The sequence below is a fragment of the Saccharothrix xinjiangensis genome (genome assembly GCF_039527585.1).
Lineage (GTDB): Bacteria > Actinomycetota > Actinomycetes > Mycobacteriales > Pseudonocardiaceae > Actinosynnema > Actinosynnema xinjiangensis.
Map to the genome: position 1 here is coordinate 1 of NZ_BAAAKE010000001.1, position 56,950 is coordinate 56,950.

General features: G+C 73.9%; 56 protein-coding genes and 1 riboswitch (1 of these 57 cut by a window edge). Of the genes, 30 read left to right on the plus strand and 26 right to left on the minus strand.

Annotation, left to right across the window (positions count from 1 at the left end; translation table 11 throughout):
- Positions 1-1,614: helix-turn-helix transcriptional regulator (locus tag ABD223_RS00005; protein ID WP_344033672.1), on the plus strand; the 1,614-nt coding region annotated here is incomplete at its 5' end.
- Between the two features lie 16 nt (positions 1,615-1,630).
- Here ABD223_RS00005 and ABD223_RS00010 read toward each other — a convergent pair.
- From ABD223_RS00010 to ABD223_RS00020, 3 genes are all read right to left on the minus strand, one after another.
- On the minus strand, positions 1,631-2,602 hold the full coding sequence (locus ABD223_RS00010) for an ABC transporter ATP-binding protein (RefSeq protein ID WP_344033673.1): 972 nt from the start codon (positions 2,600-2,602) through the stop codon (positions 1,631-1,633).
- Positions 2,602-4,290: an ABC transporter permease gene (locus ABD223_RS00015; protein ID WP_380646503.1), complete on the minus strand. Its 1,689-nt coding sequence runs from the start codon at positions 4,288-4,290 to the stop codon at positions 2,602-2,604. The genes ABD223_RS00010 and ABD223_RS00015 overlap by 1 nt, the downstream gene beginning before the upstream one ends.
- Positions 4,266-5,303 (minus strand): thiamine ABC transporter substrate-binding protein, encoded by a 1,038-nt coding sequence (locus ABD223_RS00020; RefSeq protein WP_380646501.1) that lies wholly within the window; start codon positions 5,301-5,303, stop codon positions 4,266-4,268. Before ABD223_RS00020 ends, ABD223_RS00015 begins: the two co-directional genes overlap by 25 nt.
- Positions 5,289-5,404, minus strand: a riboswitch (TPP riboswitch). Its footprint overlaps the gene before it by 15 nt.
- Positions 5,405-5,429: 25 nt before the next feature.
- On the opposite strand from ABD223_RS00020, the gene ABD223_RS00025 reads away from it, so the two are divergent.
- A complete protein-coding gene (locus tag ABD223_RS00025) occupies positions 5,430-5,729 on the plus strand; it encodes a 4a-hydroxytetrahydrobiopterin dehydratase (RefSeq protein ID WP_344033674.1) in 300 nt (99 codons plus the stop codon).
- Here the strand turns inward: ABD223_RS00025 and ABD223_RS00030 are convergent.
- Entirely contained in the window at positions 5,685-6,902 is a 1,218-nt protein-coding gene (locus ABD223_RS00030) for a mannosyltransferase (protein ID WP_344033675.1), read from the minus strand. The two genes, ABD223_RS00025 and ABD223_RS00030, sit on opposite strands and share 45 nt — an antisense overlap.
- A 403-nt stretch (positions 6,903-7,305) precedes the next feature.
- Between ABD223_RS00030 and ABD223_RS00035 the strand changes: the two genes are divergently transcribed.
- Positions 7,306-7,740, plus strand: coding sequence for a Uma2 family endonuclease (locus ABD223_RS00035; protein ID WP_344033676.1), 435 nt, complete (start codon positions 7,306-7,308; stop codon positions 7,738-7,740).
- On the opposite strand, the gene ychF is transcribed toward ABD223_RS00035, so the two are convergent.
- Positions 7,692-8,771, minus strand: coding sequence for a redox-regulated ATPase YchF (ychF, locus tag ABD223_RS00040; RefSeq protein WP_344033677.1), 1,080 nt, complete (start codon positions 8,769-8,771; stop codon positions 7,692-7,694). The genes ABD223_RS00035 and ychF overlap by 49 nt on opposite strands.
- Before the next feature lie 79 nt (positions 8,772-8,850).
- Here ychF and ABD223_RS00045 point away from each other — a divergent pair, with 79 nt between their 5' ends.
- Together ABD223_RS00045 and ABD223_RS00050 are read left to right on the plus strand one after the other, a co-directional pair.
- Entirely contained in the window at positions 8,851-10,119 is a 1,269-nt protein-coding gene (locus tag ABD223_RS00045; protein ID WP_344033678.1) for a DNA-3-methyladenine glycosylase 2 family protein, read from the plus strand.
- Positions 10,116-10,637, plus strand: coding sequence for a methylated-DNA--[protein]-cysteine S-methyltransferase (locus tag ABD223_RS00050; protein WP_344033679.1), 522 nt, complete (start codon positions 10,116-10,118; stop codon positions 10,635-10,637). Before ABD223_RS00045 ends, ABD223_RS00050 begins: the two co-directional genes overlap by 4 nt.
- Before the next feature lie 298 nt (positions 10,638-10,935).
- Here ABD223_RS00050 and ABD223_RS00055 read toward each other — a convergent pair whose 3' ends face one another.
- The 3 genes from ABD223_RS00055 to ABD223_RS00065 form a co-directional block, all read right to left on the minus strand.
- Positions 10,936-11,166: a hypothetical protein gene (locus tag ABD223_RS00055; protein ID WP_344033680.1), complete on the minus strand. Its 231-nt coding sequence runs from the start codon at positions 11,164-11,166 to the stop codon at positions 10,936-10,938.
- A 62-nt stretch (positions 11,167-11,228) separates the two neighbouring features.
- Entirely contained in the window at positions 11,229-12,077 is an 849-nt protein-coding gene (locus ABD223_RS00060; protein WP_344033681.1) for a DUF6542 domain-containing protein, read from the minus strand.
- 47 nt (positions 12,078-12,124) lie between these two features.
- Complete coding sequence (locus ABD223_RS00065) at positions 12,125-13,060, minus strand: DNA recombination protein RmuC (RefSeq protein WP_344033682.1); 936 nt, start codon at positions 13,058-13,060, stop codon at positions 12,125-12,127.
- Positions 13,061-13,161: 101 nt separating this feature from the next.
- On the opposite strand from ABD223_RS00065, the gene ABD223_RS00070 reads away from it, so the two are divergent.
- Genes ABD223_RS00070 through ABD223_RS00080 form a run of 3 tightly spaced genes read left to right on the plus strand, consistent with a single transcriptional unit; the run spans position 13,162 to position 18,146 of the window.
- The gene (locus tag ABD223_RS00070) at positions 13,162-14,307 is read left to right on the plus strand and encodes a metallophosphoesterase family protein (protein ID WP_344033683.1); all 1,146 of its coding nucleotides are present in this window, start codon (positions 13,162-13,164) and stop codon (positions 14,305-14,307) included.
- Positions 14,304-17,180: an AAA family ATPase gene (locus tag ABD223_RS00075; protein ID WP_344033684.1), complete on the plus strand. Its 2,877-nt coding sequence runs from the start codon at positions 14,304-14,306 to the stop codon at positions 17,178-17,180. Before ABD223_RS00070 ends, ABD223_RS00075 begins: the two co-directional genes overlap by 4 nt.
- Positions 17,181-17,192: 12 nt before the next feature.
- Positions 17,193-18,146 carry a pentapeptide repeat-containing protein gene (locus ABD223_RS00080; protein ID WP_344033685.1) on the plus strand — a complete coding sequence of 318 codons (954 nt, stop codon included), beginning with the start codon at positions 17,193-17,195 and terminating at the stop codon, positions 18,144-18,146.
- Positions 18,147-18,168: 22 nt separating this feature from the next.
- Here ABD223_RS00080 and ABD223_RS00085 read toward each other — a convergent pair whose 3' ends face one another.
- From ABD223_RS00085 to ABD223_RS00105, 5 genes are all read right to left on the minus strand, one after another.
- Positions 18,169-18,987, minus strand: a complete 819-nt coding sequence (locus ABD223_RS00085) for a MerR family transcriptional regulator (RefSeq protein ID WP_344033686.1) — start codon at positions 18,985-18,987, stop codon at positions 18,169-18,171.
- On the minus strand, positions 18,980-19,534 hold the full coding sequence (locus ABD223_RS00090) for a VOC family protein (protein WP_344033687.1): 555 nt from the start codon (positions 19,532-19,534) through the stop codon (positions 18,980-18,982). The genes ABD223_RS00085 and ABD223_RS00090 overlap by 8 nt, the downstream gene beginning before the upstream one ends.
- A 55-nt stretch (positions 19,535-19,589) precedes the next feature.
- Positions 19,590-20,552, minus strand: a complete 963-nt coding sequence (locus tag ABD223_RS00095) for a DUF1883 domain-containing protein (RefSeq protein WP_344033688.1) — start codon at positions 20,550-20,552, stop codon at positions 19,590-19,592.
- 110 nt (positions 20,553-20,662) lie between these two features.
- On the minus strand, positions 20,663-22,555 hold the full coding sequence (locus ABD223_RS00100) for an ABC transporter ATP-binding protein (RefSeq protein WP_344033689.1): 1,893 nt from the start codon (positions 22,553-22,555) through the stop codon (positions 20,663-20,665).
- A 561-nt stretch (positions 22,556-23,116) separates the two neighbouring features.
- Positions 23,117-24,061, minus strand: coding sequence for a 4-hydroxy-3-methylbut-2-enyl diphosphate reductase (locus ABD223_RS00105; protein ID WP_344033690.1), 945 nt, complete (start codon positions 24,059-24,061; stop codon positions 23,117-23,119).
- Positions 24,062-24,123: 62 nt separating this feature from the next.
- Between ABD223_RS00105 and ABD223_RS00110 the strand changes: the two genes are divergently transcribed.
- From ABD223_RS00110 to ABD223_RS00145, 8 genes are all read left to right on the plus strand, one after another.
- A complete protein-coding gene (locus tag ABD223_RS00110) occupies positions 24,124-24,735 on the plus strand; it encodes a lipid droplet-associated protein (protein ID WP_344033691.1) in 612 nt (203 codons plus the stop codon).
- A 3-nt stretch (positions 24,736-24,738) separates the two neighbouring features.
- Positions 24,739-26,148: an exodeoxyribonuclease VII large subunit gene (xseA, locus tag ABD223_RS00115; RefSeq protein WP_344033692.1), complete on the plus strand. Its 1,410-nt coding sequence runs from the start codon at positions 24,739-24,741 to the stop codon at positions 26,146-26,148.
- On the plus strand, positions 26,129-26,536 hold the full coding sequence (locus ABD223_RS00120) for a sugar ABC transporter substrate-binding protein (protein WP_344033693.1): 408 nt from the start codon (positions 26,129-26,131) through the stop codon (positions 26,534-26,536). Before xseA ends, ABD223_RS00120 begins: the two co-directional genes overlap by 20 nt.
- Positions 26,533-26,772, plus strand: coding sequence for an exodeoxyribonuclease VII small subunit (locus ABD223_RS00125; RefSeq protein WP_344033694.1), 240 nt, complete (start codon positions 26,533-26,535; stop codon positions 26,770-26,772). Before ABD223_RS00120 ends, ABD223_RS00125 begins: the two co-directional genes overlap by 4 nt.
- An 80-nt stretch (positions 26,773-26,852) precedes the next feature.
- Positions 26,853-27,902 (plus strand): class II fructose-bisphosphatase, encoded by a 1,050-nt coding sequence (gene glpX / locus ABD223_RS00130; RefSeq protein ID WP_344033695.1) that lies wholly within the window; start codon positions 26,853-26,855, stop codon positions 27,900-27,902.
- Between the two features lie 165 nt (positions 27,903-28,067).
- Positions 28,068-28,835, plus strand: coding sequence for a S1 family peptidase (locus ABD223_RS00135; protein ID WP_344033696.1), 768 nt, complete (start codon positions 28,068-28,070; stop codon positions 28,833-28,835).
- 140 nt (positions 28,836-28,975) lie between these two features.
- Positions 28,976-29,560 (plus strand): L,D-transpeptidase, encoded by a 585-nt coding sequence (locus tag ABD223_RS00140; RefSeq protein ID WP_344033697.1) that lies wholly within the window; start codon positions 28,976-28,978, stop codon positions 29,558-29,560.
- A 62-nt stretch (positions 29,561-29,622) separates the two neighbouring features.
- Entirely contained in the window at positions 29,623-30,060 is a 438-nt protein-coding gene (locus ABD223_RS00145) for a L,D-transpeptidase (RefSeq protein WP_344033698.1), read from the plus strand.
- Between the two features lie 87 nt (positions 30,061-30,147).
- Here the strand turns inward: ABD223_RS00145 and ABD223_RS00150 are convergent, their stop codons facing one another.
- Entirely contained in the window at positions 30,148-31,119 is a 972-nt protein-coding gene (locus tag ABD223_RS00150; protein ID WP_344033699.1) for an NAD(P)/FAD-dependent oxidoreductase, read from the minus strand.
- A gap of 65 nt (positions 31,120-31,184) precedes the next feature.
- On the opposite strand from ABD223_RS00150, the gene ABD223_RS00155 reads away from it, so the two are divergent.
- From ABD223_RS00155 to ABD223_RS00175, 5 genes are all read left to right on the plus strand, one after another.
- Positions 31,185-32,579, plus strand: coding sequence for a class II fumarate hydratase (locus ABD223_RS00155; RefSeq protein WP_344033700.1), 1,395 nt, complete (start codon positions 31,185-31,187; stop codon positions 32,577-32,579).
- 159 nt (positions 32,580-32,738) lie between these two features.
- Complete coding sequence (locus ABD223_RS00160; RefSeq protein ID WP_486374871.1) at positions 32,739-34,274, plus strand: ATP-dependent DNA ligase; 1,536 nt, start codon at positions 32,739-32,741, stop codon at positions 34,272-34,274.
- A gap of 67 nt (positions 34,275-34,341) precedes the next feature.
- Entirely contained in the window at positions 34,342-35,781 is a 1,440-nt protein-coding gene (locus ABD223_RS00165; protein ID WP_344033702.1) for a GuaB1 family IMP dehydrogenase-related protein, read from the plus strand.
- A 35-nt stretch (positions 35,782-35,816) separates the two neighbouring features.
- Complete coding sequence (locus ABD223_RS00170) at positions 35,817-36,812, plus strand: ABC transporter ATP-binding protein (protein WP_344033703.1); 996 nt, start codon at positions 35,817-35,819, stop codon at positions 36,810-36,812.
- Positions 36,809-37,579: an ABC transporter permease gene (locus ABD223_RS00175; RefSeq protein WP_344033704.1), complete on the plus strand. Its 771-nt coding sequence runs from the start codon at positions 36,809-36,811 to the stop codon at positions 37,577-37,579. Before ABD223_RS00170 ends, ABD223_RS00175 begins: the two co-directional genes overlap by 4 nt.
- Before the next feature lie 48 nt (positions 37,580-37,627).
- On the opposite strand, the gene phoH2 is transcribed toward ABD223_RS00175, so the two are convergent.
- Together phoH2 and ABD223_RS00185 are read right to left on the minus strand one after the other, a co-directional pair.
- Positions 37,628-38,917 (minus strand): RNA 5'-3' helicase PhoH2, encoded by a 1,290-nt coding sequence (gene phoH2 / locus ABD223_RS00180; protein WP_344033705.1) that lies wholly within the window; start codon positions 38,915-38,917, stop codon positions 37,628-37,630.
- A gap of 497 nt (positions 38,918-39,414) precedes the next feature.
- Entirely contained in the window at positions 39,415-40,650 is a 1,236-nt protein-coding gene (locus tag ABD223_RS00185) for a DUF885 domain-containing protein (protein ID WP_344033706.1), read from the minus strand.
- Between the two features lie 234 nt (positions 40,651-40,884).
- Between ABD223_RS00185 and ABD223_RS00190 the strand changes: the two genes are divergently transcribed.
- A complete protein-coding gene (locus ABD223_RS00190; RefSeq protein WP_344033708.1) occupies positions 40,885-41,238 on the plus strand; it encodes a hypothetical protein in 354 nt (117 codons plus the stop codon).
- A 615-nt stretch (positions 41,239-41,853) separates the two neighbouring features.
- Positions 41,854-42,192, plus strand: coding sequence for a hypothetical protein (locus tag ABD223_RS00195; RefSeq protein ID WP_344033709.1), 339 nt, complete (start codon positions 41,854-41,856; stop codon positions 42,190-42,192).
- Positions 42,193-42,319: 127 nt separating this feature from the next.
- Here the strand turns inward: ABD223_RS00195 and ABD223_RS00200 are convergent, their stop codons facing one another.
- Positions 42,320-43,072 carry an isoprenyl transferase gene (locus ABD223_RS00200; protein WP_344034697.1) on the minus strand — a complete coding sequence of 251 codons (753 nt, stop codon included), beginning with the start codon at positions 43,070-43,072 and terminating at the stop codon, positions 42,320-42,322.
- 111 nt (positions 43,073-43,183) lie between these two features.
- Here ABD223_RS00200 and trhA point away from each other — a divergent pair, with 111 nt between their 5' ends.
- Positions 43,184-43,861 (plus strand): PAQR family membrane homeostasis protein TrhA, encoded by a 678-nt coding sequence (gene trhA / locus ABD223_RS00205; protein WP_344033710.1) that lies wholly within the window; start codon positions 43,184-43,186, stop codon positions 43,859-43,861.
- Entirely contained in the window at positions 43,858-44,193 is a 336-nt protein-coding gene (locus tag ABD223_RS00210; protein ID WP_344033711.1) for a hypothetical protein, read from the plus strand. The genes trhA and ABD223_RS00210 overlap by 4 nt, the downstream gene beginning before the upstream one ends.
- A gap of 7 nt (positions 44,194-44,200) precedes the next feature.
- On the opposite strand, the gene ABD223_RS00215 is transcribed toward ABD223_RS00210, so the two are convergent.
- From ABD223_RS00215 to mca, 5 genes are all read right to left on the minus strand, one after another.
- A complete protein-coding gene (locus ABD223_RS00215) occupies positions 44,201-45,199 on the minus strand; it encodes a M1 family aminopeptidase (RefSeq protein WP_344033712.1) in 999 nt (332 codons plus the stop codon).
- Positions 45,200-45,243: 44 nt separating this feature from the next.
- Positions 45,244-45,789 carry a hypothetical protein gene (locus tag ABD223_RS00220; RefSeq protein ID WP_344033713.1) on the minus strand — a complete coding sequence of 182 codons (546 nt, stop codon included), beginning with the start codon at positions 45,787-45,789 and terminating at the stop codon, positions 45,244-45,246.
- Positions 45,790-45,946: 157 nt separating this feature from the next.
- A complete protein-coding gene (locus ABD223_RS00225; protein WP_344033714.1) occupies positions 45,947-47,917 on the minus strand; it encodes a thioredoxin domain-containing protein in 1,971 nt (656 codons plus the stop codon).
- A gap of 61 nt (positions 47,918-47,978) precedes the next feature.
- The gene (locus ABD223_RS00230) at positions 47,979-48,272 is read right to left on the minus strand and encodes a hypothetical protein (RefSeq protein ID WP_380646590.1); all 294 of its coding nucleotides are present in this window, start codon (positions 48,270-48,272) and stop codon (positions 47,979-47,981) included.
- Positions 48,273-48,286: 14 nt separating this feature from the next.
- Complete coding sequence (mca, locus tag ABD223_RS00235; RefSeq protein WP_344033715.1) at positions 48,287-49,168, minus strand: mycothiol conjugate amidase Mca; 882 nt, start codon at positions 49,166-49,168, stop codon at positions 48,287-48,289.
- A 110-nt stretch (positions 49,169-49,278) separates the two neighbouring features.
- On the opposite strand from mca, the gene ABD223_RS00240 reads away from it, so the two are divergent.
- Positions 49,279-49,689, plus strand: a complete 411-nt coding sequence (locus ABD223_RS00240) for a DUF4307 domain-containing protein (protein WP_344033716.1) — start codon at positions 49,279-49,281, stop codon at positions 49,687-49,689.
- Between the two features lie 186 nt (positions 49,690-49,875).
- On the plus strand, positions 49,876-50,370 hold the full coding sequence (greA, locus tag ABD223_RS00245) for a transcription elongation factor GreA (protein WP_344033717.1): 495 nt from the start codon (positions 49,876-49,878) through the stop codon (positions 50,368-50,370).
- Between the two features lie 139 nt (positions 50,371-50,509).
- Here the strand turns inward: greA and ABD223_RS00250 are convergent, their stop codons facing one another.
- On the minus strand, positions 50,510-51,004 hold the full coding sequence (locus tag ABD223_RS00250) for an Lrp/AsnC family transcriptional regulator (RefSeq protein WP_344034699.1): 495 nt from the start codon (positions 51,002-51,004) through the stop codon (positions 50,510-50,512).
- Positions 51,005-51,079: 75 nt separating this feature from the next.
- Between ABD223_RS00250 and hppD the strand changes: the two genes are divergently transcribed.
- The 3 genes from hppD (at position 51,080) to ABD223_RS00265 (ending at position 53,072) form a co-directional block, all read left to right on the plus strand.
- Complete coding sequence (gene hppD / locus ABD223_RS00255; protein WP_344033718.1) at positions 51,080-52,261, plus strand: 4-hydroxyphenylpyruvate dioxygenase; 1,182 nt, start codon at positions 51,080-51,082, stop codon at positions 52,259-52,261.
- A gap of 242 nt (positions 52,262-52,503) precedes the next feature.
- Positions 52,504-52,737, plus strand: coding sequence for a hypothetical protein (locus ABD223_RS00260; RefSeq protein ID WP_344033719.1), 234 nt, complete (start codon positions 52,504-52,506; stop codon positions 52,735-52,737).
- 65 nt (positions 52,738-52,802) lie between these two features.
- Entirely contained in the window at positions 52,803-53,072 is a 270-nt protein-coding gene (locus tag ABD223_RS00265) for a DUF2277 domain-containing protein (RefSeq protein WP_344033720.1), read from the plus strand.
- Positions 53,073-53,278: 206 nt separating this feature from the next.
- On the opposite strand, the gene ABD223_RS00270 is transcribed toward ABD223_RS00265, so the two are convergent.
- From ABD223_RS00270 to ABD223_RS00280, 3 genes are all read right to left on the minus strand, one after another.
- On the minus strand, positions 53,279-54,430 hold the full coding sequence (locus tag ABD223_RS00270; protein WP_344033722.1) for a cystathionine gamma-synthase: 1,152 nt from the start codon (positions 54,428-54,430) through the stop codon (positions 53,279-53,281).
- Positions 54,431-54,506: 76 nt separating this feature from the next.
- The gene (locus ABD223_RS00275) at positions 54,507-55,628 is read right to left on the minus strand and encodes an RDD family protein (protein WP_344033723.1); all 1,122 of its coding nucleotides are present in this window, start codon (positions 55,626-55,628) and stop codon (positions 54,507-54,509) included.
- Between the two features lie 106 nt (positions 55,629-55,734).
- Positions 55,735-56,950, minus strand: the 3' portion of a protein-coding gene (locus ABD223_RS00280; protein WP_344033724.1) for a cystathionine beta-synthase. It continues 155 nt past the right edge of the window; 1,216 of the gene's 1,371 nt are visible here — the last part of the coding sequence; its start codon lies off the right edge, out of view — the gene reads right to left on this strand; it ends in the stop codon at positions 55,735-55,737.

Consider the following 56,950-nt stretch of genomic DNA (forward strand, 5'->3'; position numbering starts at 1 on the left):
TTCGCCTCCGCCGCCCGCGACCACGGCCGCGCCGCCGCCCTCACCACCGCGCCCGGCGCACGGGCCCGCAGGCTGCTGTCCGCCGCCGCCGACCACTGGCGGCGCGGCCTGCCGCACCGGTCCCGCGCGGTGATGCGGGAGGCGGCGCCGCTGTCCGACCACCCGGAGGTGCGGGCCCTCGCCGACCTCGTGCGCGGCGGCGTGGAGTTCGGCGCGGTCCCGGCGGACGTGGCCGGGCGGCGGCTCGTGCGCGCCGCCGGGGAGCTGCTCGGCCGGGACCGGGACCTCGCGGTCACCGCGCTGGGCTTCGCCGGGGAGGCCGCGGCCGTCGCGGGCGACCACGCCCTGCACGCGGACACCGCCCGCCTGGCCGCGACGTGGCGGCGCACCGACGAACCACCCGGCTCCCGGCTCGCCCTCGACCACCTCATCGGCACCGCCGCCAGCTACGCGGGCCGCCACGACGAGGCCGTGCCGGTGCTGCGCTCGGTCGTCGACCTGGCCGAACGCCTGCCGAACGCGACCGCCAAGATCTGGGGCGGGCACGCCGCCTACGTGCTCGGCGACGCCGGCCGCGCCCACGCCCTGGCCGACCGGGGCGTCGGCGCAGCCCGGGAGAACGGCCTCGTGGCGCTCGTGCCGTGGGCGCTGGCCTACCGCGCGCTGGCCGCGCTCATGGTCGACGGGCACGAGGCCGCGCTCACCGCCGCGTTCGAGGGCGTCCACGCCGCGACCGCCGCCGGCCAGCACAACGCCGTCGCCGACCACCTGATGATCCTCGCCCTGCTCGCCGCCCTGCGCGGCGACGCCGACACCGCGCTGCACCGCGTCGACACGGCCGCCGACCAGGTCCGCAGGCTGGGCCTCGGCCGGTCCGGCACGGTCGGCGCGTGGGCGTCCACCTGCGTGGACCTGGTCCGCGACCGGCCCGCCGACGCGCTGCGCCGGATGCGCGGCGCCACCGTGCGCGGCGTCCACGCGGGCATCGCGGCCATGGCCTCGCCCGACATCGTGGAGGCCGCCGTGCGCGGCGGCGAACCCGACACCGCCGACCGCGCCCTGCACCGGTACGAGGCGTGGGCGCGCAGCACCGGCGCCACGTCGAGGCTGGCCGTGTCGCACCGCTGCCGCGCCCTCGTCAGCGCGGGACCGGAGGCCGAGGAGCACTTCAGCGAGGCCGTGCGCCTGCACCACGCCGCCGGTACGCCGCTGGAGCTGGCCAAGACCGAGCTGTTCTACGCCAACCGGCTGCGGCGGGGCCGGAAACCGCGCCGGGCCAGGGAGCTGCTGCACGACGCCGTGCAGCACTTCGAGCACTACGAGGCCGACCACTGGGCCGAACGCGCCCGAGCCGAGCTGCGCGCCGCGGGCGAGCCGGTGGAGCAGGCCGCCGGGCGGGCTCCCGGGCGGGCTCCCGGTGGGGCCTCCGGGTTGACCGCCGAGCTGACGCCGCAGCAGCGCCAGATCGCCCGCCTGGTCGCGGAAGGGGCCACCAACCGCGAGGTGGCGGCCCGGCTGTTCCTCAGCCGCCGCACCGTCGAGCACCACCTGCGCAACATCTTCACGCGGCTCGACATCCGGTCCCGGGTCGAGCTGGTCAGGTTCCTGGGGTGAGGAGCTGCGGCGCGGCTCAGCCGATGACCGCGACCCCGTCGTGGTCCACCGCCAGGCGAACCCGGTCACCGGGCGACGGGGGCGCGGCCACCGGGGCCACCGCCTCGAACCCCTCCCCCGCCACGTCCACCAGCAGCCGCACGTGGTCGCGGCGGTGCACCCGTTCCCGCACGGTCGCCTCGACCGACCCGCCCGGGTCGACGCGCAGGGCCGTGGCCCGCAGGCCCACCCGCGCGTCCACGCCCACCAGCTCCCGGGCCGCCGCCGCGTCCAGCACCCGGCCGCAGCCCAGGAACCGGGCCGCGTCCACGTCCACCGGGCGTCGCCACACCTCCGACGGCTCGCCCACCTGCACCACCCGGCCCGCCCGCAGCACCGCGACCCGGTCGGCGAGGGTGAACGCCTCGTCGTGGTCGTGCGTCACCACCAGCGCCGTCGCACCGGTCTCCCGCAGCAGCCGCGCCAGGTCCACGGCCAGCTGCTCGCGCAGCGCCCGGTCCAGCGCGGACAGCGGCTCGTCGAGCAGCAGCAGCTTCGGGCGCGGCGCCAGCGCCCGCGCCAGCGCCACCCGCTGCTGCTCGCCGCCCGACAGCTCGGTCACCCGCCTGCGCCCGTAGCCGGCCAGGCCCACCAGCTCCAGCAGCCCGTCGACGCGCTCCTCCCGCTCCGCCCGCCCCACGCCACCCATGCGCAAGCCGAACGCCACGTTGCCCGCCACGTCCCGGTGCGGGAACAGCTGCCCGTCCTGGAACACCAGGCCGAACCCGCGCCGGTGCACGGGCGTGCCCGCCAGGTCCGCGCCGTCCCACGCGACGCGGCCCGCGCTCGGCGGCTCCAGGCCCGCCACCGCCCGCAGCAGCGTCGACTTGCCGCAACCGGACGGCCCCAGCAGCGCCACCACCTCGCCGTCGGCGACCGCCAGGTCCACCCCGGACACGGCGGTCACCGCGCCGTACCGCACGCTCAGGCCCTCGACGCGCAACGCCACTAGAACTCCCCGCCGCTCGGCACGCGCAGCCGCTCGATCGCGAGCACGGCCACCGTGGTCACCACCATCAGCAGCGCGCACGCCGCGTACGCCATCTGGCTGTTCAGCTCACCCGGCCGCGACATCAGCCGGGCGATCACCACCGGCAGCGTCGGCGCCTCCGGCCGGGCCAGGAAGCTCGTCGCGCCGAACTCGCCCAACGCCACCACGAACCCGAACCCGGCCGCCGCCACCAGCGACCGCGACGCCAGCGGCAGGTCCACCTCGCGCCACACCCGCCACGGGCTCGCGCCCAACGTCGCCGCCGCCTGCCGCAGCCGCTCGTCGACGGCCCGCAGCACCGGCAGCACGACCCGCACCACCAGCGGCGTCACCACCAGGGCCTGGGCCAGCGGCACCAGCAGCGGCGAGGTGCGGAAATCGCCCGGCAGCGCGTCCATGGTCACCAGGTAGCCGAAGCCGACCGTCACCGCCGACACGCCCAGCGGCAGCATCAGCGCCGCGTCCAGGGCCTCGGCGAACCACGAGCCGCGCCGGCGCAGCCCCACCAGCACCACCGCCGACACCACGCCCACCACCAGCGCGATCAGCGTCGCGTCGGTGGCCGCGCGCAGCGAGTTCAGCGCCGCGTCCAAGCCGGTCACCGCGAGCGTGCCGCGCTCGCCCGTGCCGGCCAGCGCCGCGTACCCGGCCAGGCTCCACCCGTCCCGGCCGGACAGCGACCGCGCCACCAGGCCGACCACCGGCGCGAGCAGGGCGGCGACCACCAGCCACGCGGCGGCCACCACCGCCCACTCGCCGCCGGTCGGCCGGCGCGGCGGCTCCACCCGCAGCGGCAGACCCCGCTCACGCCGGCGCCGGGCCGCACCGCCCAGCACCAGCACCGCGACCACCGCCGCGAACTGGAGCAGCGACAGCGCCGCCGCGCCCGGCAGGTCGAACAGCTCCACCGTGCGCAGGTAGATCTCGGTCTCCAGGGTGCGGTGGCGCGCGCCGCCGAGCACCAGCACCACGCCGAAGCTGGTGGCGCAGAACAGGAACACCACCGACGCGGCCGACCCGATCGCCGGCGCCAGCGCGGGCAGCGCCACCGACGCGAACGCCCTCGGCCGCGACGCGCCCAGGGCCCGTGCCGCGTCCTCCGCGCGCCGGTCGACGCGCGCCCACAGGCCGCCGACCGTGCGGGCGACCACGGCCACGTTGAAGAACGCGTTGGCCAGCACGATCGGCAGCACGCCGCCGTCCGGCCACAGCGCCCGGAACGCCAGCCCCACCACCACGGTCGGCAGCACGAACGGCACCATCACCGCCGCCCGCACCACCCCCGTGCCGCGCACCCGGCAGCGGGCCAGCACGAACGCCACCGGCATCCCCGCGACCAGGGCGAGCCCCGTCGCGGCGGCGGCCTGGCCGAGGGTGAAGCCGACCAGCGACCAGGTGCGGGCGTCGGACAGGACCGGGAGGACGCCGCCCCCGCCCAGGCCGAGCCCGACGATCGCGGCCACCGGCCAGGCGAAGAACACGCCCAGGAACGCCAGCGGCAGGACGGCCGCGAGCGCCCACGCCCACCCCGCGCCCGGGTGTCGCGGGGTTCGGCGGGTGGGGGTGGGTGTGGGTGCGCGGGTGGGGGGTGCCGGATCAGGGCCGGTCGGCACCGGGCCGGTCAGCCCTGCACCAGGGCGCGCCACTCGGCCACCCAGCGCTCGCGGTTCGCGTCGACCTCGGCGGCGGGCAGCGACCGGGACGACGTCGGCAGCGGCGCGGCCTTCGCCCACTCCCCGGGCAGCGCCACGCCCTCCCGCGACGGGTACACGTACATCTGGCCGGGCACGTCGGCCTGGAACCGCTCGGACAGCAGGAAGTCCACGACCGCCTCCGCGTCCTCGGCGTTCTTCGCCCCGTCGAGCACGCCCGCGTACTCGACCTGGCGGTAGCAGGTGTCGAGCAGGGCCTTGGTGCGCGGCGTGCCGTCGTCGCCGATCTCGGCCGACGGCGAGGACGCGTAGGACACCACGACCGGCCGGGGCCCCTTGCCGCTGGAGCCGGAGAAGTCCTGCGTGTAGGCCTCCTCCCAGCCGCTGACGACCTTGACGCCGTTGGCGGTCAGCTGACCCCAGTAGCGCTGCCAGTTCCCCTCGCCGAAGGTGGCGATGGTGGCGAGCAGGAACGCCAGGCCCGGCGACGAGGTGGCCGGGTCCTCCACCACCAGCATGTCCCGGTACTTCGGGTCGGCGAGGTCCGCGAGCTGGGCGGGCTCGCCGACGTCCTTGAGCGCGGCCACGTCGACGTTCAGGCACACGTCGCCGACGTCCACGGCGTGCAGCCGGTTCGGCGGGTCGAGCTGGTAGCGCTGGGCGCCGTGCCGCGCCTCCGGGCTGGCGTGCTCGGCGAACACGCCCTCCCGCAGCGCCCGCGAGGCGAAGGTGGAGTCCACGCCGAAGGCGACGTCGCCGATCGGGTTGTCCTTGGTCAGGACCAGCTTGTTGGTCACCTCGCCGGCGTCGCCGCTCGCCAGCGGCTTGACCGTGATGCCGGTCTCGGCCTTGAAGGCGTCCAGCAGCTCCTGCGACACGGCGAACGAGTCGTGGGTCACCAGGGTGACCACCCGCTCGCCCTCGGCGGGTTCGTCCGTGGCGGCCACCGAGCAGCCCGAGAGCAGCGCGAGCGCGGCGGCGGCGGACAGCAGAGGTCGGAACATCATCTCTCCCTACACCGGCATGACCCGGATCAGGTGCGGACGGTCGAAGGCCTGCGTGCCTTCCTCTCAGCCCGGCGCGACACCGGACTCCCGTGGTGGAGCGGCAGTTTAACGGGCAGGATCCGGACCATGCCCAAGGCCGAGTTGTTGACCGACGACCAACTGGACGCCGAACTGGTCTCCCTGCCCCTGTGGCGGGCCAGGGAGGCCGCGCTGGAGCGCACCGTCGAGCTGGCGAGCTTCCCCCAGGCCGTCGAGGTGGTGAACCGGGTCGCGGAGGTCGCCGAGCGCGACGACCACCACCCCGACATCGACATCCGCCGGCGCACCCTGACGTTCCGCTGCTGGACGCACGTCAGCGGCGGGATCACCGCGCTGGACGTGTCACTGGCCCAGGAGGTCGACGCGATCCTCGACGCCCTCGCGTGACCGGTCGTCCCGGCCCCTGTCGCGCAGCGCCACCGCGACGGCGACCAGGGTGAGCAGCCCCACCGCGGGGTAGACCCAGCCGAGCGCCGACAGGTGCCAGGGGCGCGGGATGACCCAGATCGACTCCTGCGCGATGAGCAGGACCGAGATCAGGTAGCTGCCGATCGCCGCCAGCCACGCCACCGCGGTCACCCTGGCCAGCCGGTGCGAGGTGCCGTGCAGCAGCCACATCAGGGCGGGCACGGCCCACACCCAGTGGTGGCTCCACGAGATCGGCGACACCAGCAGCCCCAGGAGCTGCACGGTGACGATCATCGCCAGGGCGTCCTTCGCCTTCACCGCCGCGTGCAGGGCGAACCCGGCGAGGACCGCGGCCACCGCCGCGCCGGCCAGGAACACCGGCCCGGTCTGCACGTCGTGCCCGAGGGTGCGGCTCAGCGCGCCGCGCAGCGACTGGTTGATCGCCGAGCCGACGGGCCCGACGCGCTCCGCGTCGCCGAGCAGGTGGAACCAGTACTGCGAGGACAGGGCCGGGGAGATCGCCCAGCCGACGCCGACCGTGGCGGCGAACGCGACGACCGACCACACCGCCGCCCGGTACTGCCTGGTGACGAGGAAGTAGAGGCCGGAGATCGCGGGCGTGAGCTTCAGGCCGGCCGCGACGCCGACACCGGCGCCCTGCGCCCAGGACCGCGCGCCGACCAGCGTGCCCAGCAGCAGGGCGGCGAGGACGAGGTTGATCTGGCCGTAGTTCAGCGTGGTGCGGACCGGCTCGACCCAGATGAACAGGCCGGTCCACAGCAGGGCCCGGCGCGGGTCGCGGCTGCCGACCAGGTCGAGCGACTTCCTGGTGACGAACCACAGGCACGCCAGGCTGACCAGCTGCCAGGACCAGCGCGCCACGCCCCACGGCACCCAGGACAGCGGCACGAACACCAGCGCGGAGAACGGCGGGTAGGTGAACGGCAGGGCGAACTGGTCGGAGAACTCCTCCAGCCGCCACTCGTAGAGGGCCCCGGTGAACAGCTCCGGCGAGGCGTTCCGGTAGACCATGAGGTCCACCATGGTCATCTTCGCCTGGAAGGCGACCATGGCCAGGTGACCGAGCAGTGACAGCCCGAACAGCCACGGCGCGAGGACCAGCGCACGCCCTTCCAGTGCACGCAGCGCCACTCCTACCTCCACGTTCGTGTGAATTGCACGACTGCCGGGCCACGAAACCGGGTACCCGGACGTCAAGACGAGTGGGAGATCAACGCAAGGGGATATCGCATGACCGCCGACATCGTCGTGTTCACCGTCGCCGCCCTGGGCATGCTGGCGACCGCGGGTGGCGTCTTCGCCATGGCCCGCCACAGCCGCAACCAGGTGCGCTGACGGCACGCAGACAGTACCTCGGGGCGGCGCACGCGGTGCGCCGCCCCGAGGCCTTTTCCGGGGCGGCGCGCTCCCGGCGCGTCTGGCCGGACCGAGCGCGGACAGATCGCCGCAAACGCTTGCGCGCCCCTTGGGGCGGGGGTGGAGAGGCTGATTCGGCCGCCCCACCGGTCCTCAGGGCCTGGCGGACCGCCTCATCGTGCGATGGCGTCCCGAGCCGGATGCCGCCGTCACGACCGCGCCCTTCGTCGGGGAGCAGGCCTGGCCGGCGCCGCAAGAGGTGCTGCCGGTGGTCGAGGTCGAGTCACCGGAGTCGAGGATCCGCGACCGCACCGTCAAGCCGCACAAGTACGCCGAGGCCGGCATCGGGCTCTGCCGGCGCGTCGAGCAGGCGGGCGGCAAACCGGTCGAGCAGCGCCGCGTGGCGCTCCCGACCCTCCCGGGAGAGCGCCCGGAAGCGCTCCTGCCGCGAGGCGGCGTCGCCGTCGCCCGCCGCCTCGTCCGCCCCGCCCGCTCGTCCTCGGTCACGCCGCCGATCCCAGGTCCGGGAAGCGCGGATCCGCCTGCCGGCACCGGCCCGGCCGGTCACACGTTGAACCTGAACTCCACCACGTCGCCGTCGGCCATGACGTAGTCCTTGCCCTCCATGCGGACCTTGCCCGCGGCCCGCGCGGCGGCCATCGAGCCCGCCTCCACGAGGTCGTCGAAGGACACGACCTCGGCCTTGATGAACCCGCGCTCGAAGTCGGTGTGGATCACGCCCGCCGCCTGCGGCGCGGTCGCGCCCTTGGCGATCGTCCACGCCCGCGACTCCTTGGGGCCCGCCGTCAGGTAGGTCTGCAACCCCAGGGTGTGGAACCCGGCCCGCGCCAGCGCGTGCAGGCCCGGCTCGTGCTGGCCGATCGACTCCAGCAGCTCCCGCGCGGACTCCTCGTCCAGCTCCAGCAGCTCCGCCTCGACCTTGGCGTCGAGGAACACCGCGTCCGCCGGGGCCACCAGCTCGCGCAGCTCCTTCAGCTTCGCCTCGTCGGTCAGCACGCCCTCGTCCGCGTTGAACACGTACAGGAACGGCTTGGTGGTGAGCAGGCTCAGCTCGCGCAGCAGCGGACCATCCACTTCGGACCGCGCGGCGAACAGGGTGCGGCCCGAGTCGAGGACCTCGCGCGCCTTGTTCGCGGCCTCCAGCGCCGGCCGCCGGTCCTTGACCGTGCGCGCTTCCTTCTCCAGCCGCGGGATGGCCTTCTCCAGGGTCTGGAGGTCCGCGAGGATCAGCTCGGTGTTGATCGTCTCGATGTCGGAGGCGGGGTCGACGCGGCCGTCGACGTGCACCACGTCGTCGTCCGCGAACACCCGGATGACCTGGCAGATCGCGTTGGCCTCGCGGATGTTGGCCAGGAACTTGTTGCCCAGGCCCGCGCCCTCCGACGCGCCCTTCACGATGCCCGCGATGTCGACGAACGACACCGTCGCGGGCACCTCGCGCTCCGAGGAGAAGATCCCGGCCAGCCTGCCGAGCCTCTCGTCCGGCAGCGGCACCACGCCGACGTTCGGCTCGATGGTCGCGAACGGGTAGTTCGCCGCCAGCACGTCGTTGCGCGTGAGGGCGTTGAACAGAGTGGACTTGCCGACGTTGGGCAGGCCGACGATACCGAGGGTCAAACTCACGGGAGGTGAGTCTACGCGCCCCACCCCCGTGTCCGATTCCCGCGAGACCCCACCTCGACCCCCTGGCAGAGTGGTCGCCGTGCTCCTCGACGACGAACGCGCCTACCGGGCCGTCGCGGCCCGGGACGCCCGGTTCGACGGCTGCTTCATCCTCGCGGTGCGCACCACGCGCATCTACTGCCGCCCGTCCTGCCCGGCGGTGACGCCGAAGCGCCGCAACGCCGAGTTCTACCCCACGGCGGCGGCCGCGCAGTCGGCCGGCTACCGGGCGTGCCGGCGCTGCCTGCCCGACGCCGTGCCGGGCTCGCCGGAGTGGAACCTGCGCGCCGACCTGGCCGCGCGGGCCATGCGCCTGATCTCGGACGGCGTGGTGGAGCGCGAGGGCGTGCCCGGCCTGGCGCACCGGCTCGGCTACTCCGAGCGCCACCTGACCCGCGTGCTGACCGCCGAGCTGGGCGCCGGTCCCCTGGCGCTGGCCCGCGCGCACCGCGCCCACTCCGCCCGCCTGCTGATCGAGACGACCGACCTGTCGTTCTCCGACGTGGCGTTCGCGGCGGGGTTCGCGAGCGTCCGCCAGTTCAACGACACGATCCGGTCGATCTTCGCCACCACGCCGTCGGCCATGCGCGCCGCCCGCGCGGCCACCGGCCCGGCCGGCCGCATCACCCTGCGCCTGCCCTACCGGCCGCCGTTCGACGCCGCCGGCCTGCTGGCCGGCTTCCGGGCCTCGGCGATCCCGGGCGTCGAGCACGTGACCGGCACCCGCTACGCCCGCTCGCTGCGCCTGCCGCACGGCCAGGCCACGGTCCGCCTGGAACCCGCCGACGGCCACGTCCTGTGCACGCTCCGGCTGACCGACCTGCGCGACCTGGGCAGCGCGGTGAGCCGCGTGCGGCGGCTGATGGACCTCGACGCCGACCCGGTGGCCGTCGACGGGTTCCTGTCCGCCGACCCGGTGCTGCGCCCCCACGTGCTGTCCCGGCCGGGCGTCCGCCTGCCGGGCAGCGTGGACGGCGCGGAGACCCTGCTGCGGGCCCTCGGCCACACCGCGCCCGGCGAGCCCCTGGCGCACCCGGACGGCGAGGTCACCCACCTCTACCCGCAGCCGGCGGCGGTCGACTCCCCGGTGGCGCGGGCCCTGGCCGACGGCTCCCTGCGGGTGGACGTGGGCCGGGACGCGGACGAGCTGCACGCCGAGCTGGCCGCGTTCCCCGGCGTGGGCCCCGAGGTCGCCGCGTACGTGGTGATGCGCGTCCTCGGCGCCCCCGACATGCCCTTGACCAGCGAAGACAACGCCTGGCGGCCGTGGCGCTCCTACGCCGCCGTGCACCTCGGGAGAGCAGCGTGACCACTGCGCACGTGTCCACGGTCGACACCCACCTCGGCCCCTTCACCGCCGTCGTCGCACCGGACGGCGCGGTCCTGGCCAGCGGGTGGACCGCCGACCCGGACGACCTGCTGCCGCAGGTGTCGCCCTCGCTGCGCCCGGCCGACCTCACCGCCCGCCGCGACCTGGGCGAGGTCACCCGGGCCGTGCGCGCCTACCACCGGGGCGACCTGGCGGCGATCGACGGCGTGCCGGTGCGGCAGCGGGCGGGCGGGTTCACCGAGCAGGCGTGGACGGCGCTGCGCGCGGTCCCGGCCGGCCGGACCGTGTCCTACGCCGAGTACGCCGGGCTGGCCGGGCGGCCGGCGGCGGTCAGGGCGGCGGCGAGCGCGTGCGCGAAGAACGCCGCCACGCTGTTCGTGCCGTGCCACCGGGTGGTGCGGACGGGCGGCGCGACCGGGAACTTCCGCTGGGGCGTGGAGACCAAGCGCCGGCTGCTGGCGCACGAGGCGCGGGCCCGCCCCCAGTTGTCGTCGTAACGGACCCGCCAGCGCCCCGTGGGCGCGCCCGAGGGCGTCACCTCCTTGGTGACCTCGGCGACCCGCACGATCCGGCGGTCGTCGAGTTCCAGGCGGTCCCGGTGGAGCAGGCCCAGCGGCGCCCGGCTCTCGACCAGCAGCTCGCCGGCGTGCCCCCGGACCGGGTGGTCCGCCTGGCACTTCCCGGTCATCACCCGCAGCGCGGAATCCCGCGCGTCCAGATCTCCCGGACCCGCTCGGTCAGGGCGTCCACCCACGCCTCGGCGGTCACCAGGTGGTGGACCGCCTCAGCGCCACGTCACCGGCGGTCTGCCCGACCAGGTTCAGCTCCGCCTTGCGCACCGTCAGCCGGTCCGGACAGCAGGCGCTCGATCTCCTCCGCCGTCCCCGGGTCCTCGAACGTGGTGGCGATGATCGAGTGGACGTCCTCGGGGCGGATGGCCTCGGTCGGGCTCCACTGCTTCGCCGTCGCCTGCGACCCCTGCGAGGGCGCCGTCGGCTTCCCCTTGCCGAGGAGGCCCGCAGGCACGGGGCGCGGAGGTGTTCCGGTGGTGGGAGGACGGCTCCCCGCCGCGCGGTGGGGAGCGGGGATCAGTCCTCGTCGCGCGGCGGCCGGGGCTTGCGCTGCCCCGGGCGGCCCTCGCGGGACGCCGGGCGGCGCGGCCGGTCGCCCGGGGCGCCCTCGCGCGGCCGGGGCCGCTTGGGCCGGTCCTCGTCGGAGGCGGCGGCAGCAGCGGCGGGGCGGCGGCGCTCGCCGTCCGGGCGCGGGCGCTTGGGGCGGTCCTCCTGGTCGACGGCCGCCTTGGCCGGCTTCTCGGGACGCTCCTTCGCGACCGGCTTCTCCGCGCGCTCGCCCTTGGCCGGCTTCTCCGCGCGCTCGCCCTTGGCCGGCTTCTCCGGGCGCTCGCCCTTCGGCTTCCGCCGGGCCTCGCGCGCCTCGCGCGCCTCGTCCTTCGTCGGCCGGTTCGGGTCCTTCTGGGTGGTCACCCGGACGATCCCGACGACCACCGTGACCAGGGTCGTCACCGCCATCGCCGGGAAGCCGTCGATCAGGGGTTTGCCCAGGTCGATGCCGATGGACGCGAGCCCGCCCGAGGGCATCCCGCGCGCCACCACCGCCACCAGCGGCACGATGATCGCCAGCACCAGCGGCGGCTGGACGACCGGGCCGAACATCGACCGCCGCTCCACGAACACCACCGCGCCGACGCAGCCGACGAAGAACGCGACGGCGAACACCCACTTCACGGTCGGGCCGGACGACAGGTCGACGTACGCGCCGACGGCGGCGACCACGAACGCGATGAGCACGGCGGCCCACCAGGGCAGGCCCCGGAAGCTGCCGAACATGGCGCGGTCGTTCCAGCGCACGGCCTCGTCGACGTCGCCGAGGTCGTCCTCCGGCTCGCTGCGCGAGTCGTCACGCGTTGCAGCGGTCACGCAGCACACTCCTCGATCGACCGGGGCGGAAGGTCCGTCACACTCTATTACGCCTCGCGCGCGTCCAAGGGTGCACCAAGGCTTTCGTCCGCCCGGCGCACCAGCGGCAGCGGCGTGACCCCGGACGACGCGTTGCTCAGCGGCTCCACGGCCGCCCGGAAGCCCTCCAGCGCGTCGAGCTCGCGCCGCCGCGCCGACAGGAACCGCTGGAGGTGCGTGCTGGACAGGTTCACCGCGTCGACCGCGCCGTCCGCGGCCCGGTGGGCGCGCCCGGCCGCGGCCCGCACCTGCTCCACGTCCTCGGCCAGCGCCCGGTCGGTCACCGCGAACATCGCGGCCGAGGCGATCACCGCGAACCCGGTCGGCCCGCACAGGAACACCCGCCGGTCCAGCAGCCACCTCAGCAGCTCGGGGTCGGTGTCCAGGGCGGCGACGACGGCGGCGTCGTTGGGCACGAACATGATCGTCCCGTAGATCGCGTCGGCCCACCGCTGGTAGCCCTTGCCGGCCAGCTCGGCGGCCCGCGCCCGGATGTTGCGCACGTGCACGCGCAGCGCGTCGGCCCGCTCGTTCGGGTCGTCCGTCTCGACCGCCTCGGCCCACGTCGCCATGCTCATCTTCGCGTCGACGGGCACCTGCCGGCCGCCGCCGACGTTGAGCACCAGGTCCGGCCGCGCGGAGCCGCCGCCCGCGACGTCGACCTGCACCTCGAAGTGGACGCCCTGGCGCAGCCCGAGCACCCGCGCGGTCTCCACCAGCACCTTCTCGCCCAGCTCGCCGCGCCCGCTGACGGACGAGAACGCCACCTCGTAGCGCTGGAGCGCGGCCCACTGCTGGTCGCCGCGCTCGCGCTCGGCGCCCACCGCGGCCAGCGCGGCGTCGGTGCGCCGCACGCTGTCCTGGTAGAGCCGGTGCAGGAACACCAGGGCGCCCGCGAGCAGGAGCGCCACGACCACCGCCGCCGTGCTGAGGACCTCCGTCACACCGCAGATCATTACGCATCGGCGTGAGATCACACGTTCGGGCGACACGCCGAGACCCCCCTCCCGGGCTCCGCGGGCGGCCGGCCCTAGCGTGTGCCGGCATGCGGTTCCTGCACACCTCCGACTGGCACGTGGGCCGGACCTTCCACGGTCGGGACCTGCTCCGCGAACAGGAGGCGGTGCTGGGCGGCCTGGCCGACCTGGTGTCCGACGAGCGGGTCGACGTGGTCGTGGTGTCGGGCGACCTGTTCGACCGGGCGGTGCCGAACGCGGAGGCGGTCGCGGTGTGCTCGCGGGTCCTCAAGCGGGTCCGCGCGGCCGGCGCGAGGATCGTGATCACGCCCGGCAACCACGACTCGGCGACGCGGCTGGGCTTCCTCGGCGCGTTCGCCGAGGCGGGCGGGCTGCACCTGCGCACGCGGGTGGCCGAGCTGCACGAGCCGGTGCTGTTCGCCGACGGGCACGGGCCGGTCGCGGTGTACGGCATCCCGTTCCTGGAGCCGGAGACGGCGCGGCACGCGCTGGGCGTGCCGGACGCCAAGGGCCACGCGGGCGTGCTCGCCGAGGCCATGCGGCGGGTGCGGGACGACCTGTCCCGGCGCGCCGGGACCAGGTCGGTGGTGCTGGCGCACGCGTTCGTGACCGGCGGCGAGCCGTGCGAGTCGGAGCGCACCATCGCGGTGGGCGGCGTGCAGGACGTGTCGGGCTCGGTGTTCGCCGGGGTCGACTACGCGGCGCTGGGCCACCTGCACGGGCAGCAGACCCTGGCCGACCACCTGCGGTACTCGGGCAGCCCGGTGGCGTACTCGTTCTCCGAGGCCCGGCACGACAAGCTGGTGTGGCTGGTGGAGCTGGACGCGGGCGGCCTGGCGGGCGTGGAGAAGCGGGCCCTGCCGGTGCCGCGGCCGCTGGCCGGCATCGGCGGCGAGCTGGAGGAGCTGCTCCTGGCGGCCGAGCACGAGGCGGTGGTGGACCACTTCCTGTCGGTGACGCTGACCGACCGGGTGCGCCCGCTGGACGCGCTGCGCCGCCTCCAGGCGAGGTTCCCGCACGCGGTGCACGTGGAGTGGCGGCCGGCGGAGGGGCGGGCGGGCGAGCTGCGGTTCGCCGAGCGCGTGCGCGGGCGCAGCGACGAGGAGGTCGCGTGCTGCTTCGTCGAGGACGTGCGCGGCGACCGGCCGGGCGACCGGGAGCTGGCGCTGCTGCGCGAGGCGTTCGCCGCGGCGGCGCGGGAGGTGGACAGGTGAAGCTGCACCGGCTGGCGGTGAGCGGGTTCGGCCCGTACGCGGCGCACGAGGAGGTCGACTTCGACCTGCTCGGCGCGGACGGGTTGTTCCTGCTGCACGGCGACACCGGCGCGGGCAAGACGACGCTGCTCGACGCGGTGGCGTTCGCGCTGTTCGGGAAGGTGCCGGGCGCGCGCGGCGACGTGAAGCGGCTGCGCTGCGACTACGCCTCGCCGGACACGGCGACGTTCGTCGAGCTGGAGCTGACCGTGCGGGGCAGGCGGTTCCTGGTCCGGCGCAGCCCCGAGTACGACCGGCCCAAGCGGCGCGGCGACGGCGTCACCCGCCAGCAGGCGCAGGTGTCGCTGACCTGGCTGGCCGGCTGGGAGGGCGAGGGCCACACCCGCATCGACGACGTGGCGCGCGAGATCGACTCCCTGCTCGGGATGAGCGCCGACCAGTTCTTCCAGGTCGTGCTGCTGCCGCAGGGCGAGTTCGCGCGGTTCCTGCGCGCGGAGACCGTCGAGCGGGAGAAGCTGCTGGAGAAGCTGTTCGGCACCGAGCGGTTCCTGGACGTGGAGAAGTGGTTCCGCGAGCACCGCCGCGAGCGGCGCCAGGAGGTGGAGCGGCTCGGCCTGGTCAACCGCGACCTGGTGCAGCGGGTCGCGGAGGCGGGCGCCGAGGAGCCGCCGGAGGTGGCCGACCCGGAGTGGCTCAGCTCGCTGCTCAAGCGGCTGGACGAGGACGGCCGCGAGGCCGGGCAGCGGGCCGGCGAGGCGCTGGGGCTGCGCGAGGAGGCGGAGCGGGTGTGGCAGGGCGCCCGCGCGCTGGACGAGCGCGTGCGGCGGGTCCGCGACGCGCGCCGGGCGCTCGACCGGTACGCCGAGGAGGAGCCGGACCTGCGGGCGCGGGTCGCGGAGCTGGACGCGGCGCGGCGGGCCGCCGCGGTGGCGCCCGCGCGGGCCGCGCAGGACCGGCTGGGCGCCGCGCTGGAGCAGGCGGAGGCGCGGCAGCGGGCGGCGGGGGTCGCGGTGGCCGCCCTCGGGTACGGCGGCGAGGACCTGCGCGGCGACGCCGAGCGGTTCCGCGAGGAGTCCGGCGCGCTGACCGCCCTGGCCGCCGAGGCGCGCAAGCAGGAGGAGGACCGGCGGCGCGTCGCGCACCTGGAGCAGTCGGTCGCGGCCACCTCCCGGGACCTGGCGGTGCTGGTGTCCCAGTTGGACGAGGTGCCCGCCCGGCTGGCGGCGGCGCGGTCGGCGGTCGAGGAGTCGGGGTTGGCCGCCGCGCGGCTGACCCAGGTGGCCGGGCTCGCGGCCGCGGCGGCGGAGCTGCCGCGCGTCGAGGCGTCGTCCCGGGCGGCCGACGAGGCGCGGCGGGCGGCCGTGGACGACCACCAGCGGGCCCGGGACGCGCTGCTGCGGGTGCGGCAGGAGCGGCTGGAGGGCATGGCCGTCGAGCTGGCGGCCGGGCTGCGGCCCGGTGAGGCGTGCCCGGTGTGCGGGTCGGACGGGCACCCCGCGCCCGCGCGGCCCCTGCCGACGGCGGTGACGGCGGCGGACGAGGACGCGGCGGCGGAGGTGGAGCAGCGGGCCGCCGACCGGCGGGCGCGGGCCGAGCAGGAGGCGCAGAAGCTGGAGAGCGACCTCGCCCACCTGCGGGCGCAGCTGGGCGACCGCTCGCCCGACGAGCTGGAGCGCGAGCACCGCTCGGTGCTGGCGCTGGCCGGGCGCGCCGAGTCGGGGCAGGCGGAGCTGGCCGAGCTGGAGCGGCAGGTGGAGGGCGCGCTCGACCGGCGGGGCCGGCTGGAGCGGGACCTGGAGCGGGCGGGCGCGCAGCGGGACGAGCTGGTCGCGGCGGTCGCGGAGCGCGCGGCGCGGCTGGAGGAGGCGCGCGGCGACTTCCCGGACGTGGTGGCGCGCCGGGCGCACCTGTCCGACCTCGCCGACGCGCTCACCGACCTGCACGCGCGGCGGGTCGCGGTGGCCGAGCACGCCGAGCGCCTGGCCGAGCAGCGGTTGGAGGTGTCGCGGCTGGCGGCGGGCGCGGGGTTCGCCGACGTCGCCGAGGCCCTGGCCGCGGCGCGCCCCGACCACGCGGTGGCCGCGCTGGAGGAGCGCGTGCGCCGGGCGGAGCACGCCCGCGCGTCCGCCGAGACCACCCTGGTGGAGCTGGCCGACGTCGACCCGGCCGCCGAGGTGGACGTGGCGGGCGCCGAGGCGCGGTTCCGCGAGGCCACCGAGGTCGCCACGCGCGTGTCCGGCGCCCGGGACGAGGCCCTCCGGCGCGCGGCGAGGGCCGCCGACCTGGCCGGGCAGCTGCGCGCGGCGTGGGCGCGGCTGGAGCCGGTGCAGGCGGCGTTCGACGAGCTGGACGCGCTCACCGACGTGATCAACGGCCGGGGGCAGAACAACCGCAGCATGACCCTGCGCACCTACGTGCTGGCCGCGCGGCTGGAGGAGGTCGCGGTGGCCGCGAGCGCCCGCCTGGAGCGCATGAGCCAGGGCCGCTACCGGTTCGTGCACTCGGTGGAGGCCGGGCCGCGCGGCACCAGGGGCGGGCTGGGCCTGGACGTGCTGGACGACTACTCGGGGCTCCAGCGGCCCGCGAAGACGTTGTCGGGCGGCGAGTCGTTCCTGGCGTCGCTGGCGCTGGCGCTGGGGCTGTCCGACGTGGTGGCGGCGGGCGCGGTGCTGGACACGCTGTTCATCGACGAGGGCTTCGGCACGCTGGACGCGGAGACGCTGGAGCTGGTGATGACCACGCTGGACGAGCTGCGCGCCGGCGGCCGGGTGGTGGGCCTGGTGTCCCACGTGGACGAGCTGCGGCAGCGCATCCCGACCCGGCTGCGGGTCCGCAAGGCCCGTGCGGGCTCCACGCTCGAACTGACGGCCTAGCGGGGGTGCGGGGTGGGTGCGGGGGCTCTGTGGCGCGGCGCGGTGGTCGTGCTCGCGTTCCTGGTCCTGGTGCTCGGCGTCCTGGTCCTGGTGCCCGGCTGGCTCCACCCGCCGCTCGACCAGGAGGCGTTGCGGGGCGTCGCGGACGCCGAGAAGCGCATCCAGCTGCAACAAGCTCAGGACCAGTTGCGGAACGCCACCCGCTCGACGCTGTTGCAGGCGGTGGCGGGCCTGCTGGTGCTCGCGGGCGCGGCCGCCACGTGGCGGCAGGTCCAGGTCGCCCGCGAGGGCCAGATCACCGAGCGGTTCACCAGGGCCGTCGACCAGATCGGCAGCGACAACGTCGACGTCCGCGTCGGCGGCGTCTACGCCCTGGAGCGGATCGCCCGGAACTCGCCCGCCGACCGCGACACCGTGCAGTTCGTCCTGGGCGCCTTCGTGCGCAACCACGTGCCGCGGGACGCCGGTGAACGCGGGCCCGGCGACGGCCCCGGCGAGCGGCAGCCGTGGTTGCAGCAGCGCCTGCCGGACGTCCAGGCGGTCATGCAGGTGCTGTCCCGGCGTCCCGGGTCGCCCACCGGCGCGCGGCGGCTCGTGCTGTCCCACGTCGACCTGCGCAGCCTGCTGCTCGACCCCGGCTCGCGGCTGTCCGACAGCGTGTTCCGGCACGTGGACCTGTCCCGGGCCTGGCTGGCGGGGACCGACCTGCGGCGCACCGACCTGACGGGCGCCGACCTGCGCCTGGCCAACCTCCGGGACGCCGACCTGCGCGACGCGGTCCTGCGCCGCTCGGCGCTCGGGCAGGCCGACCTGGCGGGGGCCGACCTGTCCGGCGCGGACCTGCGGGGCGCCGACCTGCGGGACGCGGTGCTGGAGCGGACCCGGCTGCGCGGCGCGGTCGCCGACGACGCCACGCGGTGGCCGGCCGGTTTCGACGAACGCCGGCTCGGGACCGACCGGTCCTAGCGCCCCCGGACGACCCCCGGCCCTACTCCCAGGTCGCCGTGTCGGGGTCGATGCCGTGGGCGCGCGCGTCGGCGTCGACGATCCGGCGGAACCACGCGGCGAGGCCCGCGCGGACGCCGTCGTAGTGGGCGGCGTACCCCGGGTCGGTCTCGAACACGCGGCCCAGGCACACCTGCATCCGCCGGGTGAGGGGGAAGTACGAGGAGAAGACCTCGCGGTGCCGCTCGACGAGCCGGTTCGCCTCCGGGCTGCCGGGCGCGACGCCGGCGTCCATCGCGTCCCCGAGGGCGCGGTCGAGGTCGGTGACGGCCTCGGCGACGGCCCGCCACTCCGCCGGGCCGCGGGAGGCCGAGCGCTCGGCGTACTGGTGCCACTGCGCCGTGCCCCCGTAGCGCCGGCGGGCCTCGGCAGGCCAGTCCGGGTCCCACCCCGGGCCGAAGATCGCGGCCTGCTGCTCGGCGGTGAGCAGCGGGCCGCGCTCGTGGGCGTCGATCATCCGGTCCAGCCCGGCGGTGAGGTCCCGGAGGCGGTCGATCCGCTCGGCGACCAGGGCGCGCTGCGCGCGCAGCGCGCCGGGCACGTCCGCGGCCGAGTCGTCCAGGACGGCCCGGATCCGGTCCAGGCCGAGCCCGAGTTCGCGGTAGACGACGATGCGGTGCAGGCGTTCCAGGTCGCCGGCGGTGTAGAGCCGGTACCCGGCGGCCGTGCGCAGCGACGGCCGCGCCAGGCCGATCCCGTCCCAGTGGTGCAGCGCGCGGACCGTCACACCCAGGCGCGTCGAGACCTGGCCGACGGTCAGGCCGTCGTCGGCGGCGGTGTCGGCGGCAGCGGCGTCACGCATGTCCCGCATTGTCGCCGCGATCGACGCCCGGCGGCGTGATGCCGATGGCCGCGAGGTTCTTCGCCTCCGCGCTGCCCGGGTCGAAGGCCTTCGCCGCGGTGAAGACGACCCGCGCGTTCTCGGGGGTGATCACCTCCACGTCGCGGGTGTTCCACGGGGTGTCCCGCGGAGCGCCGACCGAGTCCGGGCGCACCGCGCGACAGGCCTCGACGAGGGGGTCGACCTGGCTCAGCACGCACGCGAAGCTGACGCTCATCGCCGGCACGCTCCCCTCTGCGACGTTCCCCCCTGCGACGTTCCCCTCGGCGACGAGCAGCACGTCCTGGAACGCCCACCGGCGCAGGTGCACGAGCGTGCCGGGAATGCCGAACAGCTCGAAGAACCCGAGCCCGCGGGTCCAGAAATCCACCGAAGCCGCCAAATCGGCCGTGGGGATCGTCACGAACGCGGGCATTCCGTAGATGCCGCGGAACGGCTCCGGCGCGACCGCGCCCGGGCCGGGGTCGGGCACGGGGCTGATCTCGAAAGCGTCGTAGTAGTCACTCACGAGCCCCACTTTCCGGCCTCACGCCGCGTGAGGGTCAAGTCGGGATCCGCGGCGGTCACCGCCGGGCGGCCCTGATCGGCACGACCTGGCCGGACAGCGCCGACTGGTCGTCCTCCTCCTCGACGGCGGGCTCACCGGGCACCACGACCAGCGCGACCTCCTCGGCGATCTCGTCCACGGTGCGGTCGCTGGTGCCGCGCACGACGAGGTCGGCCAGCCACGGCAGCCCGGCCAGGGCCTCGACCCTGGTGATCCGGTGCAGCACCGGCAGCACCACCTGGTCGCCCTCGACCCGCGGCGTCCCGGTCGCGGTCGGCTCGAAGAACCCCGGCGACAGGACCACGACGCCGAACCGGCTGCACGCGAGGCCGCGCTCCAGCCGCTTCGCCAACGAGTCGCCGATGGCCAGCTCGAACTCGTCCAGCCACACCGACGCGCCCCGCGCCCGGAGCGCCTCGGCGAGGGGGCGGGCGACCTCCTCCCGGTCCTCGACGACGTGCAGCACGAACACGTCGCGCAGGCCGTCCGCGACGCCCCGCTCCTGGACCACGCCCAGGTGCGGCTCGGCGTTCACCGGCTGCGCGGACACGGGCGGCAGCTGCTCGGCCAGCCACCTGACGCGCAGGTCCAGGTCACCGGACGCGCTGCCGAGGTCGCCGACGACGCGCCACCGGCCCGGCCACGGCACGGTCAGCTCGAACGGCGACCCGGTCGCCCACCCGCCGACGTAGGCGTACTTCCGGCCGCGCATCATCCGCGCGTAGTTGGGGCCGTCGACGAGGCGCACGCTGGCCGCGGGACCGTCCAGGCTCACCCGCGCCACCGCGCCCGCGGGCTGCCGGGTCGGCTCGGTGCACCAGAACCTGCCCGGCCGGCCCGCCGCGCGGCGCACGTCGCGCGTCCGGCCCAGGCGCAGCAGCAGCCGCCAGTTCGGCGCGGGCCGGAGCACCAGCAGGAGCAGCAGCGCGGTTTCCGCGCCCAGGACCAGCGGCCAGTTCTCGGCGAGCCATTCGAACATGACCGGAGCCCTCTCGGCGGGAATTCACCAAGGGGCCATCCTGGTGAACCCGGGAGCGCGGAGTCAAGGGAGCGCGCGGCGCGCCGGGAACGCCGTTCACGCCGGAAAAGCTACTCGTTCGCCGGGGCCGGCAGCCCGCCCCGGTAGGCGGCGGCCTGGAGCTCGAACAGCTCGAAGTAGTGGCCGCGCAGGGACATCAGCTCCGCGTGCGTGCCCTGCTCCACGATCCGACCCTCGTCGAGCACGACGATCCGGTCGGCGTTGCGGATGTTCGCCAGCCGGTGCGTCACCAGGATCGTGGTGCGGCGCGCGGTCGCCTCGCGCAGCCCCTCGAACACCCGCGCCTCGGCCTTCGCGTCCAGCGCGGCCGTCGGCTCGTCGGCCACCAGCACGGCGGCGTCGCGGTACATGCCCCGGGCGATGCCCATGCGCTGCCACTGGCCGCCGGACAGGTCCTGGCCGTCGTTGAACCGCCGGGACAGCACGGTGTCCGGGCCGCCGGGCAGCGAGGCCAGCACCTCGTCCGCGCCGGACCTCGCCACCGCGTCCCGGTAGGCGTCCTCGTCGTCCCGCTCCAGGCGACCGACCAGCACGTTGTGCCGCGCGGTCATCGGCCACTGCGCCGGGTTCTGCGCGATCACCGCGATCGACGAGTGCACCAGGCCCGGGTCGGCCTCCGCCAGGTCGACGCCGTCCCAGCGGACCGAGCCCGACGTGGCCGGGTAGAGGCCGGTGAGCACCTTGCCCAGGGTGGTCTTGCCCGAGCCGTTCTCGCCGACCAGCGCGACGACCTCGCCCCGCTCCACGGTCAGGTCCACGCCGCGCAGCGCGGGCTTCTTCCCGCCGGGGTAGGTGAACGACACGTCCTCCAGGGTGATCCGCCCCGGGTCGGCGGGCGGCCGGGCCCCGGAGCGCGCCTGGGCCCGCTCCGCGCCCTCGACGAGCAGCTTCTTGTAGAAGTCGATGTAGAAGGAGTCCTCGTAGAGGGAGTTGACGGCGCGGGTCGTGCCGGCCAGCGACGAGAACCCGGTGCGCATGGCCAGCACCGCCGTGGCCGCGAGCGCCAGCTCCAGCTCCCCGGTGTGCAGCAGGAGGAGCAGCACCAGGTAGGCGACGCCCGTGCCGACGCCGGCGAGCGCCCGGCCGACCAGCCGCACGAGGTTGGTGCGGTGCGCCACCCGGACCTCGTCGACGACGAGGCTGTCGGCGATCCGGCGGTGCTCGGCCAGCAGCCGTTCCTGGAGGGCCAGCGCGTGCCGTTCGAGGGCGAAGTCGCGGTCCGTGGCGACCTCCTCCACCACGCCCTTGCGGGTGTTGCGGGTGACCGAGCCGAGGAAGTGCTCGTAGCGCAGCTTGGACGCGCGCGCCGCCGCCCACGCGTTGGCCAGGGCGGCCAGCAGCAGCGCGGGCGCGAGCCACGGGTGGAGCAGGCCGACCGTCACCACCGCCGCCACCAGCGAGATGCCGCCGGAGAGCAGGTCGGCCAGGTAGCGGAGGCTGGACTCCAGCGACCGCACGCCGCGCCGGCCGCCCTGGCGGGCCAGCTCGCGGAAGTCGGCGTCCTCGAACGCGAGCAGCTCGGCCCGCACGAGCACCGCCGTGACCTCGTCGTTCGCCGCCCGGGTGACGCGCGGCCGCAGCGAGCTCTCCACCGCGGCCACGGCCGTGTCGAGCAGCGCGCGGACCACCAGCGAACCCACCACCACGGCCAGCGCGGGCAGCGCCTGGACGACGCGGTCGGGCGTGGGGCCGTCGCGGAGCAGCGCGGTGAACACGTCCGCCGTGGCGAGCAGGCCGAACGCGGTGACGCACCCCGAGGCGACGTGCACCGCGCCCGCGAGCACCGTGAGGCGCGGCGAGGTCGCCCAAGCCAGGCGGCCGACCGCCACCACGGCCGCGGGCAGGCTGCGCAACGCCTTGCCGAGGCTCACCGACACCCCGCCGCGGCGACGGGCCCACTTGGGGGTGGCGACGTTCTCCACCCCGATCAGCACGCTGCTCATCCACCCAGGGAACGGGAAGTCCGCGCGGGCTGCCAACCGCTTTCGCCGTCGGCGCAGGCAGGCGGTTCGGAGGGCCGGAATTGTCGTACCCGGCCGGCAGGATGAAAGCAGGGGGTCCCCAGGGGCGGGGACCCTTGCGAAGCTTGTGGTCGGGCCGGTGGCTGGTGGCCGGGCGGCGGTGGCCAAGCCGGGTTGGTGGTCAGGCCGGGCGGTGGTCAGGCCGGGCGGCGGTCAGGCCGGGCCGGCGGTCGGGCCAGGCCGATGCCCAGGCCAGGCCAGTGGTCAAGCCGGGCCGGTGGCCAGGCCGAGCCGGTGGCCAGGCCGAGCCGGTGGTGAGGCCAGGCCGATGCCCAGGCCAGGCCAGTGGTCAAGTCAGGCCGGCGGTCGGGCCAAGCCGGCGGTCGGGCCAAGCCGGCAGTCGGCGGACGAGGTGGAAGCGGGCTTCCCGGGGCAGCCCCCTGCGGAGCCGACCCGCGCCCCCGGTGAGCCAGATCCCCAATGAGCCAGACCCCCGGTGAACCGGACCGCCGTAGCGGCCCGCCACCCCGACTGCCGAAGGCGTCAGCGCACCATGTCCTTGCGCAGCTCGCGCGGCAGGGCGAAGGCGATCTTCTCGTTCGCCGTGGTGATCTCCTCGACCTGCCCGTAGCCGCGCTCGGCCAGGTGCTTGAGCAGGTCCATCACCAGGATGTCCGGCACCGACGCGCCCGAGGTCACGCCGACCGTGGTGACGCCGTCGAGCCACGCCTCGTCGACCTCGCGCGCGTAGTCGATCAGGTAGGAGGCCCGCGCGCCCGCCTGGAGCGCCACCTCCACCAGCCGCACCGAGTTGGACGAGTTCTTCGACCCCACCACCAGCACCAGGTCGCACTCCGGCGCCATGGTCTTCACCGCGGTCTGCCGGTTGGACGTGGCGTAGCAGATGTCGTCCGACGGCGGCTCCTGGAGGTCCGGGAACCGCTCCTTGAGCTGCCGCACCCGCACCATGGTCTCGTCGACCGACAGCGTGGTCTGGGACAGCCAGACCACCTTGGACGGATCGCGCACCTCGACCTTGTCGACGTCCTCGGCGGTGTCGACGAGCTGGATGTGCTCGGGGGCCTCGCCCTGCGTGCCCTCGACCTCCTCGTGCCCCTCGTGGCCGATGAGCAGGATGTCGTAGTCCTCGCGGGCGAAGCGCTTGGCCTCGTTGTGGACCTTGGTCACCAGCGGGCAGGTGGCGTCGATGGTGCGCAGCGAGCGCGAGGCCGCCTCCTGGTGCACGGCGGGCGACACGCCGTGCGCGGAGAACACCACCAGGGCGCCCTCGGGCACCTCGTCGGTCTCGTCGACGAAGATCGCGCCCCGCGCGGACAGCGTCTCGACGACGTGCTTGTTGTGGACGATCTCCTTGCGCACGTAGACCGGGGCGCCGTACTGCTCCAGCGCCTTCTCCACCGTCACCACGGCACGGTCCACGCCGGCGCAGTAGCCACGCGGCTTCGCCAGGAGCACTCGCTTGTCCATGCGCCCAGGGTACGGCGTGCCAGGTGTAGGCATCCGGCGGCCGACTGCGGCAGGCTGTCACCATGAAGCCACTGCCGCTGCCCGTCCGCCTCGCCGCGGGACTGGCGGCCACCGCCGTCGAGCAGGCCCGCAAGCTGCCGCAACAGCTGGTGGGGCTCCCGGTGACCGTGGTCAGCGAGGCGTTGCAGCTGTCCATGCGGGTCCAGCAGCGGGTGACCGAACTCGCAATCAAGGGCGACGACGTGCTGGCCGTGCTGCGACCGTCCGAGCAGGAGCCCGAGTGGGCGACCTTCGACGAGGACGAGGACGAGGACGCGCACGTAGGCGAGGACGCGGACGAGGGCCGGCGCGAAACCGCGGGCGCGGACCTCCACGTGATCCAGGTCGAGGACGAGGACGAGGACCCGGGCGACGACCTGGACGAGGACCGGGACGGCGCGCGCCCGCCCGCCGAGGACCCGTGGGCCGAGGAGGAGCGGGCGCTGGCCGCCGAGTCGCCCGCGGCGCTGCCGGACTACGACCAGCTGACGCTGCCGCAGCTGCGGGCCCGGTTGCGCACGCTGTCCGAAGCGGACCTGGAGCAGCTGCTCCAGCACGAGCGCACGCACGCCGCGCGCCCCGAGTTCACCGGGATGCTGACGCGGCGCATCGCCAACCTGAAGTCCGGCGGCTGACGGGTGGCCGAGGAGAGGTCCAGCCCGGAGAACCCGTGGCCGGTGCGCACGGTGGCGCGCAAGATCTTCGACTGGATCAACCGCCTGGGTGACGTGTGGGTCGAGGGCCAGGTCACCCAGCTGAGCGCCCGGCCCGGCACGTCGACCGCGTTCCTCACCCTGCGCGACCCCTCGGCGGACATGTCGATGCAGCTCACCGCGCCCGTGGGCGTGGTGCGCGAGCTCCAGCTGGCCGAGGGCAGCCGCGTGGTCGTGCACGGCAAGCCGCACTTCTACCCCAACCGCGGCACGCTGAGCCTGCGCGTGGACGAGATCCGGCAGGTCGGCATCGGCGAGCTGCTGGCCCGGATCGAGCGGCTGAAGAAGCTGCTGGCCGCGGAGGGCCTGTTCGACCCGCGGCGCAAGCGCAGGCCGCCGTTCCTGCCGAACAAGATCGGCCTCATCACCGGCCGCGCGTCGGCCGCGGAGCGGGACGTGCTGACCAACGCGCACGCGCGGTGGCCGGGCGCGCGGTTCCGGGTGGTGAACGTGGCCGTCCAGGGCGTGTCGGCCGTGCCGCAGATCCTCACCGCACTGTCGACACTGGACCACGACTCCGAAGTGGACGTCATCGTGCTGGCCCGCGGCGGCGGCAGCGTGGAGGACCTGCTGCCGTTCTCGGACGAGGCGCTGTGCCGGGCGGTGGCGACCTGCCGCACGCCGGTGCTGTCGGCGATCGGGCACGAGCCGGACGCGCCGCTGGTGGACCACGTCGCGGACCTGCGCTGCTCCACGCCGACCGACGCGGGCAAGCGGGTGGTGCCGGACGTGGCGGAGGAGGCCCAGCGCGTCCGCCAGATGCGCGACCGGGGCCGCCGCGCCCTGCGCGCCTGGGTGGACCGCGAGGAGAAGCTGCTGGCGTCGCTGCGGACCAGGCCGGCGCTGGCCGACCCGCACGGCCCGCTGGACCGGCGCGCCGAGGACGTGGACCGGCTGCGGGAGCGGGCCCGGCGCGCGGTGCGCAACCGGCTCGACTCGGAGACGACGGGCCTGACCGCCACGCGCGCCCGCTTGACGACCCTCGGGCCTGCCGCCACGCTGGCCCGGGGATACGCGGTGGTGCAGCTCGTCACGCCCGACGGCGAGGTGGACGGGGTGCTCCGGTCGACCTCGCAGGCGCCCCCGGGCGCCCGGCTGCGGGTGCGCGTGGCCGACGGCGCGGTGCACGCGGTGGTCACCACCGACGACGGTGGCGGCGACGCGGCACGAGCCGGCCAGGCCGGCGACCGGGCACGAGCCGGCGAGAACGGCGACCGGGCACGAGACGGCGACCCGGCACGCGCCGACGAGGACGGCGGTCCGGCGCACGCCGGCGGAGACAGCGGAGACAGCGGTCGGGAGGAAGGAGGCGGTGGTGCCGAACCCGGCACGTGAGCCCACGTTCCTGCCCTTGACGATGGCCGCCGCGAACGAGGCGGACGACGAGGGCGCGCGCAGCGTGCGCGACCGGGCGGAATCGGCCGACCGGGCCGCGGCCGACTGCTGGCTGGCCCTGGTGGCCGGCTGCACGTCCGGCAGGCAGGCCCTGGTCGACCGCCTGCACGACCTGTCCGAGGCGACCTGCGGCTACGCGGGGACGCGGTGGTGGGCGGGTCGCGGGTCGGTGCACGGCACGCGCGTCGCGGCCGCCGAGCACCGCATCGACGACGCGGTGCGCGAGGGCGACGGCGCGGAGTTCGCCGAGGCGTTCATCGGCTACGACCAGGCGGTGGCCACGGTCGTGGCCCACGTACGGAGCAGAGTGGGGAAGTCGGTCACGTGAGCAAGCCCGCAACCGGGGAGCAGGACGTCGAGGAACTGGGCTACGAGCAGGCCAGGGACGACCTGGTGGAGGTGGTCCGCAGGTTGGAGGCCGGCGGCCTGTCGCTGGACGAGTCGCTGAGGTTGTGGGAGCGGGGCGAGGCCCTGGCGAAGACCTGCGAGCGGCTGCTCGCGGGCGCCCGCGAGCGGATCGATCAAGCACTGAGTGTGACCGAGGAGGACGTGGCCGAGGTGTGACGACGTGCGAGGATTGGCCTACCGCCCGGTAATCCACGCCGGTCGGTGACCAGTCCGGCAGCCGCACCAGGGAGCGCCACATGACCAGCAGCCCGTCCGAGCGTCGTCGCGAAGCACCCGACCGGAACCTCGCGCTGGAGCTCGTCCGGGTGACCGAGGCGGCCGCGATGGCCGCCGGGCGCTGGGTCGGCCGCGGCGACAAGAACGGCGGCGACGGCGCGGCCGTGGACGCCATGCGCAAGCTCATCGGCACCGTCTCGATGCGGGGCGTCGTGGTGATCGGCGAGGGCGAGAAGGACGAGGCGCCCATGCTGTTCAACGGCGAGGAGGTCGGCGACGGCAACGGGCCGGAGTGCGACGTGGCCGTCGACCCGATCGACGGCACCACGCTGATGGCCAAGGGCATGCCGAACGCGCTGGCCGTGCTCGCGGTGGCCGAGCGCGGCGCGATGTTCGACCCGTCCGCGGTGTTCTACATGGAGAAGCTGGCCACCGGGCCGGAGGCGGCGGACGTCATCGACATCACCGCGCCGATCGGGGAGAACGTCAGGCGGGTCGCCAAGGCCAAGCACAGCGACGTGTCCGACGTGGTCGTGTGCGTCCTGGACCGGCCGCGGCACGAGTCGATCGTGCGGGACGTGCGCGCGGCGGGCGCCCGCGTCCACTTCATCTCCGACGGCGACGTGGCGGGCGCGATCTCGGCGGCCCGCCCGAACACCGCCATCGACCTGCTGGTGGGCATCGGCGGCACGCCCGAGGGCATCATCGCGGCGGCGGCGCTGAAGTGCATGGGCGGCTCGATCCAGGGCAGGCTGTGGCCGAAGGACGACGAGGAGCGGGCCAGGGCGCTGGACGCCGGGCACGACCTCGACCGGGTCCTGACCACCGACGACCTGGTGCGCGGCGACAACGTGTTCTTCTGCGCGACCGGCGTCACGGACGGCGACCTGGTGCGCGGCGTGCGCTACCGGGCGGGCGGCTGCACCACCCAGTCGATCGTGATGCGCTCCAAGTCCGGCACGGTGCGCATGATCGACGGGTTCCACCGGATGGACAAGCTCCGCGAGTACGCCTCGGTGGACTTCGACGTCCCGGCGGGCAGCCCGGACGCCCTGCCGCCGCTGCCCTGACCGCGGCCCCGCGCCGCGGCCCCGGACCGGCGAACGGCCGGCGCGCGGGCGGTTGTCAACTGTCAATCCGCGTAACCGGCCGATCGGCTGTGTTGATCACGCTGCGTTCATCCCTAGTTTCCGATCTGTCGCCGGCAACCCTGCGCCGGTGACGGAGAGGAAGCGATGAAGGTACGTACCCTGTTCACCGCCTTCGCGGTGGCGATCGGCGCGGCGCTCGCGGGCGCGGCCGGGGCGGCGGCGGCCCCGGCGGCGGACGGCGAGGTCACCCCGTTCATCGTGGGCGGCGGCAACGCCACGCAGACCTACTCGTTCATGGTCTCCCTGCAGAGCACCTCGGGTAGCCACTTCTGCGGCGGTTCGCTGATCAAGGCCAACTGGGTCGCCACGGCCAAGCACTGCGTGCAGGGCCGCTCGGCGTCCTCGATCCGGGCCCGCATCGGCACGACCAACCGCACCAGCGGCGGCACGGTCGCGTCGGGCGCCCAGATCGTCAACCACCCGAGCTACGACTTCGCCCTCGTGCGCCTGTCCACCTCGGTGAGCCAGACCCCGATCACGATCGCGTCCTCCTCGGGCGCGTCCGGCACCGCCACCCGCATCATCGGCTGGGGCCAGACCTGCGCCCCGGCGGGCGGCTGCGGCGCGCCGGTCACGCTCCAGGAGCTGAACACCTCGATCGTGGCCGACGGCAACTGCCAGGGCATCTACGGCTCGTACGAGATCTGCACCAACAACCCCGGTGGCCGGGCGGGCGCCTGCTACGGCGACTCGGGCGGCCCGCAGATCAAGTCGGTCGGCGGCACGTGGCAGCTGATCGGCGCCACCAGCCGCGCGGGCAACAACAGCTCCACCTGCGCCACCGGCCCGTCGATCTACATGGACGTGCCGGCGTTCCGCTCGTGGATCGGCCAGTACGCGGGCGCGGTCTGACCGCACCCCGCGACGGCGTTCGAGGGCCGTCCCACCTCCGGGTGGGGCGGCCCTTCCCGATTCGTTACCGGGTGGACTGCAACGGAGCGCGCCACGGGGGCGTCACCAAGGTGTCACCAGCACGAACCCGGGGGTGCGCGATGCGCAAGAAGACACTGACCGCGATGGCTCTCCTGGCGGTGGTCCCGTTCCTGGCCACCGCCTGCGGCACGGCCGGCCCGACCGCCGCACCGTCCACTTCGGACTCGACGGTGTCGTCCGCGCCCGCCGAGGGGTCCGGCCGGGTCGCGCCGGGCACGCCCGCCGAGCCGACCCCGACCACGACCACCCCGCAGCCCCAGCCCGCGCCGCCGCCCCCGCCGATGACCGTGCCCGGCACCCCGTGCGACATCGCCGACGGCGCGTGCGTGCGGTTGTCCACCAAGGAGTCCTGGCTGATCAGCGACGGCCGGGTGAGCTACGGCCCGGTGCCGATCACCTCCGGCCGCCCCGGCCACGAGACGCCGGTGGGCACGTTCCCGGTGCTGTGGAAGGTCCGCGACGACTGGAGCCGCCCCTACAACGCGCCCATGCCGTTCTCCACCTACTTCGTGAGCAACGGCATCGCGTTCCACGAGGGCAGCCTCACCGACCCGTCGCACGGGTGCGTGCACCTGTCGCGCGAGGCCGCCTCGAAGTACTTCGAGGCGCTCCAGGTCGGCGCGGAGGTCCAGGTGACCGCTTGAGAACATGAGCGGTTTGGGTCGCACCTACCCCGGGGTAGCCGAAGGGCGAGGGGTGATTCGAGATGAAGAAGACGCTCGGTACTGCGACAGTCGCAGCGGCCGCGGCGGCCTTGTCCTTCGGCCTCGCGGCACCCGCCAACGCTTCCACCGGCACGCCCTGCTCCATCCGGAACGGCGCGTGCGTGCAGTTGTCCACGAACCAGGCGTGGCTGATCTACAACGGTAGTGCCAGCTATGGGCCCGTAGCGGCGTCCCACGGCATGCCGGGGTACGAGACCCCGGTCGGCACGTACCCGGTGCTGCGCAAGGTGAAGGACGACTGGAGCGTTCCCTACAACGGGCCGATGCCCAACTCGGTGTACTTCACCACGAGCGGCATCGCGTTCCACCAGGGTGACACCTCGCAGAAGTCGCACGGCTGCGTGCGACTGGGCCCGCAGGAGTCGTTGACGTTCTACGACAACCTCTTCCCGGGCGAGCAGGTGCAGGTGGTGGCCTGACCCTTCCGGTATCGGGTCCCCCGCTCCCTCCTCGGAGGGAGCGGGGGACCTCCTGTGGCGGAAAGTCCGACCGGCGTCGCCGGGAGCTCAGCCGGCGTTGCTGGAGTGGCCGGGGAACAGGTGCGCCCCCGGGTCGAGCAGCACCGCGATGTTGTTGACGGCGGTGGCGGCCTCACCGAAGCCGGTGGCGATCAGCTTCACCTTGCCGGGGTACTGGGCGACGTCGCCCGCCGCGTAGACGCGGTCGCGGGCGGTGCGCATGGTGGTGTCCACCAGGACCGCCCGGTGGTCCAGCTCCAGGCCCCACGACTCGATGGGCCCGAGGTCGGCGGTGAAGCCCAGCGCGGCGACCACGGCCTGCGCGGGCAGCACCTTCCGGCCGCCGCCCTTGAGGCCCAGCTCCACCTCCGCCAGCTCCGGGTCGCCGCGCAGCTCCAGCACCTCGGCGTCGGTGATGATCGGCACGCCGAGGTCGCGCACCTGCCGCACGGTCGGCGGGTGGGCGCGGAAGGTGGCGCGGCGGTGCACGACGGTGACGCTCGCCGCGATCGGGGCCAGGGCCAGCGCCCAGTCGAACGCCGAGTCCCCGCCGCCGACGACCACCACGTGCTGCCCGGTGTGCGCGGCGAGGGCGGGCACGAAGTGGACCACGCCCCGGCCGAGCCAGCCGTCGCCGGCGGGCAGCGGGCGCGGCGTGAACTCGCCCATGCCGGCCGTGATGAGCACCGCGCGCGCCTTGACCACGGCGCCGTCGGCCAGGCCGACGTGCAGCCGGTCGTCCACAGTGGACAGCGTGCGGGCCTGGCGGCCGAGCAGGTAGGCCGGCTTCCACTGGTCGGCCTGCCGCACCAGCCCGTCGACCAGCTCGCGCCCGCGCACGGCCGGGAACCCGGCCACGTCGAAGATCATCTTCTCCGGGTACATCGCGGTGATCTGACCACCCGCCTCGGGCAGCGCGTCGACCAGCGCGACGGACAGGTCCCGGAAACCCGCGTAATAGGCGGCGAACAACCCCGTGGGGCCCGCACCGACGATGAGCAGGTCGACCTCAAGGTCCATGAGGACGACCATAGGTGTTCCGCGCCACCGTGCCCAGTTAGGCAAGGCGGTCCAAACTCGGTGTCATGGGCGAACAGGAGTACCGCGTCGAGCACGACACCATGGGCGAGGTCCGGGTGCCGGTCGACGCGCTGTGGCGTGCGCAGACTCAGCGCGCGGTGGAGAACTTCCCGATCTCGGGGCGCGGTCTGGAGCGCGCGCAGATCAGGGCGCTGGGCCTGCTCAAGGCGGCCGCGGCGCGGGTGAACGAGCGGCTGGGGGTGCTGGAACCCGAAGTGGCGGGCGCCATCGCGGCCGCCGCCGACGAGGTGGCCGCGGGCGAGCACGACGCGCACTTCCCGGTGGACGTGTTCCAGACCGGGTCGGGCACCTCGTCGAACATGAACGCCAACGAGGTGATCGCGACCCTGGCGAGCCGGGCTCTCGGCCGGGACGTGCACCCCAACGACCACGTCAACGCCTCGCAGTCGTCCAACGACACGTTCCCGACGACCCTGCGGATCGCCGCGACCGAGGCCGTGGCGCGCGACGTGGTCCCGGCCCTGGAGCACCTGGCGGAGGTCCTGGAGGCCCGCGCCGCGGACTGGAAGTCGCTGGTCAAGTCGGGCCGCACGCACCTGATGGACGCCGTGCCGGTCACCCTGGGCCAGGAGGTGGGGGCGTGGGCCACCCAGGTCCGCAACGGCGTCGAGCGGCTGACCGCCTCCCTGCCCCGCCTGGCGGAGCTGCCGATCGGCGGCACGGCCGTGGGCAGCGGCCTGAACGCGCCCGCGGGCTTCGGCGCGGCCGTCTCGGCGGAGCTGGCCGGGATCACCGGCCTGCCGCTGACCGAGGCGCGCGACCACTTCGAGGCCCAGGCCACCCAGGACGGCGTGGTCGAGGTGTCCGGCCAGCTCCGGGCGACCGCCGTGGGCCTCTACAAGATCGCCAACGACCTGCGCTGGCTGGGCTCCGGCCCCCGCACCGGCCTGGGCGAGCTGGCGCTGCCGGACCTCCAGCCGGGCTCGTCGATCATGCCGGGCAAGGTCAACCCGGTGATCCCCGAGGCGGTGATGATGGTGGTCGCCCAGGTCATCGGCAACGACGCCACCGTCGCGTTCGCCGGCTCGCAGGGCAACTTCCAGCTGAACGTGATGCTGCCGGTCATCGCCCGCAACGCCCTGGAGTCGGCCCGCCTGCTGGCCTCCGCCTCCCGCCTGCTGGCCGACAAGGTCCTGGTCGGCGCCGAACCGCAGGTGGACCGGATGCGCGAGTACGCCGAGTCCTCGCCCTCCATCGTCACCCCCCTGAACCGCCACCTCGGCTACGAGGAGGCCGCCTCGATCGCCAAGCAGTCCCTCAAGGAGCGCAAGACCATCCGCGAGGTGGTCCTGGAACGCGGCCACGTCCCCGCCAAGCTCACCGAACGCCAACTGGACGAGGCCCTGGACGTCCTCCGCATGGCCACCGGCACCCCCTGACCCCCCGCGTGTCCTCCACTCGGACATCGCGTGTCCTCCACCCAGGCATCGCGAGTCGAACGCTCAGGTCGACCGTGTCGAACGCTCAGGACCCCCGAGTTCTGCGTTCAGGACCCCCGGGCCGTCGCTGATCGGCCTTTGTCGGTGGTCCGGTGCACCATGGTGGGCGTGCTGTTCACCGAAGTGGTCGAGACGTCCGCCGCCGTGGGGGCGACGCGCTCCCGCCTGGCCAAGGTCGGGGCGCTGGCCGACCTCATCCGCCGGACGGGCACGCCCGCCGTGGTGTCGTTCCTGGTCGGCGTGCCCAGCCAGGGCCGCATCGGCGCGGGCTGGCGGACGGTGCTCGACCTGGACGTGCCGCCCGCCGCCGGGCCCTCGCTCACGGTGTCCGATGTGGACGGGGCACTGGGCGCGTACGCCGCCATCGGCGGCAGGGGCTCGGCGGCGCGGCGGGTCGAGGCGCTGCGCGACCTGTTCTCCCGGGCCACCGCCGCCGAGCAGGACTTCCTCAAGCGCCTGCTCACCGGCGAGCTGCGGCAGGGCGCCCTCGAAGGGGTGATGCTGGACGCGGTCGCCAAGGCCGCCGAGGTGCCCGGCGAGGTGGTGCGGCGGGCGTTCATGCTCTCGGGCAGCCTCCCGGCGACCGCCGCCGCCGCGCTGACCGGCGAGGCCGCGCTGGCGGCGTTCCGGCTGGAGGTGGGCCGCCCGGTCCGGCCGATGCTCGCCTCGCCCGCCGAGTCCCTGCCCGACGCCCTCGCCGAGGTGGGCGAGGCAACGGTGGAGCACAAGCTCGACGGCGCGCGCATCCAGGTGCACCGGGACGGCGACGTCGTCCGCGTCTTCACCCGCACCCTGCGCGAGGTCACCAAGACCGTGCCCGAGCTGGTCGAGCTGGTCCGCGGCCTGCCGTGCGACTCGGTCGTGCTGGACGGGGAGACGCTGGCGCTCACCGACGACGGCAAGCCGCGCCCGTTCCAGGAGACGATGAGCCGCTTCGGCGCCCAGGACGTCCGCGAGCTGCTGCTCAGCCCCTTCTTCTTCGACTGCCTGCACCTCGACGGCCGCGACCTGCTCGACGAGCCGCTGCGCGCCCGGCTGGACGCCCTGCGGCAGGTCGCCGGCGACCACGTCGTCCCCGGCCGGCTGCGGCCGACCGGTGAGGAGGCCGCCGCCGTGCTCGACGAGGCGCTGGCCGCCGGCCACGAGGGCGTCGTGGTCAAGTCCCTGGACTCGGCCTACGCCGCCGGCCGCCGCGGCCGGGCGTGGCAGAAGGTCAAGCCGGTGCACACCCTCGACCTGGTGGTGATCGGCGTCGAGTGGGGCAGCGGCAGGCGCCGCGGCCTGCTGTCGAACCTGCACCTGGGCGCCCGCGACCCCGACGGCGGCCCGCCGGTCATGGTCGGCAAGACGTTCAAGGGCCTGACCGACGAGCTGCTGGCCTGGCAGACCCGCGAGCTGCTGGCCCGCGCGACGGAGAAGGACGAGTGGGTGGTCACCGTCCGCCCCGAGCTGGTCATCGAGATCGAGCTGGACGGCGTGCAGGTCAGCCCCCGCTACCCCGGCGGCGTGGCGCTGCGGTTCGCCCGCGTGGTCCGGTACCGGCCGGACAAGGGACCGGCCGAGGCCGACACCATCGACGCCGTGCGGGCCCTGCTGCCCGGCCCCGGCCCGGCGGCCACCGCGGGGGGCGCCTGACGACACCCGCAGCGCTGTGCGCGCAACCGGGGCGGACGGGCCCTCCGACGGGTATCGTCAAATCTTCGTGCGATTCATCGAAGGGCATCGGCCCAGCTACGACCTGACCTACGACGACGTGTTCCTCGTGCCCGGCCGCTCGGCCGTGGAGTCGAGGTTCGGCGTCGACCTGTCGACCTCCGACGGCACGGGCGCCACCATCCCCGTCGTCGTCGCGAACATGACCGCGGTGGCCGGGCGGCGGATGGCCGAGACGGTGGCGCGGCGCGGCGGCCTGGTGGTCCTGCCGCAGGACGTGGCGCCCGAGGCGGTGGCCGAGATCGTCGGGTGGGTCAAGGACCGCCACCCGGTGTGGGACACCCCGCTGACGCTCGCACCGGGCGACTCGGTCGCGGACGCGCTCAACCTGCTGCACAAGCGGGCGCACAACGCGGTCGTCGTCGTGGACGGCGACGGCCGGCCGGTGGGCGTGGTGGACGAGGCCGCGTGCGCCGGGGTCGACCGCTTCACGCGCCTGCACGACGTGGCCGACCCGCGCGTCACCACCCTCCCGATGGACACCGCCCCGCGCGGGGTGTTCGACGCGTTGACCGGCGGCGCGCAGCACGTCGCGCTGGGCGTCGACGACCGGGGCGCCCTGCGCGGCGTGCTGACCGCCCTGGGCGCGCTGCGCGCCGACGTCTACCAGCCCGCCCTGGACGCCGCGGGCAGGCTCCGCGTGGTCGCCGCGATCGGCGTGAACGGCGACGTCACCGCCAAGGCCGAGGCGCTGCTGGCGGCCGGGGTGGACGCGCTGGTGGTCGACACCGCGCACGGCCACCAGGAGAAGATGGTCGCCGCGCTCAAGGCCGTCCGCGAGGCCGGGCCGGCCGTGCCCGTGGTCGCGGGCAACGTGGTCACCGCCGGGGGCGTCCGCGACCTGGTCGAGGCGGGCGCGGACATCGTCAAGGTCGGCGTCGGCCCCGGCGCCATGTGCACCACCCGGATGATGACCGGCGTGGGCCGCCCGCAGTTCTCGGCCGTCGCCGAGTGCGCCGCGGAGGCCCGCGCGCTCGGCAAGCACGTGTGGGCCGACGGCGGCGTCCGGCACCCGCGCGACGTGGCCCTCGCCCTGGCCGCGGGCGCCGCGAACGTCATGGTCGGCTCCTGGTTCGCGGGCACCTACGAGTCGCCGGGCGACCTCCAGCGCGACGAGCAGGGCCGGCTGTACAAGGAGTCCTTCGGCATGGCCTCCAAGCGGGCCGTCAGCGCCCGCACCCGCACCGACAACGCGTTCGACCGGGCGAAGAAGGGCCTGTTCGAGGAGGGCATCTCCACCTCGCGGATGCGGCTGGACCCGCTGCGGCCCGGCGTGGAGGACCTGCTCGACTCGATCACCGCGGGCGTCCGCTCGGCCTGCACGTACGCGGGCGCGCAGACGCTGGAGGAGTTCCACGCCAAGGCCACCCTGGGCGTGCAGAGCGCCGCCGGGTTCGCCGAGGGCCGACCGCTGCCTTCGGGATGGTGATGAACACCGTCGGCCGCCGCCAATAGGCTGCGGGGGTGGACGCAGCCGTATCGGTGGAAGACCTGGTCAAGGTCTACAAGAGCGGTCAGGGACCGGCCGTGGACGGTCTCGGTTTCACGGTCCGGCGCGGTGAGGTGTTCGGCCTGCTCGGCCCCAACGGGGCGGGCAAGACGACCACCGTCGGGGTGCTGACCACCAGGGTGCGGCCGACGTCGGGGACGGCCCTGGTGGAAGGCGTCGACGTGGTCGGGGACTCCCGGCGGGCGCGGCGGCTGCTGGCCGTGGTGCCCCAGCGCAACAACCTGGACCGGGCGCTCGACGTCCGGCAGAACCTGCTGTTCCACGCCGCCTACCACGGCATGGGGCGCGCCGAGCGCAAGCGGCTGGCCGACGAGGTCCTGGAGCGCATGGGCCTGACCGGCCACGCCAAGGGCCTCGTGGACGACCTGTCCGGCGGCCAGGCGCAGCGGCTGATGATCGCGCGGGCGCTCATGCACCGCCCCCGCGTGCTGTTCCTGGACGAGCCGTCGACCGGCCTCGACCCCCAGGCGCGGCTGTTCGTGCACGACCGGGTCGCCGCCCTGCGCGCCGACGGCGTCACGGTCGTGCTCACCACCCACGACATGGACGAGGCGCACAAGCTGTGCGACCGGGTCGGCATCGTCGACCACGGCAAGCTCCTCGCCCTGGACTCGCCCGACGCGCTGACCAGGACCCTCCCGGGCAGCGCCACGCTGAGCGTCTCGGTCACCCTCGACGGCGCCGGGCCCGGTCCGGTCGCCGAGGCCCTGGCCGCGATCGGCGGGGTGGAGCGGGTCGAGCAGGTCGAGCAGGCCGGGGACGGGGACGCGCCGCCGGGGCCGGGCGGCGCGCGGCTGTTCCGCCTCTACACCGGCGTGGCGCCCGCCGCGGCGCTGCCCGAGGTCCTGCGCGCCCTCGAACGGCTCGGCACGCGGGTCGACGACCTGGCGATCGGCAAGCCGAGCCTGGAGGACGTGTTCATCCACCTGACCGGCAGGGAGCTGCGATGACCTCGCTGCGCACGTTCAACGCCATCCTCTGGCGCGACGTCTTCGTCACCGGCCGGGAGCTGCCCACCTTCCTCGCCCAGGTGATCGTCCAGCCGTTCTTCACCCTGTTCATCTTCGCCAAGGTGCTCGGCGACATCGGCTTCGTCCAGGGCGACTTCGCCTCCGTGCTGCTGCCCGGCATCGTGGCCATGAACGGGTTCCTCGGCGCGCTCCAGAACACCACCCTGCCGCTGGTGCTGGACTTCTCCTGGACCCGGGAGATCGAGGACCGGCTGCTCGCGCCGATCCCGATCCCGCTGGTCGCGGTGGAGAAGATGGTGTTCGGCGCGCTGCGCGGCCTGCTCGCGGCGGTGCTGATGATCCCGATCGGGTTCGTGATGCTGGACGTCACCTGGCCCGCGTCCGGCCTGCTGCCGGCCCTGCTGGTGATCGTGCTCGGCTCGCTGGCGGGCGCGGCGGTCGGCCTGGTCATCGGCACGTCGGTCTCGCCGCGGCACATCACCGTGATGTTCGCGGTGATCCTGACGCCGCTGCTGTTCACCGGGTCGGCGCAGTTCCCGTGGCCCGCGCTGGGCGACGACCTGCGCTGGTTCCAGGTGCTGTGCGCGCTCAACCCGCTGACCTACATCAGCGAGGGGATGCGCGCCGAGCTGGCGCCGCACGTGCCGCACATCCCGCTGTGGGTCTGCCTGGTCGTGCTGGTGGGCTCGATCGCGGGGTTCGGGGCGCTGGGCGTGCGCGGGTTCCTGCGCCGGGCGCTCGACTGAGGGCGGGAGGGGCCCGCCCGCGCGGGCGGGCCCCTCGTCACCGGCGCGTCAGAGGGTGTAGTCCTCCAGCATCTCGGTCACCAGCGCCGCGATCGGCGAGCGCTCCGACCTGGTCAGCGTGACGTGCGCGAACAGCGGGTGGCCCTTCAGCTTCTCGATCACCGCCAGCACGCCGTCGTGCCGCCCGACCCGCAGGTTGTCGCGCTGCGCCACGTCGTGGGTCAGCACCACCCGCGAGTTGGCGCCCAGCCGCGACAGCACGGTCAGCAGCACGTTGCGCTCCAGCGACTGCGCCTCGTCCACGATCACGAACGAGTCGTGCAGCGACCGGCCGCGGATGTGGGTCAGCGGCAGCACCTCCAGCATGCCGCGGTCCATGACCTCCTCGACCACGTCCTGGCTGACCAGCGCGCCGAGGGTGTCGAACACCGCCTGCGCCCACGGCTGCATCTTCTCGGTCTCGGAACCGGGCAGGTAGCCCAGCTCCTGCCCGCCCACCGCGTACAGCGGGCGGAAGACCACGACCCTGCGGTGCTGGCGGCGCTCCATGACCGCCTCCAGGCCCGCGCACAGCGCGAGCGCCGACTTGCCGGTGCCGGCCCGCCCGCCCAGCGAGACGATGCCGACGTCGGCGTCCAGCAGCAGGTCCAGCGCCACGCGCTGCTCGGCGGAGCGGCCGTGCAGGCCGAACGCCTCGCGGTCGCCGCGCACCAGCTTGACCCGCTTGTCCGGGGTGACCCGGCCCAGCGCGCTCGACGTGCCCGCGAGCAGCCGCAACCCGCTGTGGCACGGCAGTTCGGCCACGTGCGCGAGGTCGAACGGCGTCGGGTCGACCGAGCCCTCGCGGTACAGGGCGTCCACCACGGACTGGTCGACGTCCAGGTCGGTCATGCCGGAGTAGCCCGACAGCGCGACGTCCTGCGCCCGGTACTCGTCGGCCGCGAGGCCGACGGCGCCCGCCTTGACGCGCAGCGGCATGTCCTTGGTGACCAGCGTGACGGCGTTGCCCTCGGCCGCGAGGTTGAGCGCGCAGGCCAGGATCCGGGCGTCGTTGGAGTCCGTGCGGAAACCCGCGGGCAGCACCTCCGGGTCGGAGTGGTTGAGCTCGACGCGCAGGGTGCCGCCGAGGTCGCCGATGGGCACCGGGCCGTCCAGCCTGCCGTGCTTGAGCCGGAGGTCGTCGAGCAGGCGCAGCGCCTCCCTGGCGAACCAGCCCAGTTCGGGGTGGTGCCGCTTGCCCTCCAGCTCGCTGATCACCACGAGCGGCAGCACGACCTCGTGCTCCGCGAACCGCGTGGTGGCCAGGGGGTCGGAGAGCAGCACGGAGGTGTCCACCACGTACGTGTGAACAGTTGGCGCACCGCGGCGCCGGGACGTGCTGCGCGATGAGCCTGAGGAACGGCTCGCGGGTCGTCGTGCGTTCACGGCAACTCCTCGCGAACGCGACACCCGCGTCCGCTCCTCGCTGGGCCAGGCACCACCCCGATCGGCCGGTCCGCCTCACTCGCTCAGGCGCACCGGCCACGAAGGCCGGGTGCCGGCCCCCTCGCGCTCGCTGCCGCCGGCGGAACCGGCGAGTGCACAACAGCCACGATCAGGGCCTCCCTGCGCGGGCCGCAGTGGACGCGTCCCGCCAACCGGAAGTTACCTCCGCAGGTCCCTCTTATGCAGGCAGCCACACAGGTGATTCGTCAATTCGTCACCTCTCGGCAAAACGGGCGAAAGCTGCCCGCCGGGGGTGCGGCTGCCCGAACGCGCAGCGTCACCTCGGCCCAGCGCGGCGTGGTCCGCGCAGCTCAGAGCGGCTGCGCCGGATGCGGAGGGCGCACTCGCGCTCAGTCGCGGGGCAGCCGCGGCACACCCGCCTCGACCTCCTGCCGGAGGGTGCGCGGCACCAGCGGCTCGTCCAGCAGCCTCAGGTAGCGGTCACCCAGAGTGTCGGTCGGTGACCGCAGGTCCAACCAGGCCCGGATCAACCGCACGCCCTCCACGTACGTGGTGGTGTAGGCGCGCCACAGCGGGTCGCCCAGGAAGCGCAGCATGTGCCGCGCCCGCCGCTCGGGCACCAGCAGCCAGCGGCGCAGGAAGTCGACCACGTCGTCCGGGTGGGCGCGGCGGTCGTGCAGCATCAGCGCGGCGTCCTGGCGCACGGTGAGCAGGCCCGCGAGCGCGCCCTCGACGCGCTCGGTCAGCTCGCCGTCCACCCGCAGGCCCAGGTCGGCCACGATCTCCTCGGTCCAGCGGCCCCACCCCGGGCCCACCGCGGCGTGCAGGCCCAGCTCGGCCATGCCCTCGGCCATCAGGCACTGCGGGGTGTTGATCAGGAACAGCGCCTGCTCGGCGTGGCCGCGCTCGCCGACCAGGCCGACCTCCTTGCGGCAGTGCTCGGTGTGGTGGCCGGGGTAGGACTCGTGGGCGACCAGGTGCGGCAGGTTGGACACGCGGTGGCCGAGGTCGGCGTTGACCGCCACCCGCGAGCGGAAGCCGCCCAGGTAGTAGTTGAACCCGCTCCACGGCTTGTCGGTGACGACCTCGTACTCGACCACCTCGCCCGGCGGCAGCCCGTAGCGCTCGCGGACGCGGTCGCGCAGCGCGCTGGACAGGGCGTGCACCGCGGGGGACAGCAGGCGCGGCGGCACCTCGTCCAGCGCGCGGTGGTCGGCCAGCCGCGCGGCCAGGGAGCCGTCACCGGGCAGCAGCCCGTCCAGCTCCTCGTGGGCGCGGCGGTAGGTGTCGGGGTGGCCGGGCGCGACGTCGACCTGGAAGTAGGCGCGCACCTCGTCCACGAAGCCGACCCGCACGCCGGCGAGCTTGCGCGCGGTGGTCTCGACGGCCGTCAGGTGCGCCTCCAGGAAGCGGTGGCGCACCGGCTCCAGGTCGTCGACCCGGGCCAGCTCGCGGCGCAGCACCGCGGCGCGGTCGGCCAGGTTGGCCGGGTGCGGCCGCGGCTCGTCGTCGACCCGGCGCCGCAGCGCGCGGTCGCCGGTGAAGGAGTCCACCAGGCCGGGCGCCAGCTTCCCGAGCCTCAGCCCCAGCAGCAGGTACTCCCGCACGATCGCCTCGCCGTCCACGGCGGGGGACGATACGAGATGGCCGGCCGATTTACCACAGCGACGCGGCGAGTCGCGAATCGAGCGTGAGAAGAACACCTCAACGGGCGACAAGTACCGCGGGGACCATCACACAATGGTGTTGGAGGCATCCGGTCCGAGGCCAGATTTCGATAGTTTGCCCGCGATGAATCCGCACGCGCGATTCGGGCGGCGGTGGACCACCGGGGAAACCCACGGATAGAGGAGAGCGCAGTGCTGAAGAAGGCAAGCTCCATCGCCGCGATCGCGGCCGGCCTCATGATGCTCGGGTCGCCCGCGTTCGCGGTGGCCGGCGAGCCCTACGAGCACGACAAGAACAACTGGGGCAGCAACACCGCCATCGGCGAGCTCAGCTCCTACTACCAGGAGGGCGAGGGCGACACGGTCGCCGACCAGTTCGGCCTCATCAACTTCGGCAACGACTCCGACCTGGCGAGCGGCATCAACATCTGCGAGGTCGAGGTCAACGTCATCGGCGTCCCGGTCCTGGCGCAGAACGACGAGAGCCTCTGCATCAACACCGACGACGACGACAACGACGACAACGACATCGACGACGAGGACTGAGCCCGGCCCGAACGACGCCGGAACCAGGGCGTTGACCCGCGCGTGCGCGGGTCAACGCCCCTTTCGCGTTCCCGGGCAGGCTCCCCGGGCAGGCTCCCCGGTCGCACTCCCCGGTCACGCCCCCGGGCGCCTTCGTCATCGGGGCTTTCCCGGTTCGACCTTTCACCGGTCCGATAATCCGGTGAAACCGTGACGCCGACCACCCGGCAACCGCTTCTTTCCACCTCGGCCGGCCACGTGCCCCTACCACGCGGGCATCACCCTTTCCAGCAATGGCGGGGAGCACCCCGTCAGCGACCAGCCAGTTCACCGCCAGTCCAATACAGAGCGTGTTGAAAGACCACGTTGATCACCCGCTCGTGGGTAACACGGTCGAGAAATGTGCAGACAACCAATAGCTCGTCCACGAAGGGCATGATCCTTACCCGGGGCGACATAGCCAACAAACTGGACGAAAAATAGTTCACACGATGGTGTAATCGGACTGGCATCAGCGCCGCAGCCGAGTAAATTATCGCTGCGAGGGCATCACAGCCTGAGCCGCCAGATTCCCCGGAATGCTCGACAGGGATTACGGGGGTCACCACAAAATCCCATCAGAGGAGTGTGTTCCACATGTTGAAGAAGGCAGGCGTCGTCGCCATGGCCGCTGCCGGCCTCGTGATGCTGGGCTCCCCGGCCTTCGCGACCCCCGGTCACGGCCACGGTCACGGCCACGGCAACTGGGGCAGCAGCACCGCGATCGGCGAGCTGAACTCCTACTACCAGGAGGGTGAGGAGGGCGACGTCGCCGACCAGTTCGGTCTGATCAACTTCGGCAACGACTCCGACCTGCTGAGCAACCTCAACGTCTGCGAGGTCGAGCTCAACGTCATCGCGATCCCGATCCTGGCGCAGAACGACGAGAGCCTCTGCATCAACACCGACAACGACGACAACGACGGCAACGGCTGAGCCGTCCGCCAGTGAGTCGTCGGCCCACGGGCCGGTGTTGAAGTCGCGAAAGGCGGCACCTGTCAGCGGGTGCCGCCTTTCGGCGTCGAGGGGTACGGGGTCGGGGGTTCGGCGTCCCGGGGTCCGCTCAGGAACCGAAGCGGCGGTGGCGGAGGGCGTAGTCGCGCAGGGCGCGCAGGAAGTCGGTGCGGCGGAACTCCGGCCAGTACGCCTCGCAGAACCAGAACTCCGAGTGCGCCGACTGCCACAGCATGAACCCGGACAGCCGCTGCTCGCCCGAGGTGCGGATGAGCAGGTCGGGGTCCGGCTGGCCGGAGGTGTAGAGGTGCTCGGCGATGTGGTCGACGTCGAGGACCTCGGCCAGCTCCTCGATCGTGCCGCCGGACTCGGCGTGCTCCAGCAGCAGCTTGCGCACCGCGTCGGCGATCTCCTGCCGGCCGCCGTAGCCGACCGCGACGTTGACCTCCAGGCCGGTGCGGGACCGGGTGCGCAGCGACGCGGCCGACAGCCGGGCGGCGGTCTCGGTGGGCAGCAGGTCGAGCGCGCCGACGTGCCGGACGCGCCACGGGTTCTCCGGCTCGGCCAGCTCGTCGACGATGTCGGCGATGATGTCGAGCAGCGGCACGAGCTCCTCGCTCGGGCGGTCGAGGTTGTCGGTGGACAGCATCCACAGCGTCACCACCTCGACCCCGGCCTCGCGGCACCAGCTCAGCAGCTCCAGGATCTTCCGCGCGCCCGCGCGGTGGCCGTGCGCGACGTCGGTGAAGCCCGCCTCCTTGGCCCACCGGCGGTTGCCGTCCAGCACCACGCCGACGTGACGTGGTCGCTGCTTGCCGTCGAGCCACCGGTTCAGCCGGTACTCGTAGACCGGCAGGAGCAACCCGTCCTTGATGCGCTCGCGAAGACCCACGCTGGAAGAGCGTACGCCGCGTGGGACCGGTCACTCCGACGCGTGCTGCCGAGCAACTTAGGGTCCCGTAACCTCGGTCGGGTGACCACGTCGACGCTCCCGCAGCCCCCGGCGCCCGCATTGCGGCCGCGTCTGCGCGGCTGGCTCCACCTCTGGTCCTTCGCCGTGTCGCTGGTGGCCGGCGCGGCCCTGATCACCCTGGCCGCGACCACCTCGACCACCGAGGCGACGCTGGCCACGTCCGTGTACGCGACGACGGTGCTCGGCCTGTTCGGCGTGAGCGCCCTGTACCACCGGGTCAACTGGGTCAGCGTGCGCGCGCGGACGTGGATGAAGCGCCTCGACCACTCCATGATCTTCGTGTTCATCGCGGGCACCTACACGCCGTTCGCGATGCTGGCGATGGCGCCGTCCACGGGCAACGTGGTGCTGACCGTGGTGTGGGTCGGCGCGCTGTGCGGCGTGACGCTCAAGCTGGCCTGGCCGCACGCGCCGAGGTGGCTGGGCGTGCCGATCTACATCGCGCTGGGCTGGGTGGCCGTGTTCGTGCTGCCGGACCTGCTGCACCACGTGGGCGTGGGCGCGCTGGTCCTGCTCCTGGCGGGCGGCCTGCTCTACACCGCGGGCGCCGTGTTCTACGCGACCCGCTGGCCGAACCCGTGGCCGCGGGTCTTCGGCTACCACGAGTTCTTCCACGCGGCGACGGTGCTGGCGGCGATCTGCCACTACATCGCGGTCTGGTTCGCGGTCTACGCGTGACCGCGCCGGCGCACCCGACCTCCGTTCCGGGCTTGGCCGTGCGGTGGGTCGACGACGACTTCCCCGGCTGGGTCGAGGTCCAGCTCACCGACGCGCACGGCGTGGTGTGGAGCCTGGTCGACAAGGTCCCCGTGTTCGACGACGAGGACCGCCTGCGCCCCAACACCGCCTACCCCGTCGAGGTGCGGGTGGGGTGCGAGGTCGTCGGCCGGGGGCGGCTGGACGACGGCACCGAGGTGCTGACCGTGTCGACGAGGCTGCCGTGGGGCATCGAGGCCGTGGGCGGGCGCACCGAGTTCCTGGTGGACGTGCACCAGGTGACCACCGGCTAGCCCGGCGTCAGGTCCAGCGGGCCTGGAACCCGTCCGGGGCGACGTAGCGGTGGGCGCGCTCGGCGAACACCGACCGCAGCCCGCGCAGCAGGCCCTCCCGGCCGACGCGGGCCTCGACCTCCAGGACCCGGTCCAGGTGCGGCTTGTACGGGCGGTCGGGCGGCGGCGGGTCGCCCCACACGTCGTCGTCGGGCCGCTCGACCTCGGCGAACAGCCTGCTCAGGTACACCGCCAGGCCCTCGACCAGCCACGTCTCGGTGTTGACCAGGTTGCCCGACCACTGGTGCGCGACCTCGTGGGCGATCACGGTCGTCGCGTACCGGGGGTCGACGAACCGGTCCAGCGCGCCCTCGTCGAACACGATCAGGCCCTGCGTGGACAGCGCCAGCAGCGACAGGTCGTGCACGAACACCAGCTCGCACTTCGGGTACGGGTTGGGCGCGAGCAGGTCGGCGAAGAACGCGGTCGAGCGGGCCACCAGGTCGGCCACCCGCGTCCCGTCCACGCCCGCCCGCGACCTCGGCACGTGCACCGAGGGCGCGACCTCGACGAACGGCCCGGCCGCCAGCGCGACCCACGCCGGCTCGGTCGGCGCCGTGGGCGCGAAGGTGCGGACCTCGCCCCCGTCGACCAGCGGCAGCCCGTTGGCCAGGCACTTCCACGTCGGCGGCACCACGGCCGTCAGCGTGACGGGCGCGCGCAGCTGGTGGTCGGCGAAGTGGCCGAGGCAGCGCGGCGTGCCGTGCGGGTTGGGCGCGGCGTACAGGTAGACCTGGCCGTCGACCGGGTCGGTGACGCGGCGGAAGCCCGGCCTCGCGTACGGGAACAGCGCCTCGACGCGCAGGCCGCCGTCCTCGCGCTGCGGCGGGACGAGCACCTCGCCGAACACCTCGACCGGCTCGGGCTCGCCCCGGAACCGCAGCGTGGTGCGACCGCGCACCCCGTCCGCCGCCGGGTCCAGCCGCCACGTCAGGTCGTACGCCTCCACCTCGACCAAGGTGATCACCCCTTGATCCACACTACGGGAAGCGGGCCGCGCGGCGCCCGGTGTCACGCCAGGTCGGGGCCCTGCCGGCGCAGGTCGTCGACCTTGGTCATGGCCTCGCGCAGCTCGGCCAGCCACGTGTCGGCGTGCTCGCCGACCAGCCGCACGGCCCACGCCAGCGCCTCCGACCTCGACCGCGCCACGCCCGCCGCGACCAGGGTGTCGAGCACCTTGCGCTCGGGCTGCCGCAGCCGCGTCATGACCGGCGCGGACAACGTGGTGAACAGCTCCTCGGTGTCGCCGAGCCGGGCGCCCCAGGCGACCTTGCGCCGGTAGCGGTGCTCGGCCTGCCGGGCGATGCCGATGCGCTCGTCGCGCGTCTGCTCGCGGAACCGGGCGATCCGGCCCGCCTCGGCCGCCGCGCGCTCGGCGTCGTCGGCGAACCCGCCCTCCAGCGGGGGCAGGGCGCCGACCACCACGATCTCCTCGCGGTCCACCTCCACCACCGGCGCGCCGGTGAACCACCCGTCCGGCAGCCGGCCGGCGAACCAGGCCGCCGCGTCGTCCGCCGGGGCCTGCTCCGACTCCCTCTGCGCCCATCCACGTCTCATCGCGCACCACCCTGATTACATGATTACGGTGATGCAGACGCTACGCCGATCCCACCGGTTGTCGAGGCCGGTTCGCTCCTGGAGGACGCTCGGCCCTGGAGCACGCTCGGCCCTGGAGCACGCTCGGCCTTGGAGGACGCCCAGCCCCGGAGGACGCTCAGCGCGCCCGGGTGGTGAGGGCTTCCGCCAGCTCGGCCGCCGTGGTGACCGGGCGGTCGCACACGAAGCCCCGGCACACGTAGGCCGCCGGGCCGCCCGCCACCAGCGGCCGGTCCTCCAGCAGCGGCGCGGAGCCGGGTTCGCCGGCCACCACCACGCCGCCGCCGTGCACGCCGGCCCGCGCCGTGGCGACCAGCTCGGCCGACCCGCCCACCACCGCGACCTGCACCGGGCCCAGCGCCAGCGCCTCGGCCGCGCTCAGCCAGTGCCCGGCGAACCTCGGTTCCCGGGCGGCCAGCAGGCCGGCCCGCGCGACGGCCGCCCCGGCCGCCTCCCGGTACCCCGTCGGCCCGCCCAGCGCGGAGGCCGTGACCAGCGCGGACGCCAGGGACGACGCCCCGGACGGGGTGGCGTTGTCCGACGGGTCGGACGGCCGCCGCACCAGGGTCTCGGCGTCGTCGGCGGTGTCGTGGTGAACACCCGGCTCCTCGCCCGCGAACCGCGCCAGCGCGGTGTCCAGCAGCTCGCACGCGGCGGTCAGCCAGCGCCGCTCACCGGTCGCCTGGTGCAGGGCGAGCAGGCCCTCGGCGAGGCAGCCGTGGTCCTCCAGCACGCCCGCCGCCCGGCCCGCGACGCCGTGGCGTGACGTGCGCCGCAACCGCCCGTCGACCACGTGCACGCGCAGCACCAGCTCGGCGGCCCGGACGGCCGCCTCGACCCAGCGCGGTTCGCCGAGCGCCGCGCCCGCCTCGGCCAGGGCCGTGATCGCCAGGCCGTTCCACGCGGTGACGACCTTGTCGTCACGGGCGGGCTGCGGCCTGCGCCCGCGCGCTTCGAGCAGCCGGGCGGCGAGGTCCGGGTCCGGGTCGCCGAGCAGCCGCAGCGTCGACGCGCCGTGCTCGAACGTGCCCTCGTCCGTGACGCCGTGCAGCTCGGCGGCCCGCACCCCGTCCGCCAGGCCCAGCACCTCGACCAGCTGGGCGGGGGTCCACACGTACGTGGCGCCCTCGACGCCGTCGGTGTCGGCGTCCAGCGAGGCGGCGAACCCGCCCTCGGGCGTGCCCAGGTCGCGGAGCAGGAACTCGGCCGTCCCCCGGGCGACCCGCGCGTGCCGGTGCTCGGCGGTGCGCCTGGCCAGGTGCGCGTAGACGCGCAGCAGCAGGGCGTTGTCGTAGAGCATCTTCTCGAAGTGCGGCACCACCCACGCGGCGTCGACGGCGTACCGCGCGAAACCGCCGGCGAGCTGGTCGTGGAGGCCACCGGACGCCATCGCGTCGCACGTCGCGCTCACCATCGACAGCGCCTCGACCGACCCGGTGCGCTCGTGGTGGCGCAGCAGGAACTCCAGGACCGTCGACGGCGGGAACTTGGGCGCGCCGCCGAACCCGCCGTTGGCCAGGTCGAAGTGCCCGAGCAGCGACACGACCGCGCCGGCCAGCACGTCGTCGTCGACGGCGGAGCCGGGCAGCGGCGTGAACTCCAGCTGCCGGACGACCGCGGCGGCCGACCCGGTCACCTCGTCGCGCTGCTCGCGCCAGGCCCGCGCGACGGCCTCCAGCACCTGCCGGAACGACGGCATCCCGCGGGCGGGGTGCGGCGGGTAGTAGGTGCCCGCGTAGAACGGCTCGCCGCCGGGGGTGAGGAAGCACGTCATCGGCCACCCGCCGTGCCCGCTCATGGCCTGGGTGACGGCCATGTAGACCGCGTCCACGTCCGGCCGCTCCTCGCGGTCGACCTTGACGCTGACGAAGTGCTCGTTCAGGTAGGCCGCGGTGGCCTCGTCCTCGAACGACTCGTGCGCCATCACGTGGCACCAGTGGCAGGCGGCGTAGCCGACGCTCAGCAGCACCGGCACGTCGCGCTCCCGGGCCTCCGCGAACGCCTCGGGCGACCACTCCTGCCAGTCCACCGGGTTGTCGGCGTGCTGGAGCAGGTAAGGGCTGGTCGAGGACGCGAGCCGGTTCGCCATGCGCCCACGGTAGTGCGGTCCCGGCCGCGCGCCCAGTCAGTCCACAGTGGACTCCGGAGGGCTACTCGCCCGCCCCGCCCGCGGCCTTCCCGCCCCCGGCCCCGTTCTTGACCTCGCCCTCGGCCCCGTACTCGGCCGCGTCCTCGGCGGGCTCCGGGTCGTCGAACGAGGCGGGCACCCGCTTGAGGTGCTTGTTCATCGACTTGACCAGGAAGAACACCGCGATCAGGAACAGCACGAGCAGCAGCAGCCCGAGGGGCGAGGACTTGCCGAAGTCCTCCTGCTGCCCGCCGGGGTCCTTCTCCGTCGACGGTTGCCGCGCCGACACCAGCGCCGTGGTCTGCTCCAGGGGGATCGGAGCCAGGGCGGTCACGCGGTCACCTTCTCGTGGATGCCGGCGAACAGGTCGTCCTCCGGCAGGGTGCTGTCGACCAGCGACCTGGCCAACTCGTACTCCTCGGTCGGCCACACCTCGCGCTGCATCTCCAGCGGCACGGCGAACCAGCGGCTCTCCGGGTCGATCTGGGTCGCGTGCGCCTTCAGGGCCTCGTCGCGCACCACGAACCAGTCGGCGCACTCGACGCGGGTCGTGACGCGCTCCATCACGTCCGGCCGGTCGTCGCCCCAGCCCGCGAGCCACTCGGCGTACGGGGACTCCAGGTCGGCCGCGAGCAGCGCCTCGTGGAACGCCATCAGCTTCGCGCGCGAGAAGCCGTGGGAGTAGTAGAGCTTGAGCGGCTGCCACGGCTCGCCCAGCCCGGGGTAGCTGTCCGGGTCGCCCGCGGCGTCGAAGGCGGCGACCGAGACCTCGTGGCAGCGGATGTGGTCGGGGTGCGGGTAGCCGCCGTTCTCGTCGTAGGTGATGATCACGTGCGGGCGGAACTCGCGGATGACCTGGACCAGCGGCGGGGTCGACTCCTCCAGCGGCGTCAGCGCGAAGCAGCCCTCCGGCAGCGGCGGCAGCGGGTCGCCCTCGGGCAGGCCCGAGTCGACGAAACCGAGCCAGCGGTGCTGGACGCCGAGGATCTCCGCGGCCCGCGCCATCTCCCCGCGGCGGATCGCGGACATGTTCTCCAGCACCTCCGGCCGGTCCATGGCGGGGTTCAGGACGCTGCCCGCCTCCCCGCCCGTGCAGGTGACGACCATCACCTCGTGCCCCTCGGCGACGTAGCGGGCCATCGTGGCGGCGCCCTTGCTCGACTCGTCGTCCGGGTGCGCGTGCACCGCCATCAGGCGCAGCTTCTCAACCATGACGGTGGTGCTCCTCCTCAGACCTGCCGACCGGGGCCGATCGAACCCCTGCGACACTCAACGCGGTCGCGAGCGGCCATTGTTCCCCACGGGCAGGAAGGCGTTGGCAAGTGGCACTGCCGGAAGGTCGGTACGGCAAGCCGCGCCGCCCCGCGCCCACGTGGACCCGTTGGTCACTCGCCGTGATCGCGGTGCTGGTCGGCGGCGTCGTCGCCTGGGTCGGGTACCGGAACCTGGGCACCAAGCCCGTCGAGGCGAAGCAGACGGCGTTCGAGGTGTTGGGCGACAGCTCGGTGGAGATCACGTTCGAGGTGGTCCGGCAGACGCCGGAACGACCCGTGGTGTGCATCGTCCGAGCACGCTCCGAAGACGGCGACGAAGCGGGCCGGCGTGAGGTGCTGGTGCCCGCCGGCGCCGGCACGGTGCGCGAGACAACGGTGTTGAAGGCGTCCAAACCACCCGTCACCGGAGAGGTGTTCGGGTGCTCTTATCAGGTTCCCGAGTACCTGTCCACGAGGTAGCGGCCAAGCGGGTGATCTGCGCGTTTACCCGCCGGTTCGGGGAACAAAACGCCGTACTGGAACGTTCTCGTCGTGTTACTCTGGCCTTTCAGCACGGCCCCGACGCGGGCCGTGTTTTTCCGTTCCGGGTTGGTGCGCCCGGGAACTGCCAGCCCATCCGTGGGCCGGGAGCAAGACGAGGAGTTGGTGACCGTGAGCGACACTGAGGTGACCTGGCTGACCCAGGAGGCCTACGACCGTCTCAAGGCTGAGCTGGACGAGATGATCGAGAACCGCCCGGTCATCGCCGCGGAGATCAACGCCCGGCGCGAGGAGGGCGACCTCCGCGAGAACGGCGGGTACCACGCGGCCCGCGAGGAGCAGGGCAAGCAGGAGGCCCGGATCCGGCAGCTCCAGGAGCTGCTGCGAGTCGCCAAGGTGGGTGAGGCTCCCAAGGTGAACGGGGTCGCCGCCCCGGGCATGGTGCTCACCGTGCGTTACGAAGGCGACGACGAGACCGAGGAGTTCCTGCTCGCGACGCGTGAAGAGGGCGCGCACGGCGCCCTGGAGGTCTACTCCCCCTCGTCCCCGCTGGGCAAGGCGCTGCTCGGCGCGAAGGACGGCGAGACGCGGGAGTACGAGCTGCCCAACGGCAGCACGATGAAGGTGACGCTCATCAAGGCCGTGCCCTACTCCGGCTGACCGGGTTCGAGCGACAGGGGCGGCCACCTCCGGGCAGGCCGCCCCTTCCACTGCCCGCGTGTCCTCCGCTCGGGCACCGCGTGTCCTCCACTCGGACATCACGTGTCCTCCGCTCGGGCACCGCGAGTCGCGCGTTCGGCTAGCGGATGCGTTCGAGCAGGGGCCGCACGCGGGGCGGGACGGGCGTGGACAGCGCGATCGACGTCGACATCCGCTGCACGCCCGGCACGTCCACGATCGAGTCGATCACCCGCTGGAGGTCGGCGTTCGACCGCGCCACCACGCGCGCGAACAGGTCGCCCTGACCGGTGGTGGCGTGCACCTCGCACACCTCGTTGATCGCGGCCAGCCCGTCGCACACCTCTTGCCGCCGGCCCTGCGCGATCTCCAGCACGGCGAACGCCGTCAGCCCGTACCCCATCGCGGCCAGGTCCAGCGCGGGCGGGAACCCGGTCAGCACGCCCCGCGCCACCAACCGGTCCAGCCGCGCCTGCACCGTGCCGCGCGCCACGCCCAGCCGCCGCGAGCACTCCAGCACCCCGAGCCGGGGCTCATCGGTGAGCAGCAGCAACAGCCGTGCGTCGAGATCGTCCACGACCTGGTCAGAGTGTTCACCTTGCGCGCCTGAAGCCATGAACAACTGTACAACCTGACCAGCAAAACAAGACACTGTTGCGCACCCTGCTCAAGCCGCCACATCCTGTGAGGTATGACGCAGCAGCTTGACGACGTGAGCTACGACCAGCTCCGCCAACTCGTGGGCCTGGTCGACTACGACGGGACGCGGGACCCGTTCCCCGTCCGCTCCATGGACGCCGTGGTCTTCGTGGTCGGCAACGCGACCCAGACCGCCTGGTTCTACCAGGTCGCCTTCGGCATGCAGCTCGTCGCGTACGCCGGTCCGGAGACGGGGCAGCGGGACCACAAGTCCTTCGTCCTGAAGTCGGGCTCGGCGCGGTTCGTGATCAACGGCGGCGTGGCGCCGGACAGCCCGCTGCTCGACCACCACCGCAGGCACGGTGACGGTGTCGTCGACCTCGCGCTGGAGGTCGGGGACGTCGACCGGTGCGTCGAGCACGCGCGGGCCCAGGGCGCCACCGTCCTGGTGGAGCCGCACGACGTGAGCGACGAGCACGGCACCGTGCGGACCGCCGCCATCGCGACCTACGGCGAGACCCGCCACACCCTGGTCGACCGGTCCCGCTACACCGGCCCCTACCTGCCCGGTTACGTGGTCAAGGAGAGCACGGTCGTGCGGCCCGAGGGCGCGCCGAAGCGGTTGTTCCAGGCGGTCGACCACTGCGTGGGCAACGTCGAGATCGGCCGGATGGACCACTGGGTCGAGTGGTACAACCGCGTCATGGGCTTCGTGAACATGGCGGAGTTCATCGGCGACGACATCGCCACCGACTACTCGGCCCTGATGAGCAAGGTCGTCTCCAACGGCAACCACCGGGTGAAGTTCCCGCTCAACGAGCCGGCGATCGCGAAGAAGAAGTCGCAGATCGACGAGTACCTGGAGTTCTACGAGGGCGCGGGCGTGCAGCACATCGCGCTCGCCACCAACGACATCGTGGCCACGCTGAAGGCCATGCGCGCGGCCGGCGTCGAGTTCCTGGAGACGCCCGACTCGTACTACGACGACCCGGAGCTGCGGGCGCGCATCGGCGAGGTGCGCGTGCCGATCGAGGTGCTCAAGGAGCACCGCATCCTGGTCGACCGGGACGAGGACGGCTACCTGCTCCAGATCTTCACCAAGCCGATCGGCGACCGGCCGACCGTGTTCTACGAGCTGATCGAGCGGCACGGGTCGCTGGGCTTCGGCAAGGGCAACTTCAAGGCCCTGTTCGAGGCGATCGAGCGCGAGCAGGAGCGCCGGGGCAACCTGTAGCGGCGGCCTCCCGCGGCGACTCGCGACCTCTCGCGGCAGCGACCTGCGGCGGGCGGGACGGCGGGCGCGGCGGCGTCGGGAACCGACAGGGCGACCTCCGACGTTGATCCGGCAACGGGCCGGTCCGGGCACCCCCGGGCCGGCCCTTTCCTGTCGGCGAGCTGATGATGCCCTGCCTGGTGTGCCGGGACCGGTACTCTCGGTGCGGGGGTATCTCACACGGCATTGACCTGGAGGGTGGCATGGCGCTCGCGGTACGGGTCACCGCGGTGCTCCCGCTCGTCGGAGCGGTGGCCACGGCCGCGGCGCTGACGGGCGCGGCGTTCTTCACCGTGGCCCACGCCGGGTGCGCGGAGACCGGCCGGTTCGTGGAGCGCGGGGGCGTGGTGGAGTTCGAGGGCGGGTGCGTGGACGGGCAGGAGCTGCCCGCCGTGCCGCCGCAGGTGGAGAACGCGCGGTACGACGTCAAACCCTGACCGCGGCCCCGGCCCGGTTGGCGGTGAACGGCGCCCTCCGCGCGGTTTTCCGCGATAGTGGAGCCATGTGTCGCAACATCAGGGTGCTCCACAACTTCGAACCGCCCGCCACCGAGGACGAGGTGCACGCGGCGGCCGTGCAGTACGTGCGCAAGGTCAGCGGCTCGACCAACCCGTCGGCGGTGAACCAGGAGGCGTTCGACGCGGCGGTCGAGGCGATCGCCGAGGCGACCCGCACCCTCCTGGATTCGCTGGTCACCAAGGCCGCGCCGCGCGACCGCGAGGTGGAGGCCGCCAAGGCGAAGGAACGCGCCGCCACCCGCTACGCCCGCTGACCCCGCGCGTGTCCTCCGCTCAGGCATCGCGTGTCCTCCACTCGGACACCGCGAGTCGACCGCTCACGCACCGCAGCCGCCGGGTCCAAGGGGCGCCGAACGCAGAACTCGGCGGTCCTGAACGTACGACACGGTGGTCCTGAACGTACGACTCGCGATGCTTGAGTGGAGGACACGCGATGTCCGAGTGGAGGACACGCGGGGTTCTAGGCGAGGGCCGCGGTCAGGTCGGCTACCAGGTCCTCCGGGGATTCGATGCCCACGGAGAGGCGGATCAGGTCGGACGGGACCTGGAGCAGGGAGCCGGCCGTGCTCGCGTGCGTCATCCGGCCCGGGTGCTCGATCAGGGACTCCACGCCGCCCAGCGACTCGGCCAGGGTGAACACGCGGGTGCGGGCGCAGACGTCCAGGGCCGCCTGCTCGCCGCCCTCGACGGTGAAGGAGATCATGCCGCCGAAGCGGCGCATCTGCTTGGCCGCGACCTCGTGGCCCGGGTGGTCCGGCAGGCCCGGGTAGAGGACGCGGGTCACCCTGGGGTGCCGCAGCAGGGCCTCGGCGACCTTCTCGGCGTTGTCCGAGTGCTTCTCCATGCGCACTTCGAGGGTCTTGAGGCCGCGCAGCGTCAACCACGCGTCGAACGGCCCCGGCACCGCGCCCGCGCCGTTCTGGAGGAACCCGAACGCCGCGTCCAGCTCGGTGTCGGAGGTGATCAGCGCGCCGCCGATCACGTCGGAGTGCCCGCCCACGTACTTGGTGGTCGAGTGCAGCACCACGTCCGCGCCCAGCTCCAGCGGGTTCTGGAGGTACGGCGAGGCGAACGTGCTGTCCACGACCAGCTTCGCGCCCGCCGTGTGCGCCACCTCCGCCAGCACCGCGATGTCGGCGATGTTCAGCAGCGGGTTCGTCGGCGTCTCGATCCACAGCACCTTGGTGTTCGGCCGGATCGCCGCGCGCACCGCGCCCGGGTCCGACACCGCCACCGGCGTGTGCTCCACGCCCCAGTGCGACAGCACCTTGTCGATCAGCCGGAACGTGCCGCCGTACGCGTCGTTCGGGATGACGACGTGGTCACCGGGCCGGCACATCGCCCGGAGGGCCGTGTCGGTCGCGCCCATGCCGGAGGCGAACGCGCGACCGTGCCGCCCGCCTTCGAGCGCCGCCAGGCACTGCTCCAGCGCGGTCCGGGTGGGGTTGCCGGTGCGGGAGTACTCGAAGCCGCCGCGCATGCCGCCCACGCCGTCCTGCGCGTAGGTCGAGGTGGCGTGGATCGGCACGATGACCGAGCCCGTCGTCGGGTCGGGGTCCTGCCCGGCGTGGATGGCCCTGGTCGCGAAGCCGTGGTGGCCGCTGTCCGTCATGCGCCTAGGTTACGACCGTGACGACGACAACCGCCCACCGGTCGAGACCGGTGGGCGGTTGGGTTTCACGCGCTGGTCACCACTGCTGCGGCGGCTGTTGGCCGTAGGGGTTCTGCTGCTGCGGCTGGCCGTAGCCGGGCTGCTGGCCGTAAGGCTGCTGCTGCTGACCGTAGGGGTTCTGCTGCTGGCCGTAGCCGCCCGCGCCCGGGTACCCGCCCGGCGCCGCGGCGACCGGCGCGTTCACCACGACGGTGCCCAGGATCTTGTCGGCCCACGTCTGCTTCTTCAGCTCCCACAGGGGCGCGAACCAGCCCGCGCCGCACGGCAGCGAGTCGACGAAGTGGCACAGGTGGCGGACGAAGGCGTTGCCGAAGCCGATCGGCTGCCCCGTCTCCTCCTTGACCAGCTTGATCTTGGCGACCTTCTTGCCCATCGACTGGCCGGTGGTGCCCGCCAGGTACCAGGAGTTGTAGATCAAGAACCCGAGGTAGGCCACGTAACCGACGGTCGAGAGGATGAACGCCAGCGTCGGGTCGTTGGTGGCGATGCCGATGCCGAAGAGGACGCCGACCAGGATGCCGGGCGCCGCGTAGTCGATCAACCCGCCGATCGCGCGGCTACCCCACTCCGCGTAACCGCCGGGGGGCGCCGGGTAGCCGCCGGGCTGGCCGTACGCCTGGGGCTGGCCGTACCCGGGCTGCTGCCCGTAGGAGGGCTGGCCGTACGGGTTGGACTGCTGCTGCCCGTACTGGGGCTGCTGGCCGTACGCCTGGGGCTGGCCGTAGGGCTGCTGGCCGTACTGGGGGGGCTGCTGGCCGTACTGCTGGCCGTACTGGGGAGGCTGCCCGTACGGGGGCGGCTGCTGGGCCGGGAACCCGCCGGAGGCCGACGGCGGCTGCTGCGCCGGGAAACCGCCGGACGCGGGCGGCTGCTGCCCGGGGAAACCGGGCTGCTGGCCGTACGACGGCGGCTGCGCGGTGGCGCCCGGCGACACGACCTGCGTGGCGTCGGGGTTGGCCGCGGGCTGCGCGCCGGACGTCGGGACGACCTGGGTCGCCTCGGACGGGGGGAACGCAGGGGGCTGACCGCCGCTCGGCACGACCTGGGTCGCGTCGGCGCCGGGGGGTTGGGCACCCTGTCCCTGCTCCTGGTTGTGGCCGCCGAACTGCTGGTTACCTGGCGGCTGTGGAGCGTTCATCGGAGTTTCCAACCCCCTTGGCACGGGCCGTACGCGTATCGAGTCGGTGGCCCACGCTAGCGGATCGCCCCGCGCCGGCCACCGGCAACCGGTCAACGCCCCCTGGTTAACGACCTGCGAGGAAGCCCAGCACGTCCTGCCGCGTCACCACGCCGGCGGGCTTGCCGTCCTCCAGCACCAGCGCGCCGTCCGCCGAGGACAGCGCCTGCATGACCGAGCTGATCGACTCGCCCGCGCCGATGGTCGGCAGCTTGGTCGACATGTGCTTGTCGAGCCGGTCGGTGAGCTGCGCCTTGCCGGTGAACAGCGAGTCGAGCAGGTCTCGCTCGTTGACCGAGCCCGCGACCTCGGCGGCCATCACCGGCGGCTCGGCGTTGACCACGGGCATCTGGGACACGCCGTACTCGCGCATGATCGCCACGGCCTCGGCGACGGTCTCGTTGGGGTGGCCGTGCACCAGGTCGGGCATGGTGCCGTCCTTGCGCCGCAGCACGTCGCCGACGGTCGCGCCGGCGGCGTCCGGCGACAGGAAGCCGTACTGCGCCATCCACTTGTCGTTGAACACGCTGGACAGGTAGCCGCGCCCGCCGTCGGGCAGCAGCACCACGATCACGTCGTCCGGGCCCGCGTTCTCCGCCACGCGCAGCGCCGCCGCGACGGCCATCCCGCACGACCCGCCGACCAGCAGGCCCTCCTCGCGGGCCAGCCGCCGGGTCAGCTCGAACGACTCGCCGTCGGACACCGCGATGATCTCGTCGCAGACGTCCCGGTCGTAGGCCTCGGGCCAGAAGTCCTCGCCCACGCCCTCCACCAGGTACGGCCGGCCGCTGCCACCGGAGTAGACCGAGCCCTCGGGGTCCGCGCCGACGATCCTCACCCGGCCCTGCGAGGCCTCCTTGAGGTAGCGGCCGGTGCCGGAGATCGTGCCGCCGGTGCCGACGCCCGCGACGAAGTGCGTGATCCGGCCGCCGGTCTGCCGCCACAGCTCGGGCCCGGTGCCGTGGTAGTGGCTGGCCGGGTTCTCCTGGTTGGCGTACTGGTTGGGCTTCCACGCGCCGGGGATCTCGGCGACGAGCCGGTCGGAGACGTTGTAGTAGGAGTCGGGGTGCTCCGGCGGCACGGCGGTCGGGCACACCACGACCTCGGCGCCGTAGGCCTTGAGGACGTTGCGCTTGTCCACCGAGACCTTGTCCGGGCACACGAAGACGCACTTGTAGCCCTTCCGCTGGGCCACGAGCGCCAGGCCGACGCCGGTGTTGCCGGAGGTGGGCTCGACGATGGTGCCGCCGGGCTGGAGCTCGCCGCTGCGCTCGGCCGCCTCG

Coding starts and splice junctions, on each gene's coding strand:
- ABD223_RS00220 (WP_344033713.1), bottom strand. CDS start 45,789: ATGAGACGTGGATGGGCGCAGAGGGAGTCGGAGCAGGCCCCGGCGGAC.
- ABD223_RS00160 (WP_486374871.1), top strand. CDS start 32,739: ATGGTGGGCGTGCTGTTCACCGAAGTGGTCGAGACGTCCGCCGCCGTG.
- ABD223_RS00070 (WP_344033683.1), top strand. CDS start 13,162: ATGCGGTTCCTGCACACCTCCGACTGGCACGTGGGCCGGACCTTCCAC.
- ABD223_RS00265 (WP_344033720.1), top strand. CDS start 52,803: ATGTGTCGCAACATCAGGGTGCTCCACAACTTCGAACCGCCCGCCACC.
- ABD223_RS00095 (WP_344033688.1), bottom strand. CDS start 20,552: ATGTTCGAATGGCTCGCCGAGAACTGGCCGCTGGTCCTGGGCGCGGAA.
- ABD223_RS00275 (WP_344033723.1), bottom strand. CDS start 55,628: ATGAACGCTCCACAGCCGCCAGGTAACCAGCAGTTCGGCGGCCACAAC.
- ABD223_RS00270 (WP_344033722.1), bottom strand. CDS start 54,430: ATGACGGACAGCGGCCACCACGGCTTCGCGACCAGGGCCATCCACGCC.
- ABD223_RS00195 (WP_344033709.1), top strand. CDS start 41,854: ATGTTGAAGAAGGCAGGCGTCGTCGCCATGGCCGCTGCCGGCCTCGTG.
- ABD223_RS00225 (WP_344033714.1), bottom strand. CDS start 47,917: ATGGCGAACCGGCTCGCGTCCTCGACCAGCCCTTACCTGCTCCAGCAC.
- ABD223_RS00145 (WP_344033698.1), top strand. CDS start 29,623: ATGAAGAAGACGCTCGGTACTGCGACAGTCGCAGCGGCCGCGGCGGCC.
- ABD223_RS00105 (WP_344033690.1), bottom strand. CDS start 24,061: ATGGACAAGCGAGTGCTCCTGGCGAAGCCGCGTGGCTACTGCGCCGGC.
- mca (WP_344033715.1), bottom strand. CDS start 49,168: ATGGTTGAGAAGCTGCGCCTGATGGCGGTGCACGCGCACCCGGACGAC.
- ABD223_RS00110 (WP_344033691.1), top strand. CDS start 24,124: ATGAAGCCACTGCCGCTGCCCGTCCGCCTCGCCGCGGGACTGGCGGCC.
- ABD223_RS00175 (WP_344033704.1), top strand. CDS start 36,809: ATGACCTCGCTGCGCACGTTCAACGCCATCCTCTGGCGCGACGTCTTC.
- ABD223_RS00085 (WP_344033686.1), bottom strand. CDS start 18,987: ATGCGTGACGCCGCTGCCGCCGACACCGCCGCCGACGACGGCCTGACC.
- ABD223_RS00250 (WP_344034699.1), bottom strand. CDS start 51,004: ATGGCTTCAGGCGCGCAAGGTGAACACTCTGACCAGGTCGTGGACGAT.
- ABD223_RS00140 (WP_344033697.1), top strand. CDS start 28,976: ATGCGCAAGAAGACACTGACCGCGATGGCTCTCCTGGCGGTGGTCCCG.
- ABD223_RS00135 (WP_344033696.1), top strand. CDS start 28,068: ATGAAGGTACGTACCCTGTTCACCGCCTTCGCGGTGGCGATCGGCGCG.
- hppD (WP_344033718.1), top strand. CDS start 51,080: ATGACGCAGCAGCTTGACGACGTGAGCTACGACCAGCTCCGCCAACTC.
- ABD223_RS00100 (WP_344033689.1), bottom strand. CDS start 22,555: ATGAGCAGCGTGCTGATCGGGGTGGAGAACGTCGCCACCCCCAAGTGG.
- ABD223_RS00150 (WP_344033699.1), bottom strand. CDS start 31,119: ATGGACCTTGAGGTCGACCTGCTCATCGTCGGTGCGGGCCCCACGGGG.
- ABD223_RS00025 (WP_344033674.1), top strand. CDS start 5,430: ATGCCCAAGGCCGAGTTGTTGACCGACGACCAACTGGACGCCGAACTG.
- glpX (WP_344033695.1), top strand. CDS start 26,853: ATGACCAGCAGCCCGTCCGAGCGTCGTCGCGAAGCACCCGACCGGAAC.
- ABD223_RS00020 (WP_380646501.1), bottom strand. CDS start 5,303: ATGATGTTCCGACCTCTGCTGTCCGCCGCCGCCGCGCTCGCGCTGCTC.
- ABD223_RS00155 (WP_344033700.1), top strand. CDS start 31,185: ATGGGCGAACAGGAGTACCGCGTCGAGCACGACACCATGGGCGAGGTC.
- ABD223_RS00260 (WP_344033719.1), top strand. CDS start 52,504: ATGGCGCTCGCGGTACGGGTCACCGCGGTGCTCCCGCTCGTCGGAGCG.